A 55,936-nucleotide genomic window follows, 5' to 3' on the forward strand; every position below is an offset into this window, starting at 1 on the left:
GTTCTGGACAGGAAATACAGATGGGATAATAACGATTGGAGTAAGTAGAGGTGGATTTATGGTTTCGAGCTTGGCATTATACGGCACGTCTTTTGTAGGGGGGTTGCTGTCTTTTTTTTCACCGTGCATTATCCCCATGGTTACGGTATATTTTTCATTGATAACCGGCTTGAGCGTTGAGGAATTAAAGTCATCCCTGCCTGCGGAGCTAAAGAAAAAGTCTTTTATCAACACGCTTTTTTTTGTGGCGGCCTTTACTCTGGTATTTACTCTGGCCGGCGGAGCATCGGGTAAACTGGCGGCACTTTTTAAAGAAAACATAAGGGTATTGAACGTCATCGGTGGAGCCTTTATAGTGGCTGTAGGCTCCAGCATGCTGGGTTTGTGGAGATTTCCATCAGTTCACATCAATCTGGATATAAATAAATATAAATTGCCGTCGTTCGGATATGTCCGGGCTTTCCTGGTCGGTTTGTTTTTTGCCATTGCGTGTTCCCACTGCATAGGGCCGACCCTCTATTCATTCCTTTTTCTGGCCGGAACCCTTTCTGGGGCAGGTCAGGGAATGATATTGATGTTTATATTTTCCATTGGGCTGGCAATCCCGTATCTGGTTCTGTCGATCGCTTTCGGAAAATATTTCGAAAAGCTTAGGACATTAATGGAAACAACAGTTCCGCAAAAGCTGCTTGGGACCATCATGGTTGTCTTCGGGATAATGATTTTAACGGGGAATTATGCAAAGATTACCCAGTTTTTGTACAAAATATTACCGTATAGAATTCCTGTCGGAATGTAACTTTAATTATATAATAATAGGGGGAGAGATATGAACGTTTTATTCAGAGTGGGGCCGCTGACTGTTTATAAATTGGGTTTTTTTGTGGCACTGGGCCTTGCCGCAGGAATATACCTTGCGTTAAAGGAAGCCCGGAGAAAAACGCTCAATGAAGACGATGTTCTGAATTTCGTGATTTTAATCGTTCTTGCGGGTTTTTTGGGCGCAAGACTTCTTTTTGTGCTTCTTGATCTGCCCCATTATTTGAGTAATCCGGTTATGATATTTCATATAACCGAGGGAGGCCTTTCCTTTCACGGGGCGATACTGGGCGGGTTGTTGGCTGCTGTAATCTACACCAGGCTTAAGAAATTGTCTTTTTTAATGTTGGCCGATACTGTAGCCCCAAGCATAGCTCTGGGATACTCCATTGGCCGAATCGGCTGCGATATTTTCGGCAAGGCGACAGACGTCTTTTGGGCCGTGGTTGTAAACGATGTCCCGCGGCATCCGGTTCAGCTGTATTCGGCATTATCCGGTTATGTTATTTTTTATGTGCTTTGGAATCGACGGGAAAGGATCAGATACGACGGAGAGCTTTTTATAGACTTCGTGGTGCTTTATTCCGTATACAGATTTTTTATTGAGTTTTTCAGAGAGAGTGTTATGATAGGAGTGTTATCTGCTGCTCAATGGACAAGTTTAGTGCTTGTACTGGTTGGAATATTGTGCAATCGCGTTATGCTAAATAGAACTGCATTAGATAAACATAAAATAAATTAGAAAGAGGGAAGGATATGGAATCAAATATATTATTTTTGTTGGTTGCTGCGGCGTTTTTGTTCCTCATGATGAGGGGCGGAGGATGCTGCGGAGGTCATGGCGGACACGGTGGGCATGGAAGTCACGGCGGACGCAACGGCCACTCTCATAGCGGCCGCTATCAAGACGAGAATTTTAAAAATGATTCAGAAAACAGCGATTATGCAGTAGACCCTGTCTGCGGTATGAAGGTATTAAAAAATAGAGCCGTAACCAGGCAAATAGATGGAAAAATATACTATTTCTGTAGTGAACAATGTGCCAATTCTTTTAAGTTTCCATCATGAAATACCTGTTACCATAACGGGGGAGGAGGCGCATGGATTGTGTATAATGAAAAAGTGCTCGATCACTTTTCCAATCCAATAAACGTCGGGGAGATCCCCGATGCCGATGGAATAGGTCGTGCGGGCAACCCGGTTGATGGAGATTCAATAACAATATATATAAAGGTAAAGGATGACATTATAGTTGACATAAAATTCAAGACCTTTGGCTGCGCAGCGGCCATTGCAGCCAGCAGCATGCTTACAGTAATAGCAAGAGGCAAAACCGTTGAGGAAGCCATGAAGATAACAAACGAGCAGGTATCCGAAGCACTGGACGGCCTGCCGCCCCACAAGATAAATTGTTCAAACATTGCGGCCGATGCTCTGCACGATGCTATTGCAGATTATAGAAAAAAAATAAAAAAATAAAGTAATCCCATGGCCTTGACCTGGTTAAAATTTGAGGGGTTAATGTTTATAGTCCGAAGAGAAAATTAACAGTAAATACGCGGTTGCTCCAAAGAGCAGGGAAAACGTAAAACCATAATACATGGCGATTGCGACGGCCAGGGCAGAACCCAGGAGGGAAGCTATTCCATTTATTCCCCACATCAGCGGAATAAGTGTGGTATAACCCAGTTGTTTTACTCTTTCCAGTCCGGAGGGGAAGGGCATACCCATCAAAAATCCAAGAGGGAGAAGTATTAAAGCCGAGGTTATTAGCTTCAAGCTTAAGGGGAGAGCCAGGTGGTCTGTCAACACCTTCTGGTAGAGAACTGCAACCAGCCCTGTTGCCGCAGCCAGCAGTATTGGGAGGATTGTCGCGGCATTTGCCGCTTTTTTACTGGCCACGCTGCCCAGGCTGCCGCCTGTAAGAAGCATAATAACGGTGACAAGAAACGACGTCGTTGGGTGACCCAAAAAGAGGATATTTTTCTGGATTAGTGCGAGTTCCACTGACATGAAACCGATACCGATCAAGAAGAAGTATCTGGACAGACTTTTCTGTTGCCCATTCATTGATTTGTATTGGGGTAAAACCAATTTTGATATGGCATATATCGAAATTAATAAAACGGCGAAGATTGGAAATGGCAGACCGTAAGAAAAATTGTAAAAGAACGGACGGTCATCGGTAGTAGGGATCGCATTGGACCGGCTATTTTTTATTATATCTTCGATGTCCGAAAACTTTGCCAAGGGGAATTTGTCATTGCTGTACTTTTCCGGTATGAACACGGGTTCCAGCTTGCTCTTTAAGACTGTTTCTAGAAAACGGGCGCTCTGTTCAACAGTAAACGGCTGTTTACGGATAACGATTACCGGAAAATGAATATGCCGTGGGTCGTGGAATTGCTGCTGCCCGTTTGAGTTAGCCACTATACCGATATGGTTAATGGCCTGCCGGTATGGTACCCCCATCTTCCTGAAAACACTCAGCACCGTAGTGATTATGCGGGTCATATCTTCTTCGTCGTGGACAGCAAACACCAGCTGACCATCATCGTTCAAATGCTGCAGGTATTTCGATATCGCTTCCCTTGTGTAGATGTAATTTTCAGTCAGAGAAAGGCCGTTTGAGCCGGCGGCCAGGGTCATTACGAGAGACAGGTAAATGGTGTCAAATTTTTCTCTTGTCTGTTCGATAAAATTTCTTCCGTCCCGGGCGTAGGTTTTCACCTGCGGCAGATTGTATATGTCACCGCTGAAAGAGGAAAAATGTCTTACCGCTTGGATGCTGCTGCGGTTAATCTCCACGGCGGTTATATTTTTACTTCCCGCGAGGAGTGCGAGTAGAATGTCTTCGCCGCCGCCCGGACCGATGACCAGAGTTTTGGGCTGTTTTTGCAAGGTAAAAGGCATATACCCGGCGGTTTTTTTCAAATCGGAGACACCGGCCGGGTCGCCGTTAAATCTGTACATATAAGAGGTAGAACCGCCATCTATAAATATAATCTTTTTATCATTATCTCCTGTTTCGACAACATCGGTCCGGGAAAAAGCATCCCATTTTGAATACTCTATTTTTGTATTTTTATTGTATTCTATCCCATAAGCCTTAAACTTCTGGCTTATCAGAGGATAACCGAAGTTTTGTTCCGCTTCACTCAGATTGGCGGTAGAAAGAACTGCTGTTAAGACCAGAAGCAATATGGAAGAAAACGCAAATTTTATTTCTCTCTGAATGAATGAAAAAATTAGTTGAATTATATTCAATATAGCGAAAAGAAGCAAAAGAGCGGGCATCATTCCGAAACGGTTCAGCACAAAGAAAGACACCAGGGAAAAAGTTCCCGTTCCCAAAAGGTCTGCAAAATAAACTATACTGGAATAGTGGACCAATCGGGTAAAAATGGCAGAAATAATGGCGCCGCCTATGGCGAATGGAATTATACCCAAAAACATGTATAACATGGGTAAGAAGTTGAATAAATTGAGGTAAAGAATCAAAACGAGAGAAACATAGGAGGTCAATAAAGCCGATTGCAAGTTGCCAAGCGAAATGGAGCCGGTGTTACCTCCGTGTTTCTTTAATTTGTGATGAACCCAGATACCGCCAAGTCCCAGACCCAGTATGGCAGTTGAAATAATTACAAATACGTAGTGATACCATACAAGATAGGAAAAGATGCGGGTGAGCAAAAACTCAAATGAGAATAAAAATCCCGACAGCAGGAAAGTCGCAAGTAAATGTAAAATTATTATTCTGTGATTGAAAGTATTCGTCATTATCTGTTCATTCATAGGCGGCCCTCCGTTAATTCAATATTCTAAACAGGTGAGACAAACTATATAAAGTATACCATACCATGGAAGGGTAGTAAATACCCGACAACAATCATGTTGTATCGTGCTGGGTGAAAAAAGAATGCGTTGACATTTAAAAAGAGAAGTGATATATTCAAAATACCAATAGGGGGTATACCAGTTGCTTCAGAAGGAGGTGAATGTCATGGCGAAGGATCCCGTATGCGGGATGACAGTGGATGAAAAGGATGCTTTTGCGACTTCCACATACAATGGCACCACTTATTATTTCTGCTCGAAACACTGCCAGATAGAATTTGAAAAGCATCCGGAAAAGTTTGTCAAGGACAAGGGAACAGCAAACGGTCACCATTGCTGCTGATGAAAATCTTTCATAAAGCAAGTTTATTTATTCTGGGCTTACGGCTTCCTGTAAAAGGGAGCCGTTTTTATGTAAAAAAATATGATATAATATCTAAGACGAACTCTTGAGGAGAGGAGAAAATATGCGAAAGGTAAAGCTGTTAAAGCTGGGCGTTACGCCGTACCAGCGGGCGAGGGATTTGCAGATAAGAATCAGGGATATGGTAAAACAGGGGTTTTCCGACGGAGTATTGATTATTCTGCAGCATCCACCTGTATATACTGTGGGAATTTCCGGAGGTTTTGACAATATATTGATACCGGTGGATGAGCTTAAGAAAAAAGCTGAGATATACAGGGTGGAAAGAGGAGGGAATATAACTTTTCACGGTCCCGGGCAGATTGTTGCCTACCCTATTTTTAATCTGAGAAAATGGGAAAAGGATGTCCATTTGTATGTGTACCGGTTGGAGGAAGTGGTGATACAACTTCTGGCCGATTACGGCATAAAGGCGGGTAGAAAGGAAAAGTACAGGGGAGTCTGGGTTGGGGATGAAAAAATTTGCGCCATCGGCGCTGCCATAACACAGTGGATCACATGGCACGGTATAGCCTTTAATGTCAATACGGATTTAAATTATTTTAAATTTATAAACCCCTGCGGTATAACAGAGTATGGAGTAACATCCCTTGAGAAACTCGGGATAAGAGAGGATGTAAAAAGCGTATCTGATAAAATGGTCGGCAAGTTCAAACAGGTATTTGATATGGAAGTTGAGGAAATCGGATTGAATGATCTGGGGGAGGAGGTGTAGATGATGCAGAAAAAACCCGAATGGCTAAAAGTAAGGATATCTCAGGAAGAGCTCAGGATGATGGAGAAATTTCTTAAAGACATGTCTTTAAACACAGTATGCCAGAGTGCACGGTGCCCCAATATGGGTGAGTGTTTTGCAAAAAAAACGGCCACCTTCATGATAATGGGCAATGTATGCACCAGGGGTTGCAGATTCTGTGCGGTGGAAAAGGGAGATCCCCTCCCCCTGGATGAAGATGAACCGAGGAGGGTAGCCCGGGCCGCCAGAGAGCTGGGATTGAAGCATGTGGTGGTCACCTGTGTCACCAGGGACGACATACCCGATGGCGGGGCGTCCCATTTTGCCAGGACTGTGAGAGAATTGAAAAAAATACCGGGTATTACGGTGGAAGTGCTGGTATCCGACTTTATGGGGAAGGAAGAATCCATCGAAACTGTGGTCAGGGCGGAACCCGAAGTTATAAATCACAATGTGGAAACGGTACCGAGGCTTTATCCCAAAGTCCGCCCCCAGGCAGATTATAATAGATCATTGCATCTTTTGCAGAAGGTCAAAGAATTTAACGAGCACATTTATACGAAATCGGGAATAATGGTTGGCCTCGGTGAAACCGAGGAAGAGGTCATTGAGGTTATGAAAGACCTCAGGAGGGTGAACTGCGATATGATGACCATCGGTCAGTATCTCAGACCCTCAAAAAAACACATCGAAATAGCAGAGTACGTCACACCTGAACAGTTTGAAAGATACAGAGATATAGGCTATGAAATGGGGTTTAAGTATATAGCGTCGGGACCGCTGGTCCGGAGTTCTTATCACGCTTCGGAGGCCATGGGCAATCTGTAAATTATCCCGAGATTTTGCGTTTCAGGGAGTGGCCGTAATCCCTGCTAACGGGCCTGCCAATGGAGAAGATGCGCCGGTGAATACATGCAAAGCATTGTTCGGCTTTTTCATTAATGCATATTTTAGAGGGATAAAGGGCGTAATGCGGCCGGTACTTCATGGGAGTTACATTGGGCATAACAACATTGGCTCCGCACTGGAGTGCTTTTTCCCTGCCGTCGGCTGGCCTCAGCGTGGCCAGTGCTGTGGTGGCGGGGATATGGGAGTCGCGCGTGACGATTCTGGTAAGGGCTATCACCTTTAATGTCATTTCCACGTCCCCGTTGGCGCTGCCCGCCAGCGGCGTGTCATTATGGCAAATATAAGGGCCGACTCCCACCATGTCGAGGTCAAGTTCTTTAAATTTTAATATATCTTCGGCGATGTCCTCAATGGTCTGACCGGGCAGGCCCACCATTGTCCCGGACCCTACCTGATAGCCGATTTCTCTGAGCCATTTCAGGCTCTCCATGCGCCTGTCAAAACTGGAATCTGGGTGCAGCTTGTGATACAGCATCCGATTTGATGTTTCAAAGCGCATTAAAAATCTGTCGGCACCGGCTACATACAGCCGCTCATATTCCTCCCGCGGCCGCTCCCCTATGCTGAGCGTAATTGCCACATCTGCACGGGCTTTAATGGATTTTATCAGGTACTCCAGCTTGTCTACGGTATAGTAGAGGTCCTCTCCCGATTGCAATACCACCGTTTTATATCCCAGTTTTTGAGCGAAAACGGCCGTATCTACTATCTCGTCCAGGTCCATCCGGTAGCGCACCAGTTTTGCATTATCCCTTCGGATTCCACAGTACAGGCAGTTGTTCCTGCAGTAGTTGGAAAATTCAATAAGTCCCCTCAAATGAACTTCGTCTCCCACGTATTTTTTTCTGATTTTATCCGCCATATCGTAAAGAGTTTCCAGCTCCTGCGGGTTTTCCAGGGCCAGAAGGCGGCACAGGTCTTCCTTATTCAGTTCCCGCCCGCACTCGATTTTTTCAAATAAGTAATCGATCATATCATTTCTCCTCAATCATCAGAAACTTATTATTTCTTATTTCCCTTGAGCTTATTAATTATATGCGTTTTATTATAAATTAAATTTATCACAAGCCAGAATTCTTATCAACGGGTTTTAACAATATTTTAAACTTGGCTTGTCCCCCAGGCTTCATAATTTCTTCAAAAGTTCCGCGTATAATTCGGTTAGAGAATTTAAAAAAGGGGGGGAACCCGATGAGTATATTTAACAGGGTTAGGGCTATTTTTAAAGCCAAGGCCAATTCAGTTCTGGATGAACTGGAAAACCCTGAAGAAACACTGGCATACTCCATTGTAGAAATGAAGGAGCAGTTAAATAAAATAAGAAGATCCCTGCTGGAAGTGACAACGGTCAAAAAGAGACTGGAGAGTGAACTTGAAGATACCCTTGGCAGGATAAAAATCGCGGAAGACCAGGCCGGTTTGGCGGTGGCTTCCAATCGCGATGATTTAGCCAGGGCTGCGCTGGAAAAAAAGCAAAACTTACTCGAACACTCAAAAAGGTTATCTCAACAAATTGAGGATTTAAATAAAAAACTCAGCATAATAAAAAATAATAAAGAACATCTGGAAGCCCAAATATCGGAACTGGAAACTAAAAAAGAGGAACTGATCGCCATGAACCGGGCGGCCGAAGCTCAAATAACGGTAAAGGAAACTTTAACCGGCATATCCAATGAAATGGCGGACATTAAAGATAGAATAGAAAGGGCAGAGAGGAAGATCAGAGAAAAGAAAGCAAAGGTATTGGCCATGGAAGAGTTAATCGAAATGGGGGCTCTTGAAGAATTAGACGAAAAAGACGAGATAGAAGCTGAATTAAGTAAAATTCAGAAAGAAGAATTAATTAAGCAGGAACTCGAGGCTTTAAGGCAAAAACACAATAACGGTGGTGGAAAGTAATGGGATGTGGAGGATTCGGAAATATCTTCAGGCTGTTTGATTACTACGAATACCCGGGGAGAACATGTTCTAGTGGAGAAAATTATCCCTATTATGAAGAGCGACAGAACGATACTGAAGAAAAATTGATGCTCATTAAAAAGATGTATGTCGAGGGAGCTATAAACGAGGAAGAATACGAGGTCTATAAACAACGTGTATTTGAACGCTCCATAGGGTTCGAAGAGTTAATCGAAATTCGCAGAAATCGTTTAAACAAAAGAACGAATTCGGACAAAGCACAGGATGCCGCTGAAGATAAATACAGAAACAAGATAGAAGCCTTGAGGCAATATAAAGAAAAAATAGTCCGCGTTGAAGAAAAGTTATTATCTAGAATCAGTGAACTGCAGGGTGAAAAAGAGGCTCTGGAAAAAATGGCGGGTGCCTTCATAAAATCCAATGAACAAAAAGCGGAAGAATATATCCGGAAAAAGATTGAAATAGAGGAAACCTTACAGAGATTGAACAAATATCATAAAGATCTCAAGACTGAAATTGAAGAAATTGAGGGCACAATCAGGATGTTGAATACAAAACTCTTAGAAGTAGAGGCGCTGCAATTGAAAGAAGAAGTATCTAACATTAAAATGCAGTTGGATGAAAACGGGTAAAAGGAGGGGTAAAATATAATGGGAGTTTGCCATGGGATATTCGGATGGGGCTTTGGCGGAGGTTTAATGGGCCTTTTATTGACAGGTCTTGTAATATACGCAGTAGTTATGCTGGTAAACGGTGCCGGGCAAAAGGGGGGCCGTCATACCGGCGGGAGTGAGGCTCTGGATGTTTTAAATGAAAGATATGCTAGAGGAGAAATGACGGATGACGAATATATGAGAAAAAAAGCCATGCTTACAGGTTAGCTTAAGCGATGGGAGGGAAATGAGATGTGGCAGTACGGATATGGATGCGGCTTCGGATTAGGGTACGGTGTATCCAACTCGTGGCCGTGGATAATAGGCGCAAACCTTATCGGTCTGGCTGTAATTATCGGTGTATTTTTCTTAATTATAAAACTGATAAACAGGGGGAGTTTTGGTAAAGGGGACAGGGCCCTGGATGTATTGAAGGAAAGGTTCGTTATGGGCGAAATAGGCGAAGAAGAATACCAGCGCAGAAAAAAGGTGTTGAGTTCATAAAAAAGAGAGCCGGTGGTGGTTTGTACCACCGGTTTTTTCTATTATATAAAAATAATGTTCAATATTGAATAATACTGGACATTATAGTATTTTAGATGGAGAAAATATTATACCTGGAGGTGGTATGATGCCGCAGGCTAAAGAAACAGTGCTTGTGGTTGATGATGAGGAAAATATAGTCGATGTGGTAAAAGCTTATCTAGAAAAGGAAGGGTATAAAGTTTTTGCCGCTTACAGTGGTAAGGATGCCCTGGAGGTTTTTGAAAAAGAGACTGTGGATTTTATAATTCTAGATTTAATGCTGCCGGATTTATCGGGGGAGCAGGTTTGTAAAAAAATACGGGTCAGGTCTCAGGTGCCCATACTTATGCTTACAGCAAAAGCGGAAGAATCCGATAAAGTAAACGGTCTTTATATAGGGGCTGACGATTATCTGGTCAAACCCTTCAGCCCGAAAGAACTGGTCGCCAGGGTAAAAGCTATATTGAGGCGGGCTGACCAGGAACAGACGATAAAGGCTGATGTAATTGAATTTAATAATGGCGACTTATTAATAGATAAGGGAAAAATGGAAGTCAGAAAGGGAAATAGGCTGCTTGAGCTGACGCCCACCGAGTTTAAACTTTTACTGGTTATGGCACAAAATCCCGGAAAGGTTTTTACCCGGGAAGAACTCATCGTCAAAACTCTCGGGTTTGACTATGAAGGGTTTGACAGGACCATAGATACTCACATTAAAAATTTAAGGCACAAACTAAAGGATAAGGAAAACAGATACATTCACACGGTATATGGCATCGGGTATAAATTTTTGGGGGATTAGCGTATGCTGAAAAATCTACGGATTAGAATAACGTTGTTGATCCTGGGGGGTGCCGTTTTTTCGATAGTTCTTGTTAGTGTAATTACCAATGTAACTTTATTCAGAAAGTTTGATATATATATGAAAAATGAGCAGCAAAACAGGATTAATGAAATCATAGATGTCATAAAATATTTTTATTCTACTGAAAACGGATGGACGGAAAGAAATTTGAAGAATATCATGGTATCTCCCCTTGTAAAGGACTTCGATATAATCATAAGGGATGCGGAAGGTAGAGTGGTTTTGGCTCATCCCATGGAATACGATATGTTCAAAATGCATCATGAAATGATGAGAATGATGAGCAGTCATATGGTTAGAGGCATCGTCAATCCGGATGAATACGTAACAAAGAAATATGGCCTCTATATAAAAGGCGAGTATATAGGAAGTGTTGAAATCGGATATATAGGTCCGTTTACGATTTCCGAAAGAGAAATTCAATTTACGAGAGGGATAAACATCTCGATTATTTACGCCGCCATAGTATCCATATTTGTGTCAATTTTACTCGGCTTTTACTCCTCCGGTGTCATATCCAAACCGATTTTGAAAATTACAGAGGCTGCCAACAACATTAGAAGGGGAAATTTGGACATACACGTTGAAATACCGGAGAATGTGAGGGAATTAAAAGAACTTTCCGATTCGATCAACCATCTGGCAAGATCGCTCGGCGAGCAGGAAAATTTGAGAAAACGGTTGACACAGGATATATCGCATGAATTGAGGACGCCTCTGACGATATTGCAGAGTCATATAGAAGCTATCAGCGATGGAATATGGGAACCCTCACGGGAGAAGCTGGATATTTGCAGAAACGAGGTTAATAGATTGATTAAACTTGTGGAACAACTTAAAGACCTTTCAAACATAGAAAACCACAAAATTACTCTGGATGTCGAAAGGTATAATTTATCGGACTCCTTGAAGGAGATCCTGAAGGCCTTTTCGCTGGAATTTAAAAATAAAAATATTGAGATTAAAACAGACATTGATGAAAACGTGTATATAGATGCGGATAAAGACAAAATAAGCCGTGCGGTAATTAATATACTTTCAAATGCTCTGAAATATACCAATCCCGGGGGGACGGTGTTGGTGGCTCTAACGGAAAAGGGTAGAGATGTTGAGATTGTGGTAAAAGATACAGGAATAGGTATAGATGAAAAGGACCTCCCGTATATTTTTGAGAGGTTTTACAGGAGCGATAAATCCAGGAGCAGGAAAACGGGTGGAGCGGGGATAGGTTTGACGATTGCTAAAAGCCTTATAGAGGCTCATAAAGGTAAAATATCTGTGGAAAGTCAGAAGGATAGGGGCAGCAAGTTTACCATTGTCATACCGATTAAAACAACATAATACACCCCAGCAGAAAGCCGGCCAAAACCATGAAAACTTTTTAAGGAAAAAACGGGGTGCTGCGGATTTCATTTAAAAAAGAAAAGCCGGTGATTGGGTGCTAAAAAAGTACAGTTGACGGCATAAATTGATGGAACGAATTTGAGGCTATTGACCGCGGATCGGCGGCCAGTTTTTTATTTTTTACTAAATGTTATTGACAATTGGCGGTGAAAGGGTTAATATAAAATTAAATACAAGTAAACCTATCAAAATAGTAGAAATTAAAACGGGGGAATTTTTGTGAATCAAAGAGAGATGTTAAAGGCTATTGCAAATAGCCTCCTTCAAATGGATGAAGAGCAAACGGCTGAAAATTCAAAAAAAGCCCTTGAGATGGGGATAAGCCCCTTGACTATCATAAACGAAGGGCTGGTGGCCGGCATGAATGAGGCGGGAAGACTTTTTGAAGAAAACGAATATTTTGTCCCTGAGCTTTTATTGTGCTCTGACGCCATGTATGCGGGCCTCAATGTGGTAACCCCTCTTATAAAAAAAGAAGAGGTCAGGAAGGTTGGGACTGCAGTTATCGGGGTGGTGGAAGGAGATACTCACGACATAGGGAAAAATCTTGTTAAAGTCATGATGGAGGCCGCGGGGTTTGATGTGATTGATTTGGGGAGAAATGTGCCGGCGAGAGATTTCGTTCAGGCAGCTAGGGAAAAGAATGCCGATCTTGTGTGCCTTTCCACTCTTATGACCACCACCATGGGAGAGATGAAAAAGGTGATTGAACTGCTGAAGGCCGAGAAAATACGAGACCGGGTGAGAGTTCTGGTGGGAGGCGGGCCGGTATCGGCCAGCTTTGCCAGGAGCATAGGAGCCGACGGCTACGGGGAAAACGCATCCAGCGCCGTGAGGGTCGCAAAAAAGGTTCTCGGAGTTTCACAGATTTTGGCATCATAAAGGGGAGCATGCGATGGAAAACTTAAAAGCACGCTTGATTGATGCAATATACGGCAATCCAGTCGACCGTGTGCCGGTAATATGCCCCGGCGGTATGATGAATATGGCGGTTGTGGATGTGATGAAGGCTACTTCATGCTTCTGGCCTGAGGCCCATACCGACCCCGGCGCCATGGCAAGACTTTCTCTGGGTGTACATTTTCTCGGCGGAATTGAAAATGTGGGCGTGCCTTTTTGCATGACCGCAGAAGCGGAAGCTATGGGCGCAAAAATTTATATGGGCACCGTGGAAACCGAACCCCGGGTGGTGGAATATCCGTTAACGGATGTGAAAGAATGGGAAAAGCTGAAAGCAATAACAGAAGAGCACTACAGAGTGGCGGTAATTCTGGAAGCTATAAGACTGATTAGAAAGTCATATCCTGAACTCCCCATCATAGGTAATCTCACCGGCCCCATAAGTCTTGCCACTTCGCTCATTGAACCCATGGAATTCTACAGGGCGATGAGAAAGAGGCCGGGTGAAACCCTTGCTTTTCTTGACTTTGTTGCGGAAAACATCATAACTATGGGAGAGGCCATGGTCAAAGCCGGGGCGGACGTCATAAACCTGGCGGACCCCAGCGGTACTGGCGAAATACTGGGTCCAGCGGCTTTCGGTGAAATAGCCGTCCCTTACATTAACAGGATAACGGAAACCATTGAAAGGGATACCCGAAAACCTGTAATGGTTCATATCTGCGGGCGATTGCTGCCGGTTTTAAAAGAGCTTTCAAAATTTAAGGCTCGGGTGCTCAGCATCGATGCCATCACCAACCTGAGAAAAGTAAAGCAGAGCCTTCCCGATAAGGTCATAATGGGTAATGTCAGCACCTTTCTGCTTGAAAAGGGTACCCCGGAGAGGGTGAAAAAGGCGGCGTGGATCTCCATAAAGCAGGGGGCTGGAATCTTATCCCCCGCCTGCGGCATAGGGGCCAGGACACCTGTCGCGAACATTCGGGCCATGGTGGAGGCAGCGAGGGAAATTGCAGATGAAAAAGCCGGAGCCAGCTAAAAAAGAGAGGGTGTATGCGGCTCTCCAGGGCAAAAACCGGGGCAGGCCGCCATGCGGGGAGATAGCGTTTCCGCCGGAATTTGCGGGCTATTACCATTCAAATTCAATTCTTACAGGAGACAGTAATAAAAACGATATATCTCCACGGGATTTATCAATACTGGAATGCATCCTTTCAGATTTAAGGGCGGATATAGCCGTAATTTCACTGGAGCCGTATATGGCAGCATCTGCCGTGACGGCCGGCAGCGCCGCAGAAGTGAAGCATTTTATATATAATACCGATTACTTCGTACTGGGAGGAGTGCCGGGGATATTTTATCCGGCAATAGAAGAACTGGGCTTTGAGGAAGCCGCGCGTATGGCGAAGAAGCAGCCGGAAGAATTCAGGCTGAACCTAAAAAAATTGAGAGAAAGACATGAAAAACTGGCCGCAGACCTGCTGAGTCAAGGAACTCACGGTATTATCATATTCGATGACCTGGCCGGAAGTCACGGTCCTTTATTTTCACCGGTTATGTTGAGGCAGCTGGTTTTTCCGGAACTTGAAGAACTGATTTCAAAAATAAGAATCAAAGCGAAGCCGGTCTTTTTCCATTCCGACGGCAATATAACCGGAATCCTTCATGATATTATGGACATGGGGGTAGATGTAATTCACGGATTTGAAGGCATGACCCTTAAAAATATAAGGGCTGTAAAAAAAATCCTCGGAAATAGAGCAACTTTTATGGGGAATATTCCGGTTAATTTTAAACCTGATGAAGCGGATAAAATATACACCACCGTAAGAGAAATGAAAAAAATTTTCACCGATGGCCGGTACATCTTTTCCAGCGACGGCGGAACAATGCCCGCATCGCTGGATAACCTGAGGATGGTTTATAGATATTTTCATAAACTCTGGGAGGGAATAAATGAGCAGAGTCACAATAACCATACATCCTGAAAATAAAAAAATAGAGGCCGAGGCGGGTCAAAATCTGATGAGTATATTGAGAAGGGCCGGAGTAAATATGGAGTTTCCCTGCGGCGGGTGCGGGACCTGCGGCAGGTGCAGGGTAAAGATACTGTCAAAGACCCCGCCTCCAAAAGAGGAGGAATTAATGCTCATTTCTACATCGGAATTGGAAAAGGGTGTCCGCCTGGCATGCCTGTGCAATGTAAGCTCCGACATGGATGTAGAATTGCTGTTCAAAGGTAAAAAAGGAGTGGTGCTGGAGACGGGATTTGTTGGAGAATTTAATATAAATCCTCCTCTCAAAAAGGTGTTTTTCCGTTTGACCGCCGCGAACAGAACCGGTGTCCCGCTGGAACGGCAATTAGAGGATGAGGTGGGATACCCCCTGGCGCCTGAATGCAGGCTGGAACTGCTTCAAATCTTCTCCGGCACACCCATGCGGGAAGGTACCGCCATTATCAGAAACGGCAGGATAACCGGTATTGAGGCAGGAAATACCGCTTCGTTGTTATACGGTGTGGCGGTGGACATCGGCACCACCACCGTGGTGGTTTCCCTGGTCAATTTGAGTGACGGCAGGGAAGAAGCGGTGGTATCCGATTTAAACCCACAGATAGAATTCGGCCAGGATGTGCTGGCGCGTATAAGTTTTGCCGCAAAGGGGCGGTGGGAGCTCGAACGGTTGAAGAATTTAATAATAGAGGCTATAAACGGGCTCATAAACAAGGTAAGTGCCAGAGCAAACATTTCTCCAAGATATATCTATGAAGTTTCCGTTGCGGCCAATCCCACCATGACACACCTGTTTTTGGGCATAAATCCCGAGACCATCGGTTCCGCTCCTTATAATCCTGTTCTGAATGGGGCCATATACGTGAAGGCCGGTGAACTGGGGATTAATATTTCTCCATTCGGCATGGTCTACTGCCTGCCTGCCATATCCGGTTACGTGGGTGCCGATATTACGGCGGGGATAATGGCTACAGGAATGTATAAAAAGAATGAAAAGTCATTACTCATGGATATAGGCACCAACGGCGAACTGGTTTTATTCGATGGACAAAAACTCTTTGCATGCTCTTCGCCCGCCGGACCCGCCCTGGAAGGGGTTAATATAAGCTGCGGCATGAGGGCGGCTCCGGGGGCCATCGAGGAAGTACGCATTATTGAAGAAGATGTTTCCGTCAAAACCATAGGGGGAGAGCAGCCGGCGGGCCTTTGCGGCAGCGGCATTATCGACCTCATATCCGAGCTATTAAAAGCCGGGGTTATAGATTCGAGCGGGAAATTGAGCAGCAGCGGTGAAGGAGTTCCGGAAAAAATCGCTCGTCGGATTTTTGAAAAAGATGGGAAAACGGTCTTTAAGGTAACGGAAGCCGGCGAAAATTCAGAATCCATATACCTCACCGCCAGGGACATCAGACAGGTACAGCTGGCGAAGGGGGCCATATGGGCGGGGATAACCGCCTTGCTGGAACAAAACAAACTGGGTCCCGACGATATTGACAGGATTTATGTGGCCGGCGCCTTCGGGGCACATCTCCGCACCGAAAGCCTTATAGGCATAGGAATGGCGGCCGAAGAGTGGGAGGGTAAAATATTATTCGTGGGCAATACTTCAAAGACCGGAGCCATGATGTGTTTGCTGTCGGAGGATTTAAGATGCGAGGCGGAAAAGGTGGCAGGAAATGTAAATTATATAGAGCTTTCGATGCTGCCGGGTTTTGAACGCATATTTACCAAAAGCTTAAAATTTCCGGAGAGGAGAAACAAGACATGAACGGCAGGCAAAGGGTTTTCGATACCCTGCAGGGAAAACCGGCAGGAGCCGCTACGGTTTTTGCAACGGAATTCTGGGCTCTAAACCGGCGTGGGTATTCCATAAAGGATTTTTTGGAAAATCCAAAAAAGCTTGCCCCGCTTGTTATAGAAGAGGCTCTTGGTATAGATTCAGATATTTTCTTTTTGCTGGCCGGTCTTACTGGAGTGCCGGTGATGGAGCTGGGCGGTCAAATGCGGTTTCCCGAAAGGGGAGCGCCTTTTATGGAAAAACCTCTGATTGAAAACGAAATGGATTTACAGAAACTCGACATTGCGACGGTAAAATCCGGCGACAAGGTCCGCTCTCTCCAGCAGGTGGCCGGTTTTATAAACAAATGCGTCAAGGAAAAGCAGGTACTGGCGGTAAACTGCCGGGCGCCCTTTACCCAGGCGGCTCAAATGGTGGGGCCCGACCGCTTTATGAGGCTTCTTTACCGTGATGAAGTCTTCGTCCGTGAAGTTATGGAGTTTTCTACCCGCCTTTTTATTGAGTATGTAACCCTCTTTATTGAAGAGGGCATTGAGATGATATACATCTCGGACCCTTCGGCATCGGGCGACCTCATATCAAGAAAGCATTTTGAAAAGTATGTCTTTCCTTATTTAAATGACGTTAACGATTATATCAAAGGCCGGGGGGTGAAGACACTCCTGCACATATGCGGTGACACCACCGACAGGCTGGATTTAATACGCAAAATCGGCCCCGATATAATGTCTGTAGACCACAAGGTGGATTTGACTTTGGCCAGGAAGCTTCTTGGAGACGACGTGTGCCTTGCAGGCAACGTAGATCCGTCTTCCGTGATGGAATACGGTGACCCGGGGGATGTGACCCGGGCCGCCACTGAATGCATAAAAGCGGCAGGTGCCGGAAAATTTATTCTCATGCCGGGGTGTGAGATATCGGGAAACACCCCCATGAAAAATATAAAGGAGTTTTTAAGGGTGGGTCACCGGCATTGTATGAGTGAATCGGAAGCTGGAGGTAAGTAAACGGCGCTTTTGATTAAAAATAAGATGGTATATGCTTCTAATATTATATCTAAAAAGGGGAATTTTAAAATGTCCAAAGTGGCAAATGATATAAGGGAACTTATCGGCGGTACACCGCTTCTCAAAATTAATAATTTTTCCCTCCCGGACGAAGTAAAAATATATGCCAAGCTGGAGTATTTTAATCCGGGAGGCAGCATAAAGGACAGGGCCGGTCTTTTCATGCTGGAAGAAGCTGAAAAACACGGCATGTTAAGACCGGGTGCGACCATTATTGAGCCGACCGCCGGCAATACCGGTATCGGCATAGCACTGGCGGCGCTGAATAAGGGTTATAAGGTAATATTCGTGGTGCCCGAGAAATTTTCTGAGGAAAAGCAGGAGCTTATGAAGGCTCTTGGTGCGGAAATCATTCACACCCCCACCGACAGGGGTATGGAAGGGGCCATTGAGAAGGCGCGGGATTTAAGCCGGGAAATACCCGATTCTTTTATTCCAAACCAGTTTGAAAACCCGGCGAACCCGCTGGCCCACTACAAGACCACGGGTCCCGAGATTTATGAGCAGCTGGACGGGAAGGTGGATTATTTCGTGGCGGGCGTTGGCAGCGGAGGGACTTTTACGGGCGCCGTGAGGTACTTAAAAGAAAAAAATCCCAAAATTAAAGCTGTGGCCGTAGAACCGGAAGGTTCCATTCTGGGAGGAGGACCTAAAGGTTCTCACAAAACCGAAGGCATTGGCGTGGAATTTATACCGAAAACACTGGATGTAAATCTAATAGATGAAGTGATTACCGTTTCGGATGAAGACGCCTTCAACATGGTGAAAGAACTGGCCAGAAGAGAAGGGCTTCTGGTAGGGAGTTCTTCTGGAGCTGCTTTTTATGCGGCTTACCGAATTGCCGGGAGAATTACAGGCCCGGCCAATATTGTGACGATTTTCCCCGACGGCAGTGAAAGGTACCTGAGTAAAAAAATTTACCAGGGGGGTATTTAACCGTGAGACCGGATACAAAGCTGCTTCACACGGGTTTTGAAACAGATGAAAAGACCGGGGCTGTGAGCTATCCCATCTACCAGGTCTCCACCTACAGGCAGGAGGCTCCGGGAAAACACCTCGGATATGAATATTCCCGGACGGGTAATCCCTCTCGCGAAGCTCTGGAAAAGGTAATAGCAAGCCTGGAGGAGGGTAAAAGAGGTTTTGCTTTTGCCTCCGGGATGGCCGCTATTACGGCTGTCTTCATGCTCTTCTCAAAAGGAGATCATGTTATTGTATCCGATGACGTCTATGGCGGAACTTATCGGGTGTTGAGTAAGGTGTTCGACAGGATGGGGATTGAAGCCGCATATGTTGATACCACTGACTTAACCTCTATAAAAAAGGCCATAAAGTCAAATACCAGGGCGGTGTTTATTGAAACCCCCACCAATCCCCTTCTCAAAATAACGGATATAAGGGCTGTGGCCGAACTTTGCGACACCCATAGTCTTTTACTGCTCGTGGACAACACCTTCATGACACCATACTGGCAAAAGCCCCTGTCACTGGGGGCCGATATAGTAATCCATAGTGCCACAAAGTATCTGGGCGGTCACAGCGATGTGGTGGCCGGGCTTGCAGCCGTGAAGGATGAAGACCTGGGAGAAAAACTTCACTTCATTCAGAATTCCACCGGAGGAGTCCTGGGGCCTTTCGATTCATGGCTTTTGATGAGAGGTATAAAGACCCTGGGCCTTCGTATGCAGCGCCATGAACAGAACGCGAATGAGTTAGCCGGCTTTCTTACGACTCTGCCCCAGGTAAAAAAGGTATATTACCCTGGACTTCCAGAGCACCCCGGTCATGAAATTCAGAAGCGGCAGGCTGGGGGATTTGGCGGAATGATATCCTTTGAACTGGCATCCGAAGAACTGGCCGAAAAAATGCTCAGGAAACTAAAAATAATTACCCTGGCCGAAAGCCTGGGAGCTGTTGAAAGCCTGATAAGCCTTCCGGCGAGAATGACGCACGCTTCCATACCCGAAGAAGAGCGAAAAGCAAGGGGTATCAGCAATAGTCTGGTGCGCCTTTCGGTGGGAATAGAAGATGTACGGGACTTGAAAGATGACATTTTAACCGCCTTGAGCTGAGTTTATTAAACATGCCCGGAGTATGGGCCGGCATGGAGTGAAACAGAAAACATAAAAATAAGGCCCCCGTTGATGGGGGGCATTTTTTTAGAAAATATGTTTTCTGGTCATGTAGTCTCTAACAAGCATCAATGTTTCTCCAAATCTCTGGAAATGCACCACTTCTCTTTCCCTGAGGAAAGACAGGGCGGCAACGACCCCGGCATCGTCGGTTAAGTTAATCAGGTGTTCATAGGTGGTGCGGGCTTTCTGTTCGGCCGCCAAATCTTCGTGCAGGTCTGTGATGGGATCGCCGGTCGCTTGGATATATGCGGCCGTCCAGGGAACCCCCGCCGCATCATGGGGGTAAAGCGCATGGTCGTGCTGGGCGTAGTGGTCGCCGATACCCGCTCTGCGCAGTTGTTCCGGCGTGGCCCCATCGGTGAGCTTGTATATCAAAGTTCCTATTATTTCCCAGTGAGCCAGCTCTTCGGTGCCTATATCCGTTAAAACAGCCTTGGCCTGGGCTATGGGCATGGTATAGCGCTGAGTAAGGTATCTGACGGCGGCCGAAAGCTCGCTGTCCGGCCCTCCGTACTGGGCAAAAAGGTATTTGGCCATCCCCAGGTCTACGCGGCTGACGTTTGCCGGGTATTCGAGCTTTTTCTCATAGTACCACATTTGCCTTCACCCCCGTTAATATCTTATTTCCCAGGGCCACGGATCGCTGATATACTGGTACGGGTACTGCGATATGGAATCAAGCTTTAGCGGTCCGAACCTTTCCTCATAAATGGCTTTTAGCTGATGCGACCTTCTTGCGAGCCTGCTGTGGTCCTCTAAAGCTCTCCTGTCGTCGGGGTGAGTATCAAGAAAAAGAGCAAGTTCGTATACGGCGAAATCAACAGCCTGTATTTCCGTCAAAAGATTTATCATTTCCGGAATTTGCATGTTTTACACCTCCACCAAATATTATACGGCGGTTCTCGGCGGGTAAGGCCTGTAAAGCTCGGGAAAAATGGTTCCATTGATTAACGCTGTTCTGAGATCAAAGGTTTCTCCGTACATCTGGCTGGGGATGTAGGCCTCCGCCAATCTCATGTCCATATGCAAATCCCTTTGCAGGTCATTATGTTCGGACATTCTTATTCCTCCCCGTCAAGATTTTCTGTTTGCGCCATCAACGTAATAATTTCAGCAGAAAGTGGTAAAGTTGTCAGCATCTTTCAATACTATATTATGCGAGCCCGGTGTTTTCAGTTACAAATAAATAACCGGCGGAGAATTCCGCCGGTTTTGGTAATTTCATTCTTCAGGGAACAGCCCTTCTACGCTGAGATACCGCTCGCCGGTATCGGGAAGTATGGTGACGACCAGTTTTCCCGGTCCCAGTTCTTCGGCAATCTTTTGAGCCGCGAATACCGCCGCTCCAGAGGATATTCCCGCAAGGATCCCTTCTTTTGTAGAAAGCTTTTGAGCGGTTTCGAAAGCATCCTGGTTGCTTACGGTTATTATCCTGTCGACGAGAGAAAGATCCAGCACTCCGGGGACAAAGCCCGCCCCGATACCCTGTATCTTGTGAGGGGAGGGTTTGCCTCCAGAAAGCACCGGTGATGCCGCAGGTTCTACAGCTACAATTTTAACTTGGGGGATTTCCTTTTTTAAAACCCTTGCAACACCGGTTATGGTGCCTCCGGTTCCCACGCCGGCCACAAAAGCGTCGAGCCTGCCACCGGTCTGGCTCAGGATTTCGCGGGCCGTTGTCGCCTCGTGGATGGCGGGATTGGCGGGATTGTCAAATTGTTGGGGCATAAAATAGTCCTTGTGCTTCTTCACCAGCTCCATCGCCCTGTCCACCGCGCCTTTCATCCCGAGCTCCGGTGGGGTGAGCACGAAATCCGCACCGTAGGCCTTAAACAGTTTCCGGCGCTCAATGCTCATAGAAGAAGGCATTACAAGAAGGAGCCGGTAACCCTTTACGGCGCAGACCATGGCAAGACCTATGCCCGTGTTACCGCTGGTGGGTTCAACCACTGTGTATCCAGGTTTGAGCAGACCTTTTTCTTCGGCGTCCCGTATCATGCTGTAAGCGATACGGTCTTTTACGCTGCCGCCGGGATTGAAAGATTCCAATTTCCCCGCTATGGTGGCACCACCCGGGGGTGACAGCCTCGAAAGTTTAACCATAGGAGTGGCACCTATCAGCTCAATTACAGAGTTACAAATTCCGCTTATTTTGGCGGTCATATCAAGAACTCCTTTCTATTGATCTGAACAATTGTACTCGTATTCTTTTAATTGTGTGATGGAAGGACGCCGGCCGCACAGTGGGCAGCTTTCATCTTTATTGAAACCGGCCGTCCGAAATTCCACGTCAAGAGCGTCATAAATTAGCAGACGGTTTTTTAGCAACTTTCCCCTTTCGGTTATTATTTTTACCGTTTCCGCGGCCTGTATGAAGCCCATTACACCTGGTACGGGCCCCAGAATCCCGGCTTCGGAACATGAGGGAACACTACCCGCCGGAGGCATTTCCGGGAAAACGCAGCGATAGCAGGGCCCATCGCCGGGGATTATGGTCATTCCCAGACCGTTAAAGCGCAATACTCCGGCTTCAACCAGGGGTTTTTTACCAAAAAAGCATGCGTCGTTCAGTAAAAAACGGGTGGGAAGATTATCCACCGCACTTACAACCACATCAAAATCGCGTATGATATCCATGGCATTGGCCTCTGTAAAGCGGGTACCGTAAGTGATTGTATTTACACCCGGATTCAGCTTTTTCAAAAAATATTCGGCCGATTTTGCTTTGGGTGTCCCGATACGGCTGGTGGAGTGCAGTATCTGGCGGTTCAGGTTGCTTATTTCCACATTGTCGCTGTCCACAAGACCGAGGGTTCCCACTCCGGCTAAAGTCAACGCGTAGGCCGCGGGGGAACCAAGGCCACCTGTGCCGACTATAAGAACCTTCGATTGGGCAAGCTTTGATTTTTTATCGGCTTCAGGATGGGTTGGTGTATCGTATTCAGGAAATGCGCTTTCATACGTGTTTGTAAACTCCATGGATAACAGATCAAAACCCATGGGTATTTCCGGGGCTTTGCCCAGATTCAAACAGAGTTTTATCACCTCTATAGCCGCCAGAGCTCCCAGAAGGCAGCAAGAAAGAATGCCTCCCGCAGAAAAAAAATCTTTGACCGGCTTTTTACAAAGATTTTTACACGCATCCATGGTTATAGAGGTCCGCCCTTTAAAAACCCAGATCCAACCCTCCCAGGGCATTTGAAGGGCCACGACCGTGGGCGAACCAATCCCGGTCGCTGTTATTGAAGAATTTTCCTCCAGCCAGTCGGCTATGAAGTCGGGTCCGCCCAGTATAACCCTGAAAAATGGCTCTCCGGCATTTTTATCGAGTGAGGGGCCAATTGATTTCGATGGTATATTTTCCACAAGAACATCCGGATTTAAATCTCTTAAATTCTCAAGTATCTCACCGGCGCCTTCTTCGCCCCGTTGAAAACCGCAGACTATATGCCCTATTCCCGATGCCGCAAGGTAATAAAGCAAAGGGGCGGTGGCCTCCGCCGTTTCCCCGAAAACCTGCACACCGCACTCCAGCAACTTTTTTTGCCCTGCACCGCTAATTTCAGGCATAATAATGTGCCTCATGTACCGGTAGATTTGCTCTTTTGGCAGTATCAACGGTCCTCCCCCCGCAAAAATGATCCCATATTCACGTATGTAGATAGATTTACTTTACATTATTTTATACCCGGCAGCTGAATTGTGTCAATTTAAAATTTTTATCCCCAAATCACGGAATAACTATACGGCAGATCAGGAGAATCTTGACTGCGAGGAAAAAATGATGTAAACTAATTATACCCCCATGGAGTATAGGCGCCTCTGGTTCAAAAATTGTATTGCAGGCTCTTCAGGGTATTTTTAAATTTCCCGCGGGGGATTATATAAATACAGGAATCTATTTAATTTAGACCCATGATTATTGCAGGAGGAATGAAAATGTCACATTGCAATTGTGGTCCGGTAAGGTCCGATGTAACATTAAATGTTTCCGGGATGTCGTGCGCACACTGCAAAAAGGCCATAGAGACTTCGGTAAGCATCCTGCCTGGAGTTTCGAAAGTGGAAGCCCACGTTCAAGACGGTAAGGTGGATATATCCTTTGATCCTTCCAGAGTCAGCCTGGAGGACATCAAAAAGGCCATCGAGGATGCTGGGTATGACGTGCAGGATTGAATGGCTTTGAAGCTTTTGGACTGAATTTTGTTCCAGAGGTGGAAAAATCATGGAAAAAGGCTCTGATAAAGAGGTGAGCGGAGAGGAGAACCGGCGAGGCAGCAGGAGAAGGGAAGAAAAGGGGAGCCTTTTAAAAGGTTTTTTTCAAAGCGGTGAAAATTGCGTCCCGAATCTGAGCGCAAAATCAGAAGAACTGGCGGGGATACTTGAGAGGGAGGCGCATGAAAAGAAAAAGGGATAGATCTAAAGATTAGACAAATGCACATTTCTGATGAGATATTTTCAGATATGCAGAATGAATGCTATTTATGTTTATGAAAGATTTTATGAGGTTATGATTCAAACAAAATTTGTTCAATCCTTCCCTTGTGTTACAACCTCATAAAGTCTTTTTTTATTGGTTGAATTTACCCCCGAATTGACCCCGAAAACAAACGGTTCTGCAACAGTCGACCACAAATAGCAGCACCGTCAGGGGGTCGGCTCTAAAGTGAAGGGTGGGAAAAGGGCATCAAAAGCCTTCAGCATTAGGGATTTTTACCACTTGTCTTGGTTGGAATAAAATGTTACACTAAGCTTAGATTGTAGCAGGCAGGGATTTTTTATGCTTACAAAAGGCGACAGAATTTTGATAGCATTTATTTTGTTGAGCGCGTTTTTGATTTTTGCGGGATTTCACGTATACGGGTTCTCCGGAAGCAAAACCTATGCAATCATAGAGATTAACGGCCAGCCTTATCAAAAGATTTCGTTGGGTGAAAACGGGCCCAGACTCCGGGTCAAAGTCCCCGTGCCTCTGGGGGAAAACATTGTGGAGGTCGACAGGAATCGGGTGAGGATGATGTATGCGGACTGTCCTGACAAGGATTGCGTGAGGCAGGGGTGGATCAGCCGCCCGGGTCAGATGCTTGTATGCCTTCCAAACCGAATGGTGGTAAAAATTGAGAGTGACAGAGGAACACGAAACCCTGATATGATAAGTTTTTAAAACAACCATATCGTGGAAGGCATTCCGTTTTTACTGTATGGAAGGATGAATGAGATTGGAACGCTACCACAAAATGGTATACCTTTCGCTCCTGGTAACATTTGGTATAGTGCTGCACATCATCGAAAACATGATACCGGTGCCATTTCCCGTGCCGGGGGCCAAGATTGGTCTGGCTAATATTATTTCGCTTTTGGCCATAGTGCTCTATGGGTGGAAAGAGGGTCTAACGGTTAATATCCTTCGCTGCATAATAGGGTCATTCCTGGTAGGTTCCATGTCAAGCCTGCTGTACAGTCTTGCGGGAGCTGTATCGAGCACTCTGATGATGGCGCTGATTTACGAATACTTCAAAAACACCTTTAGTCTTGCCGGAATAAGCATAATTGGAGGAATAACTCATAATATAGCTCAGATTACTGTTGCAAGCATTATGCTCTCTACTTTCGGACTTTACGTCTACCTGCCCTTTTTAATGATTGTAGGCCTGTTCACCGGATTTTTTACCGGCATCGCGGCCATTTTCATAAGACACAATCTTTTTGCTACTCTAATGAAATTTGAAATACCGGGGGAGGAGAGGAAGTATAATGAAACGAAATTATCGTAGCCCTGCTCTGCTGGTTATAATATTACTGGTGGGTCTGGTTCTCGGGGGTGTTTTGGGCGAGGTTATGGGAAAGTATATACCGATTCTAGCCTACGGCAAGAGTATAGGTCTTTCTACAACAAAGCTGGACCTCGGCATAGCCTCTTTAACCTTTGGCTTTAACGTCAACCTCAACCTGGCGGGCGCCATAGGTCTTATTGCTGCCATCCTGCTGTACCAGAAGATGTAAACGGGGGAATTAAAAAATGTCAAAGCGACTGATTCTGGCTTCGGCTTCACCAAGAAGGCGGCAACTTTTAGCCCAACTGGGTCTTGAGTTTTCCGTAGAACCCAGCAATCACAGCGAAAATCTGGTGGAAAACCTGGCTCCCGGCCCCCTGGCGGTATCTCTGGCTGAACAAAAGGCGAAAGCTGTAGCCCGGCGGCACAGGGAAGGCATTATCATCGGAGCCGACACCATAGTCGCCATCGGCGAAAAAGTGCTGGGTAAACCCGCAAATGCGGAAGATGCCGTAAAAATGCTCACCCGCTTGAGCGGCCGGTGGCATTCCGTTTTCACGGGACTTGTCCTGATCGAGGCGGAGACAAACCGCCAGCTGAGGGGTTATGAAGAAAGCAGGGTAAAGTTTAAAGTCCTGTCCGAAAAAGAAATAAAAAACTACATCAAAACCGGTGAGGTGTGGGACAAGGCCGGGGCATATGCGATTCAGGGCATGGGAGCGCTGTTTGTTGAGAAAATAGAAGGATGCTATTATAATATAGTTGGATTGCCTTTGTATAAATTAAGTACCATGCTGAAGGAATTTGGCATGGAAATACTGTGACACAGGAGGAAGTTTTTTTGGGTAAAAGAGCGGCTCTAACCATCAAGGATTTGCCAAAGGAAGACAGGCCGAGAGAACGCCTTCAAAGATATGGAGCTCAGGTTTTAAGCGATGCGGAACTGCTGGCTTTGTTGATAAGGACCGGTACTCCCGCCGAGTCTGCCCTGGTGCTGGCTCAGAGGGTCTTAAAGGGAGACGGGGGGAAAACGGGCCTTGCTTTTGTGGCTGATGCCAGCATCGAAGAACTTTCTAAAATAAAGGGTATCGGCCTGGCAAAATCGGTTCAGTTAAAAGCGGCCGTAGAGCTCGGGCGCCGGATATATTCGTACGCTAAAAAAGACATTGTAGCTATCAACACACCTCATGATGTCAAAAACCTCTTGATGGAAGAAATGAGGTTTCTGGAAAAAGAACATTTTAAAGTTATATTGTTGAATATAAAAAATCACGTGATTTCCGTTGAGGATATATCCATAGGCAGCCTTAATTCCTCTATCGTGCACCCGAGAGAGGTTTTCAAGCCGGCTATAAAAAGGAGCAGCGCTTCAATTATACTGGCCCATAACCATCCAAGTGGTGATCCCACACCCAGCAGAGAAGATATAGACATAACGAGAAGGCTTTGTGAAGCCGGCAAGATTCTTGGTATAGAAGTAATAGACCACGTCATCATAGGAAATGGAAGTTTTGTTAGCCTCAAAGAGAAAGGAGTAATATAATTCATGGTTTCATTTTTCAAAATGCTGTCTAAAGATATGGGCATTGATCTCGGAACGGCAAACACTTTGGTCCACGTAAGGGGAAAAGGCATTGTACTGAGAGAACCTTCGGTGGTGGCCATTCAAAGGGATACCGGAGCGATCCTGGCTGTGGGTGAAGAGGCCAAGCAAATGATAGGCCGCACTCCGGGTAATATCATTGCCATCCGTCCGATGAAGGACGGAGTGATAGCAGATTTTGACGTGACTCAAAGCATGTTGAAATATTTCATTTCCAGGGCTTTAAAGAGCAGGACCTTTGTTAAACCGAGGGTGGTGGTAGGCATACCGTCAGGGGTTACGGAGGTGGAAAAGCGGGCTGTCATTGATGCCACCCTCCAGGCCGGCGCCAGAGAGGCATATTTAATTGAAGAACCCATGGCGGCCGCCATAGGGGCCGGGCTGGAAGTTCATGAACCCACCGGCAATATGGTGGTCGATATAGGCGGGGGAACTACAGAGGTCGCCATCATATCCCTGGGAGGTATTGTCACCAGCAAGTCCATCCGCATTGGCGGTGATGAGATGGACGAGTCCATTGTCTATTACATTAAAAAAGAATACAATCTTATGATTGGCGAGCGCACCGCGGAAGAGATTAAAATGACCATAGGTTCAGCTTCTCCGCTGCCGCAAGAGCAATCCATGGATGTAAGGGGCAGGGACCTGGTGACGGGGCTTCCCAAAACCATAAAAGTAACTTCGGAAGAGATTCGTGAAGCCCTGGCGGAACCGGTTAACAGCATAATAGAGGCCATAAAGGTTACCCTGGAAAAAACCCCGCCGGAATTGGCAGCGGACATCATGGACCGCGGCATAGTCATGACCGGTGGGGGCTCTCTTCTGTCGGGCCTGGACAAAAGAGTGAACCAGGAAACGGGGATGCCCGTCCATGTAGCCGAAGATACTCTGGACTGCGTGGCTTTAGGCACCGGCAAGGTTTTAGAGGAGCTGGACCGCTTGAGGCGGGTTTTGATTTCGCCTAAAAAAGTCGGTTAAAGGACGTGGTTTTTTTGCGGCGTCTTTTTAAGAACAGGAGATGGTGGCTGCTGTTCTCGGTTTTGACCGCTCTGGTAATACTCATAAATGTTACTTCGCAAAACCACAGCGCTTTCAACAGGATAAGCGCCCCGGTTATAGCCGTATTGAGTCCTGTTCAAAAAGTTTTGTCAAATGTGAGTTTCGCCATTAAGGGTGGGCTTGACTCCATACCGCAATTTTTTTCATTGAAAAAGGAAAATGAAAGGCTAAAAAAGCAGGTGGCTGAACTTGCTCAGTACAGGCAGAGATTTCTGGAATATCAGCAGGAAAATGCAAATTTGCGAAACATGCTTGGGTTGAAACAGCGCAGCTTCCAGTATGACCTCGAAGCGGCGGAAGTTATAGGCAGGGACCCGGGCAACTGGTTCAACGTGATTTTAATAGATAAGGGAACAGGGAACGGTATAGAAAAAGACATGGCGGTAATTACTGATAAGGGTCTGGTGGGGTATACCATCGATGTGGGTAAAAATTACGCCAAAGTACTTCTCATAACCGACGGACGGAGTTCGGTAAGCGCCATGATCCAGAGAACCAGGGATAACGGCATTTTGAAGGGCACCATAGATCCCGCTCCCCGGGGATATGTCAAAATGGTGTTTTTACCTCAGGATGCCAATCTCCTCAAGGGGGATGTGGTGATATCTTCCGGGCTTGGAGGAATAATACCCAAAGGAATCGTAATAGGCGAGATAGTAGAAGCCGATAAGGAACCCTATGATCTTATGCAATATGCCATAGTGAAGCCTGCAGTAGATTTCCAAAAACTGGAGCAGGTCTTTGTGATAAAGAACAGGGGAATCATCCGGGAGGGGAATTGACCATGAGGGTGATGTCGTACGCTCTTATTGTAATTCTGCTCATTATTTTGCAATCTACTGTCATGGCTTTTTTCCAAATAGGGGGAATCCGGCCGGATTTACCGCTGGTTTTTATTTTATGCGTAGCTCTGGTAAAAGGAGAATATCCAGGAGCGTTTTTTGGATTGGTAAGCGGATTGCTTGAAGATATAATATATGGAAGGTTTTTAGGGTTCAACGCCCTGGTTAAATTTCTCACCGGTTATATTGCAGGATACGGGTCTCGCGATATATACAAAGGCCCGGCTATTATAACCATGGGCCTCACTTTTCTGGGTTCCTTTATTTATAACCTCATTTTCATGTTAATCAGCACTTTTCTCGGCCAGATTAATCAGCCATGGAATTTTTTTATGCCGGTCGTATTTCCGACGGCCCTTTTTAATATGTTAATTTCGCCCTTTATATATCATTTGGTTGTCAAGTTGGAACGCTTTTTTGACTATTATTTCAATATAAAATATTAATCTCTGTCTTGAGGGGATTATCGTGGACGTAAAAAAGCTGGAAAAACGGCTTCAAGTTTTTACGGCGGTTGTGGTGTGCGTATTCATTTTTCTAACTACAGGGTTGTCCATGCTTCAGATCGTGAAGGGTGACGAATATGAAAAACTGGCCCAGGAAAACCGAATAAGGCTTATTCCGATTACCGCCCCCAGGGGAACGTTCAAAGACAGGTTCGGCAGAGATCTGGTAAACTCAAGACCCAGCTTTACCGTGTCTTACATGAATGTAAATTCAAAAAAGGAAGAACAGGAAGAAGTTTTTAAGATTCTCAGCGACATCCTTAAGATCCAGCCATATACCGATGTATCGAACGAAAGGTACACAATTGACGAAAATAGAAAGATATATCTCAACCAGGTGCCGGTTGTCGACGGCAATGGAGATGGAAGGCTGGATTCCGGCGACGTCAGGATTGTTGAGGAGTCTACCGGCAGGAAGGTTGTTCCTTTAAAAGTTGATTTCTCTTCCGGGGAGATTGAGTTTGACCTTAAACCGGGCACGGTGGTGCTGGCGTCTTACCGGTATGATACTTTTAAGAATAAGATAAGGGATCAGGGATATAAAAAATACATGCCTGTGCGGTTAAAAACGGATGTGGATTTTCAAACCATTGCCCGGATTGAAGAGCGCCGCCTTCCGGGGGTGGTCATTGAAGTGGAACCTATAAGGAACTACATTTACGGCAATATAGGTTCCCATATATACGGATATGTGGGGGAAATAAACAGGGAAGAACTGAACGCCCTGAAGGATAAAGGCTACCGGCCCGGTGATTTAATAGGCAAGATGGGCCTTGAAAAGGTGCTGGAACCCTATTTGAAGGGAAAAGACGGAGGCCAGCAGGTGGAGGTAACCGCTACGGGAAAGCCCATAAAGGTGCTGGGAACACAGGAACCCGTGCCGGGAGCCACCGTCAATTTAACAATTGACGCCAGAATTCAGCAGGTGGCTGAAAACGCCCTGAGGGAACAGATGCTGAAGCTCCAAACGGACAGGCACAAACCTTTTCCCAACGCGAAAAGGGGAGCAGTGGTGGCGCTCAATGTTAAAACCGGTGAAATCCTGGCCATGGTCAGCCTCCCGGATTTTGACCCCAATATGTTTGCACGGGGTATTACCCAGAAAGAATGGAATGAATTATCCCGCAACCCTTTGAAGCCCATGGTCAACCTTGCGGTCGCCGGCACATATCCGCCGGGTTCGGTCTTTAAAATGGTCACCGCTACGGCGGCTCTAGAGAAGAAGGTAACCACTGAGAAAGAATACATCTATGACCCCGGCGTATACTGGACTATTGCACCCAAAAAAGATTGGAAACCCGGTGGCCACGGAACGGTCAATATAGTGAAAGCCCTGGCGGAGTCCTGCAATATATTCTTTTATGAAATGGGGAGGCGGCTGGGAATAGACAATATTGAAAAGTACGCCAGGATGTACGGTCTGGGAAATCTTACGGGAATAGAACTGCCGGGGGAGAAGGCCGGTACGGTCGCCAGCAGAAAGTATAAAGCCGCCGTCTTCAAACGAGCCGAGGATAAGATATGGTATCCGGCCGAGACACTGGATGCGGCCATAGGACAGGGCTATCACAGCTTCACACCACTGCAGATTGCGGATTACGTTGCGGCCATAGCCAATGAAGGTTACTGGATGAAGCCGCACCTGATAAAATCCATCGTAGATGCCAGCGGCAAAGTCATTTTGGAAAAAAAGCCTGAAGTTGGCGGTACGGTTGATGTTTCTAAAAAAACCTTTGAAATCATAAAAAAGGGCATGAGGCAGGTGGTCCTGCCCGGAGGAACCGCCTATTCCGTGTTTTCAGATTTTCCTATTCCCGTGGCGGGGAAAACGGGTACCGCTCAATGGGATTTGACGAAAACCCCTCACGGGTGGTTTGTGGCTTTTGCTCCCTTTGACGACCCGGAAATAGCGGTGGTGGTGTTTATAGAGCAGGCCGGTTCCGGAGGAGTTACCGGTGGTCCCGTGGCAAAAGCAATCTTGGAATCTTATTTTCATTTAAACGACAACAGCAGCCAGGAGGATTACCTTGTTCAACCTTGAACCGGAATCTTTACAGATTCTGGTTTTTTATGTAGGAAAAGAAGGAATTACCTGATTTATGAAGAATAATGATACATGTAAGCGGTGCTATTGGAGGGAATTGACCATGACTAATGAACCGGTGATAATTAAGGGTACGAGAGATGGTATAACCATAATTGTTGAAAGCGATATGGATTTTCAATACTTAAAAAACGCCATTTACGAAAAGCTGGAGCGAGGCCGGGACTTTTTTATCGGAGGTAAAGCCCGACTGAAGGTTAAAAATGGGTCGCTAAATCGGGATGATTACTTCGAACTGGAAAAACTGCTGATGGATTTCGGTATGAGCCTGCAAGAGGCCAGCTCTCCGAGTACCCTCATTTTCCCCAGACCGCACCGGGATAGAGTGTTGCTCTTAAAGAGGACCTTGCGCTCCGGGCAGAAGGTCACCTATAAAGGCACCGTGGTGGTCCTTGGAGATGTCAACCCCGGCAGTGAGATAGTCGCTACGGGAGACATTTTGGTGATGGGAGCCTTGAGAGGCCTTGCCCATGCCGGAGCCCGGGGCGACAAAAGCGCCATAGTTGCAGCATTTAAACTCCAGCCGACCCAGCTCCGGATTGCCGATGTCATATCCAGACCGCCTGAGGGGAAAAACGAGGCACCGCAATTCCCGGAAATCGCCCGCTTAAAAGATAAAATCATAGTGATCGAACCGTATTACATGCCAAACAGTGAAGGTATAAAAAGGAAGAAGGAGGGAACTAAATGAGTCAGGTCATTGTAATTACTTCGGGAAAAGGGGGGGTTGGCAAGACTACGACCACGGCCAACATAGGGACAGGGCTCTCTCTTTACAAACAGAGAAAAGTGGTATTGGTGGACGCCGATATAGGTCTGAGAAATCTTGATGTAGTAATGGGTCTGGAAAACCGCATAGTTTACGACCTGGTGGATGTAACTCACGGCGTCTGCAGACTGAAGCAGGCTCTAATAAAGGACAGGCGTTTCGAAAACCTCTACCTGCTGCCCGCCGCTCAAACAAAAGATAAAACCGCCGTCACGCCGGACCAGATGAAGAAATTGTGCGAAGAACTCCGCAAGGAGTTTGATTACGTTTTGATAGATTGCCCCGCGGGCATTGAGCAGGGCTTTAAAAATGCCATAGCCGGAGCCGACAAGGCCATTATCGTTACCACACCGGAGGTATCGGCCGTGAGGGACGCCGACAGGATAGTGGGCCTGTTGGAAGCCGCGGGCTTTGAAGAACCGAAACTCATAATTAACCGCATAAGGCCCGATATGGTAAAACGCGGAGATATGATGGATATAGACGACATGATCGATATACTGGCCATTGACTTGCTCGGCGTAGTACCCGAAGATGAAAAGATAGTGGTTTCCACCAACAGAGGTGAACCGGCCGTAGCCGACAGCACTTCGAGAGCCGGTCAGGCCTATCGAAATATAACCAGGAGGCTGGAAGGGGAGGAAGTTCCCTTGATGACCCTGGAAAATGTGGAGCCTACCTTTATGGATAAACTGAAAATGTTGTTCGGGTTAAAAGCCCGCATAAGATAAAAAGGGGGGGGAGTCGTGGATTTTTTAAAAATTTTCGGCAAAGAAGATGTTTCGAGCAAAGACATCGCCAAAGAGAGGTTGAGGCTCATACTTGTTCACGACAGGGCCAATGTATCTCCAAAATTCTTGGAAATGATAAAGAGCCAGCTTATCAACATGATTTCCGATTACATGGAAATTGACCAGGAAGGCCTTGAAGTGAAACTTACGCGCATGCAGAAAGATGAAGATATAACGGTACCGGCCCTTGTGGCAAATATACCAATCAAGAGGGTAAAACACCTGGCGAAAATCTGAAGGAGGAATTTTTTCTGTGAAAATGGGACAAGAGGTCTTTGCCGTCGATATCGGTACCAGGACCATCGTGGGCCTGGTGGTCCGGAAAGAGGGCAGAGGCTTTTCAATCCTGGCGCAGGAGATGGTGGAGCACGAAAGCCGGGCCATGTACGACGGCCAGATACACGACGTGGAAGCCGTAGCCAGGAATGTGCGGCGTGTTAAGGAATCCCTGGAAAAGAAATTGGGGCACAGGTTGGAAAAAGTCGCGGTAGCCGCTGCCGGCAGGGCCCTTTTGACGGTGGAGGCCGCCGCCAGTAAAGAGACGTCCCCTTACGTGGAAATCACCGGGGATGATATCCGGAGTCTCGAGGTGGATGCACTGGCCAATGCGGTGAAAACCCTTTCGGGTAAAAACAGCTCCGGGACCTTTGAAAATTACCATTGTGTGGGTTACAGTGTAATAAAATGGTTTTTGGAGGACGACCCGCTGGATAACCTGCTCGGTCAAAAAGGGAGGAGCATTTCTGTAAAAATAATTGCCACATTTCTTCCGCGGGCGGTGGTGGAAAGCCTTCTCACCGTATTAAAGAGATGTGATCTTGAGCTTTACAGCATTACTTTAGAGCCGATAGCTGCCAGCAGCGTGGTGGTCCTGCCCAATATGAGAAAGCTCAATATCGCCCTGGTGGACATCGGGGCCGGTACGTCGGACATAGCCCTGTCGAGGGATGGCAGCATTTTTGCCTACGGAATGGTGCCCATGGCCGGGGATGAGATAACCGAAAAGATATGTGAGACTTTTCTTCTGGATTTCGACGAAGGGGAGAGGGTGAAGAGGGAACTCCTGACCAAAGATCGCATACAGTTCCGGGATATCCTCGGCCAGGAGCATGAGATTCCCTCTGCGGATGTACTGGAAGCTATCAAACCTGCTGTATTTCAGCTGTCTTCGGAAATAGCCAGGAAGATAGTGGAATTAAACGGCAAAACTCCGGCTGCGGTTCTCTGTGTTGGAGGAGGAAGCCTCATGCCCGGCCTTACGGAATACATAGCAGCCAACCTGGAATTGCCAAAGGAGAGGGTAGGAATTCGCGACAGAGAAAGCATTAATTTCGTCAAAGGTGGAGAAGGGCTTTCAGGGCCTTTTGCCGTAACTCCCATCGGCATAGCGGTAAATGCCCTTGAAGGTACAAATTTATCTTTTATAAAGGTGCGTGTCAATGAAAAATTGATCAATATACTGGGTCAGCAAAAACCGACGGTGTTAAACGCTCTGCTGCACGGGGGGATAGCTCCCGCCGATATTTTCGGCAGGCCGGGCATGGCTCTGACCTTTAAATTAAACGGAGAACTGAAAATAGTAAAAGGGAAGCCTCCGAGGCCGGCCGTTGTTACCATGGATGGAGAGCAAGTCGGCCTGAACGCCGAGGTGGCCGACAACGCGGTAATTAAATTTGAACCTGCCTGTAGCGGCGAAGACGCCCGGGCGAAGATAAGAGACTTTCTGAGGGATGAAGATAAGATGTGGATAAAGATAAACGGGCGGGAGTTCAGCGTGGATCCTCATATAACGATGAACGGCAGCCCGGCGTCCCCCGATGACGATATAGCAGATGACTCCGAGATAATTGTAAAGAGAAGGGAGTTGATTTTGAGCGACATTTTTAACATCATTTCCTTCAAGCCCGAGGGAATGACCGGAAAACTTGTGATGAAAATAAACGGCCTCGACGCGGGCTTTACAAGCCCTGTAAAATCCGGGGACGAGGTGGAGATATACTGGAAAAACTTGCCTTAGAAAATAAATATTTATGAACGGATTCAGATTATGGTATAATGGTTATCGGATTGTTGGGAGGATTTATAAATGGATCCGAAGCTTTTAAAAAACGTTGACTACCCAATTTTGATAATCATTATACTCATAACGGTTATGAGCGTCTTGATAATAAGCAGCGCCACCCATGCCACCGCTCCGGGAGGTAGTTTTCACTACGCCAAAATGCAAATAATATGGTTTTGCCTGGGGCTGGTGGCGATGATGCTCGTAATGGCGTTGGATTACCATACCATAGCTCAGTGGTCCAGCATAATTTATGTTTTAAATATAGGGGCCCTTCTTGCGGTAATGATTATAGGTAAAGAAACCATGGGGGCTCAGAGATGGATTCCGATCGGCCCTTTCAGTTTTCAACCCTCGGAGTTTGCCAAACTTGCGACCATTATCACACTGGCCAAACACATAGAAAGAAAAAAGCATTTAAATAGCATCGGGGATCTGGCCCCCATTTTTGTGCATGTGGCACTTCCCATGATTCTCATCATGAAACAGCCGGACCTGGGTACCTCCCTGGTGCTGATGGCGATTATGTTCGGAATGCTTTTTATAGGTGGGATAAGTTACAAACTGCTGGGGGAAGTAATAGGCGCGGGCATTCTTTCAACCCCGGTTCTATGGCATTTTTTAAAGGACTATCAGAAAAAAAGGCTTCTGGTTTTTCTCAACCCCAACGTAGACCCCTTGGGAGACGGCTACCATGTCATTCAATCAAAAATAGCCATTGGCTCCGGCAGGATTTTTGGCAAAGGGTTGTTTCAGGGAACCCAAAACCAGCTGGACTTTTTGCCGGAACAGCACACCGATTTTATTTTTGCTGTATTGGGTGAGGAACTGGGTTTTGTAGGAGGCCTCTTTCTTTTTGTTTTGTTTTTCAGTTTAATATACCGAACCATTCAGGTGGCATTCAAGGCCAGGGATCTGCTGGGCACTTACATGGTAATAGGGATTGCGACAATGTGGACGTTTCAGGCGATGGTTAATATCGGGATGACTCTCGGCATTATGCCGGTTACGGGGATACCGCTCCCTTTTATGAGCTATGGAGGGAGTTCTTTCCTCATGAACATGATGGCTGTGGGGCTGGTATTGAATGTGGGTATGCGCCGTCAGAAGATCTTATTCTAATTTTAAAATGGTGAAAAAGACTTAAGATAGTCCATCTATCTTTTTTTTTGTAATAAACGAGCCCTCACCAAAATAGATATATATAAGAAATGTGTGGGGGTGTCTTTTGTGTATTACTATGAGCGGCCATGGAAGAAGAAGTTGTGGCTTGAAAGCACTCATTTGAAAAAAATAATCGTTTGCATGACAATCCTGATAGCCGTGTTGATGTTAAAAAGGTTTGATGCTCCCTTTACAGATTTCCTCCTTTCCAGAATAAACTATTATTTCTTCGTGTACAGTTATGACTATGAAGACCTGGCAAAGGCAATCCGTGAGATTCCAAAAAAGGCGGAGGAATTACCGGTTTTCAAGCAGCTGGGGGCCGGCCAGTTTATTCTTCCTGTCGCCGGTGAAATAACTTCAACTTACGGTATGAGGATGCACCCCGTTTTAAAGGTGGAAAGAATGCATAATGGGATTGACATTGTCCAAAAAGAGGGGACTCCCGTAAAAGCCGCCATGGCCGGCAAAGTCTATTCCGTGGAAGAGCAATATGAATTGGGGCGAGTTGTAAAAATAATGCATGAAAACGGATTGATGACCGTCTATGCCCATCTTAAAGACATCTACGTCAAGGAGATGGAACCGGTAGAACAGGGACATATAATAGGAGCCGTTGGGAAAAGCGGTCTTGCGGAGACACCTCACCTCCACTTCGAGGTCTGGCAAGACGGTAAACCCCAGGATCCGGAAAAATGGATTCATGTTCCAAAAAAGCCATAATAGGGGGAATTGTATGACCTTAAAAATGGCGGGAATAAGGATCAGGATAGACTTTTTTTTTATTTTTATCCTGGTTTCGGCTGCGCTCGCGGGTTTTTTAAATGATGTTCTGTCTTTAGCTCTGGCGCTGGGCTTTCACGAAATGGGTCATCTGCTGTCGGCGCGGGAACTGGGGCTCAAGGTTGACGAGCTGGAATTGCTGCCCTTCGGCGGTAGGATTAAGATAAAAAGTTTTGACGAAGCCCTGCCGGAACACCAGATACTCACCGCCCTGGCGGGCCCCATGTTCAATTTTGCCGCCTCAGTTCTTCTTTTTTATCTGATAAGCCAAAAAATCCTCTCCGGTCAAATTGGAAATACCATGATTAATTACCAGCTCATACTGGGTTTTTTTAATTTGGTCCCTGCTCTTCCTCTGGATGGCGGGAGAATTTTTGTTGTATGGCTTCGGCGGTATTTGAATTATCTATCCGCAATCCGAATTGCCTGCAGAGTGAGTAAAATCATATCCATGTTGCTTGTTGTCGCAGCCGTCGTTCAGGGAGTTTTTTTAAAAAGGTTTTTATTAAATTTTGTCATAGCGGGCATTTTTTTATTCGCCCATGCATTGAAGGAGGAGAATGAAGCGCCCGCCGCTTTCATAAAACAGGTGGCAAAAAAGAGGGAAAGTCTGCTCAAAAAAGGATGTTTGCCGATAGAATCCGCAGTTGCCACCGGTGGGGCATCCGTCAGGGATGTACTTTACATGTTTACTCCCCACAGGTATTTTTTGCTCTTTGTAGTGGATGACCAGATGCACATAAAGAAGTATTTAACGGAAACGGAAATTTTTAACAAAATTCTTCAACAGGGATTAGACATTAAGGTAGATGACTTGATATAATAAAGAGGGAATAATAAATAAAGAATGTCATGATAAAAGGTCTGGAGGCGTCACATTGAATATAGATAATTTCATGGAAAATACTTTACCAAGGGTTTCAAAACCGACACGGTATATAGGCAATGAGTATAACAGCATCCATAAGGATAAAAGCCGTGTAAAAGTTCATATAGCCCTGGCTTTTCCGGATGTATACGAAGTGGGGATGTCCCATCTCGGGATAAAGATATTGTACCACCTGTTAAATGAGCGGGATGATATATACGCCGAAAGGGTTTTTACGCCGTGGGTGGACTTCGAAAAATTCCTGAGAGAAAATAAAGTGCCCCTTTTCAGCCTTGAAAGCAGGACACCTCTTTCGGAGTTTGATTTTGTGGGATTCACCCTCCAATATGAGATGAGCTACAGTAACATATTAAATATGCTGGCCCTGGCCAACATCCCCATTTTTTCGGCGGATAGGAACGAAAACCACCCGATTGTAATAGCAGGTGGACCTTGCGCCTATAATCCCGAGCCCCTGGCTGAAATAATTGACTTTTTTGTCATCGGTGAGGGGGAAGAGGTCATCCTCGAGATTATGGATTTATACAAAGCCTGTAAGGGTAGAGGCGGTAAAAGAAGGGAGTTTTTGGAGGCGGTCGCAAGCATCCCCGGAGTATATGTGCCGGCTCTTTACGATGTTACATATAATGATGATGGGACCATAAAGGGGTTTTCGCCAAAAAAAACCGGAATTCCCGAAAGGATACAAAAGCGGGTGATAAAAGATCTGGATACGGCATATTACCCCACCAAATTTGTGGTGCCCTACATGGACATAGTCCATGACAGGGCCATGCTGGAAATTTTTAGGGGGTGCAGCCGCGGATGCCGGTTCTGCCAGGCGGGCATGATATACAGACCCGTCAGGGAAAAGTCGGTGGCTCGTCTGGAGAAGCTGGCAAGGGATATCATAAATTACACCGGATATGGAGAAATTTCTCTCACCTCTTTGAGCACCAGCGACTACTCGGCACTTAAAGAATTGACGGAAATACTGACAGATGAATTCCGCCGCTGCCAGGTGGGTATTTCATTGCCCTCGCTCAGAATTGACGCTTTTTCGCTGGACCTGGCCAGTAAAGTCCAGGAGATTAAAAAGAGCGGCCTTACATTCGCGCCTGAAGCGGGAAGTCAGAGGCTCCGGGATGTAATCAACAAAGGTGTCACGGCCGATGACCTCCTGACTTCGGTAAGAGATGCTTTTTCATGCGGCTGGAATACCGTTAAGCTTTATTTTATGATAGGCCTCCCCACCGAGACCTACGAGGATATTGCAGGTATTGCGGAACTGGCCCGGGCTGTGGTGGATGTTTACAGAGAAGTCAACGGCCACACCCGGGGGCTTAAAGTCACCGTCAGCACGTCCACCTTTGTGCCCAAGCCCTTTACCCCTTTTCAGTGGGAGGCCCAGATCCCTCTTTTGGAAATAGAGAAACGCCAGAAGTTTTTAAAGGAGATGCTCAGGGGCAAAAATATTTTTTACAGCTGGCACGATGGGAGGCTGAGTTTTCTGGAGGCGGTCTTTTCAAGAGGGGATAGAAAACTCAACAGGGTTTTACAGATAGCCCATGAAAAGGGCTGCAGATTCGACGGCTGGAGCGATCTCTTTTCTTTTGAAAAGTGGATGGATGCATTTCGCGACGCCGGAGTTTCGCCTGAGTTTTACGCCTATCGGGAAAGGGCGAATGATGAACTGTTCCCCTGGGAGATTGTGGACCCGGGCATCGACAGAAGGTTTTTGCTCAGAGAAAGGGAGAAAGCCAGAAGAGGAGAAGTTACTCCCGATTGCAGGTTTGACCGCTGCCATGCTTGCGGGATTAAACGCATGAAGGATGGTGGATTTTGTGAAAATAAGAGTGAAGTTTGAGAAAGGCGAGCCGGTAAAATTTATATCACATCTTGATACCGTGCGCACTTTTGAAAGGGCGATGCGGCGGGCAAAGCTGCCTCTTGCTTTTTCCCATGGATTTACTCCTCATCCCAGGATGGTTTTTGCTTCGGCGCTGCCGGTCGGGATTACGAGTAGCGGAGAATATTTTGATGCCGAGTTTTACGAAAACATTGCCCCTGACGAAGTGGGCTGCCGGTTAAACTCCGCTTTGCCTGAAGGTATTAAAATAAAAAAAGTCGGTTTTGCCGACGGGAAATTTCCCTTATCGGCGATCAACAGAGCCCTGTACAAAGTGATAGTCTCAAGCGGTGCGGCTGCCGCGGACTGGGAAAGCGCCGTTACGTCTCTATTGAGTCAAACGAATATAATTGTAGACAAGGTCTTAAAGGATAAAACAAAAAGGGTGAATATTGCGCCGCTGATTGATAACATAAGTATCGTCAACGTCTCCAGCGGAAAAGTTGAACTCAGGATGGAGCTATCTACGGGGCAGGGGGGAAGCGTCCAGCCCCAGGTCATAGTCTCGGAGCTTTCCAGAATACTTTCAAAGGAGCTTAGTTTAGACCTGGTTCACAGGCTGGACCTTTTTCTAAAAAAAGGACAGATAAGGATATCCCCTCTTTAAAACCGGGCGCATCCGCTTTGCCTCTATTCGAAATTTTTGCTGCTGCGAGGAGCTGATCAGCATATGTCAAAGGAGATTGTGGTCGATGTTGACAGGGATAGAATAAGGGTGGCGGTTCTGGAAGACAGGGAACTGGTGGAAATTTATGTGGAAAAGAGTTACAGTGAACGGGTTGTGGGGAACATTTACAAGGGCAGGGTGGCAAATGTTCTGCCGGGCATGCAGGCAGCCTTTGTCGATATAGGCCTGGGAAAAAACGCTTTTTTATATGCAGGGGATATAAATCTACACATAGACGCTCATAGTTCAGAAGATGAAGAACTTATAGAAGGTTTAAAAAAAATGTCCATTAACGACATGCTGAAGGTGGGCCAGGACGTCCTTGTGCAGGTTGTAAAAGAACCCATAGGCACCAAAGGCGCCAGGGTATCGACTAATATTACCCTTCCCGGACGATACCTGGTGTTAATGCCGATGGTGGACTATGTGGGAATCTCCAGACGCATCGAGAGGGAAGAAGAGAGAAACCGCCTGAAAGCTCTGGCAGAAGAAATAAGACCGCCTCATATGGGGCTCATCGTGAGAACCGTTGCCGAAGGGGTCGGCAGAGATGAATTAAAGGCGGATATGGATTTCTTAAAACTCCAGTGGAACAGCATCATCCAGAGACAGACGGGCGGGACTTCGCCAAGGCTCATTTATAAAGACATGAACCTTATAGGGAGAATTGTGAGGGATTATTTTACCCGGGAGATAAATAAGTTTTACATAAACGATCCCGGCGAATATGAAAAGGTAATGGAACTTTTATCGGTGCTTTCACCTTCGTTGCGGGAACGGGTTACCCTTTACCGCGGCCAGGAGGAGATTTTCGAATACTTTAATATTGAATCCGAGATCGACAGGGCGTTACAGAGAAAGGTCTGGTTGAAGTGTGGGGGGTATATAGTGATTGATAGAACCGAAGCCCTCACGGTGGTGGACGTTAATACCGGCAAATTTGTGGGCAGCATAGACCTTGAGGATACTGTTTTAAAAACCAATATGGAAGCCGCGCGGGAAATCGCAAGGCAATTGAGGCTTCGGGATATAGGGGGGATAATTATTGTGGACTTTATTGACATGGCGTCACACGAGCACCAGAAAATGGTCATTTCGGCTCTTGAGGAGGAACTGAAAAAAGACAGGACCAGGGCACATATCCTGGGGCTGACTCAGCTTGGGCTTGTAGAATTGACCCGAAAGAAAGTGCGGCAGAGCCTGGATGAAGTGCTGGAAAAAGTATGCCCGTACTGTGATGGAAAGGGAAGGATACTCTCCGAAGAAACTGTGGCTAAAAAGGTGGAACGGGAACTTGACAGGATATTCCGGGAGAGAAAGGGGGAAGCGGTACTCCTGGAAGTGCATCCATCGGTGGCTTCGGTGGTTATAGGTACCGGTGGGAACCGCCTTGCCCAGCTGGAAAGTCGATTTGAAAAATACATTTTTATCAGGGGCAACGAAAGCCTTCATCCGGAAGAAATAAGGGTTAAGGCCGTGGGGAGCAAGGCAAAGTTGGAGAGCCTTGCCATGCCCGTTCGGGAAGGGCAGGTAATAGACGTGCTTATCGACGAAGTACACGCATCTAACCCGAAGGACGGAATAGCCCGTGTAGACGGGTACATTATAGATGTGGAGGAAGGTGCGACACTTCTGGGAGAAAAGGCGAGAGTGGAGATTTATAAGGCTTTTAGAACTTATGCAAAAGCAAGGTTAATTTAAATAAAGTTTCGATAAAAACCGGGGAAATTACCCGGATTTTTTTTAACTATTGAATCAAGTTAATTAACGAAAATTGCAGCATAACTTTGCCGATGTATTTATTTTATTGGCGGCTTTTTTAGTAACCCCAAAAACCCCTATTGCATATATTATATCAGGACCGGATAAAGTAAAGTTACCATCGGCAGGATGGCAATCTACACCCAATCAAATATAAAATTGGCAAAAGGGAGGAGGTCATTTTAGATGGGCGGTGGAGTTGGCGGCCCCGGCGGGTTTTTTGGAGGCAGAGCGGCATTTGCATTATTCCTGATACTAATTCTGCTATTTTTTGCCGATGACTAAACACATGGGAGGGAGAATAAATGGCAGATGGATTTGGTTTCTTCGGAAGAAGATTTGCCTTCGCCCTGTTTTTAATACTGATCTTGCTGTTTTTCGCCGATGACTAAAACAATAAGCCGTGTTTCGTGAATGAGGCACGGCGCTATAAAAGGGCCGTGCCTTTTAAGGCACGGCTTCAGCTGTTTTTTGTTTTGTCCTCCGTTTTACCGCCGTTTTTTGTCTCTGAGCCCGAACCCTCTCCGGCAGAAAGGGCTTTCATCAAGTTTAAGAGCACAGCCGGATTTAGTTTTTTATCCGATGATCCGCCGCCCATAGATCCCAGCAGGCTTGCCGCCATTTCTTTCAGTTCCGAAACTCCCGGTTTTGACCCGGAACTCTTTACTTCGAATTTTAGGTCTTGCGAGTTCAAAAAGCTTATAATGCCCAGCAGGTTGCTTAAAGCCAGGAGGCTTACAAGCTCGCTAATATTTTGCCCCCGTTGACCGTGAATTACTTCCAAAATGGTCGCAAGCAAGTCGGCTCTTGCGGTATTGTTGTCGTTTTCGGCCATATTCACCGCCCCCACTTATCGGAAATCTTCAAAATTCAAACCACCCGTTAAATCGCGGGTTTTTTGCTGCAAAGATTTCCTGGCCTCTGTTAAGGCCTTATTTGTTGCCTGTACGATTGATTGCTCTAAAATTCTTTTTGAGTCGGGACTTATTTCATCCATATAAAAGGTGACATTCACGATTTCTTCAAGACCGTTGGTTTCTACTACCACCTTTTGATCGTCGGATTCACCGGTAAAGCGGGCCTCCTCAAGGTTTTTTTTCATCCGTACGATTTCCTCCTGGAACGCTTTAGCCATTTTCGCCATGTCCTGCCACACTGTCCTGCACCTCCATGAATGTTATCAGTTCTAATATATGCCTTTATGAATGCAAAAAAGAACAAAAAAATAGGGCTCACCGCCTTTGAAGCGGAAGCGGGTTTTTCAAACGCCGGCCTCCCTGCTTTTAAAAACACAGGGATTTACTTGCGGCAGTGTTTACCCTAAATGCTTTTACCGTCCTGTTCGGCCAAAATATTTAACAGATTTTGTACATCTTTGGAAACCTGAGGTATTTCGTCGTTGTGCTGACTGGCTTTGTTGACTTTCGCCATCTTTTCTGCTTCGAAGGACTCGTGAATCATAGTCAACAGCTCTGTCAGCGCGTCTAAATTAATTTTTTGGTCCGGTTGTTGAGGCTTGAAGACATTAAAAACCGTTACCATTATATCAAGCAGTTCCTGACTTTTTGAGCTCATAAATGGCTTTATGGCTTTTAAAAGCTGGAGATCATCTTCGGATACGGAAAGCATCTTCAATATTCTCCCTCCCTATTATCAAAAATGACGCTTCTTTCTGAAATTTTTCAAAGTCTCTTCCGACGTTCCAAAGGAATTAATCAATAATATTAAAATTAAAAAAAGGTTAAAGGGGTTGGGCTTTGGCCGGGGATTGCCGTCGGGTTTGTCGTTTTCGGGATTATCGTTTTTGGCGATTTTCATTCAAATACCCCCTTTGCAGGTTTCTCTTCTAAATTATTATATGAATAAAAGGGTTAAAAGGGTGCCGGAATAAGCGCTGAAAAATGAAGCAAACTAAAAACAAAACCGTGGAGGGTGATGATATGCATATATTAAAATTTAAAAAGCTTAAAATGGCAGTGATATTTATGCTGACGGCAGCCCTGATGATTACAGGCGTTGCGCTAAACCGAAGACAGGCTTTACAAACCCAGAGTCTGGCGAATAATTACGCCGTTTCAGCCAGGGGGGGCGATTATGTGCTTCTGGCAAGGCTGGTTTCCGGTGAGGCTCGCGGAGAGCCTTACGTCGGCCAGGTGGGAGTGGCCGCGGTAATCTTGAATCGTGTGAGGCATCCCAGATTTCCCGGTTCGGTTCCCGGAGTTATTTTTCAGCCGGGCGCTTTCGAGTCGGTGCGAAACGGCCAAATCTGGGCAAAATATCCTTCAAGAAGCAATTTTAACGCAGCTCGGGATGCCATAAACGGTTGGGATCCCACTTACGGCAGTCTGTATTTTTGGAACCCCTATAAAAGGGTAAGCCCCTGGATCTGGACTCGCCGCATAATAACGCGAATAGGCAGGCATGTGTTCGGAAGATAAAAAAATCGATGGAGGGATATTGTTGAAAAAAGCATATGTATGGATTATAAGCCTTCTGGTGCTTTTCGGCCTGGCCCTGGGGTTCTGGTCTATATCAAACAGGGCATATTCGGCGGAAAATGCACTGGAGGCGGCATACCAGCGGGGTTTTTACAATCTGATCGACCAGGTGAACAATTTGAATCTACTCATATCAAAGAGCATGGTTACCTCTTCGGATTTGCAGAGAATAATGACCCTGACCACCTTGTGGCATCAAGCCGAAGCAGCCCGGGACAGTCTGTCTCAACTGCCGCTGGGGGACCGGGACATGACATACAGCCAGAAATTTTTCGCCCAATTGGGGGATTTTTCTTACAGCCTGGCCAAGAAAGTTGTTGCAAAAGAAAGTATAACGGACGCTGAATGGTCGAAAATGGAAGTATTTAAAAAAAATATTCAGATTCTGAGCAGAGAACTTCGCGGTCTCCAGGATAACGTAGCCTCCGGCAGGATAAGGTGGGAAAGCCGGCGTTTTACCGTGGGGAAGTTAAAAAATTTACCTCAGGGCATGGCGGATAGCTTTGCGCGGATAGATAAAAAGTTGAAAGAGGAAGCCCCAACCATTACTTATGACGGGCCGTTTTCAGACCATGTGGAAAACGTAAAGCCCAGGGGGGTAACAGGTAAACCGGTGAACGACACGGAGGCTATAGAAATAGCAAAGAGGTTTATCGGGAGTGAGAAAAGAGGCAATTACAACATTAACATAACCGGCAGAACCAGGGGGGTCTTGCCCGCATATAACATTGAATTTACAAGGCCCGGGAGCAGCTCGCCGGAAATCGTCATGGACGTGAGCCAGACCGGTGGCCATGTAATCTGGTTCTTAAACACCCGGGACATAGGCGAAAAAAAACTGGACATCAGGCAGGCGGTTGAAAGAGCCAGAAATTTCCTGATGGTCAGGGGATTTGGCGATATGGAGCCTACCGGTTCATTGAGAGACGATAATACGGTGACAATAACTTTTGTGCCAAAGATGGGCGAAATACTTCTTTATCCCGATTTTATAAAAGTCGAGGTGGCCCTGGATAACGGCCAGGTTGTCGGATTTGATGCCGTTTCATATTTGACGTTTCATACGAGCCGCAATCTCCCGCAGGTTAAACTTACAAAGCAGGATGTCGTGAAAAAATTGAACAGGAATTTAAACGTGAAAAGGGTCAGGCTTGCGGTGATACCCGATCCCGCACTGCGCGAAAAGCTCTGTTATGAAGTAGACGCCAGGTTGAAAGACGAGCGATACTTAATTTATTTCAACGCAGTAAACGGACAAGAAGAACAGATTCTCAAAGTGGTGGAAACCGAAGAAGGTACTATGACTATGTGATAAAGCGTAACTTAATTGATGGGGGATGAATAATTTATAAGTAGAAACAGGTTAAGGGGGGTTGTAGGTGGAAAATTTTACTGCGGAAAATGCAAAAGCGGAAGTTGCAGAGACGGCGGGCGAAATAAACACGCAAGAGATAGACTTTTTTAACGATATATTTATAATTTTTCTGGTGCTGGCAATATTGACACTGGTCGGATGAGCGGGCAAGGCCCGCTTTAATTTTTTTTAGTAACAATCACGAATAAAACCGTGGCGGCATAATATATATAAGTATTAATATATAGCGGGTGCGCGGAAAAAATTAAAATGGGAGGGTTCCATATGTCTTGCATAAAGGACCTGATAATCAACCCTGACGGGCAGAGCAGAGCGTCGCTGGCATATTTATTATTGCTTGCCAATGTCCTAGGGGTTGCAATATTTTTGGAGGGCAATAAAAGCACTATTTCCAGAGTAGCAGCAGAAAGAGGTCCAGATAATGCGGGGGTTAAAAGTACCGGAGGATATACTGCCCCGCAAGATTTCGATGAAACTTCAATGGGCAATGTCGCATCCATTAATGCCGGGAATGCTGAAGTCGTGGACAATAAAGGGGAACCGGGCCATCCGGAGCTCAAGAGTGATGTTCTCTCATTAGTGCACGGAGCAGGGCGGGTGGAGAAAGACACGAAGTCAAACCATGAAGACGAACATTCGAAAAGGGAAAGGTTTAAAGAAAAGGTCATCGACTTTAAGGAAGCGGCCTCTGAAAGAAAAAATCAGGATACCAGAGAGCCGTTAAAAACACTTGTCTGGCGATTTCCCGGAGGAGAGCAAATGCGGAATCGTTGACAGATAGGCCCGGCTTGTGTTAAAATAGCATGGGTGGTGACTTGCGCCGGCCACCGCACGGGACAGGTCTTAAAAATATTACCTGGATTCCCGGCGAGTTAAAGGAGGATGATGTGTGTGTATGCGATAATTGAGACCGGCGGTAAACAGTACAGGGTTTCCGAAGGCGATATAATCCGCGTTGAAAAGCTGGCGGCTGCTGAAGGGCAGGTCGTCGAATTTGACAAAGTGCTGGCCGTTTCCAGGGACGGCGAGCTTTTGGTGGGGAAACCCTGGGTTGAGAACGCAAAAGTTACGGCAACGGTCTTAAAGCACGGCAAAGGCGATAAGATCATTGTGTTTAAGTACAAGCCCAAGAAAAACTATCGCAGGAAGCAGGGCCATCGCCAGCCCTTTTCGGAAATAAAGATTGAAAAAATAGAAGGATAGCATGATAAGGATCGAGGTTGTACGGGATGCCGGCGAAAAGTTTAAGAGGCTGGAGATATCCGGCCATGCCGGATATGCCGAATACGGAAGGGATATAGTATGTGCCGCCGTATCGGCGCTGGCTGAAACGGCGGCTCTGGGCCTTGAAAAGATTGCGGGTGTCAGACCTCTGGTAAAAAAGAGGGAAGGGTACTTTTTACTGAAGCTTCCGGAGAATATAAATGAAGATGCTTATACAAGATCTTCTATTATAATTGAAACCATTTGTTTGGGCCTTGTAGACATGTCTAAATCATACCCTTCACACGTACAGGTGAAGATGAAAAAGGAGGTGCAATAGATGAATTTGCAGCTTTTTGCTCACAAGAAAGGAATGGGAAGCACCCGTAACGGAAGGGACAGTGAGTCTAAACGCCTGGGCGTGAAAAGATACGACGGCCAGTATGTCACTGCCGGCAGTATTCTCGTCCGCCAGAGAGGAACAAAGATATATCCCGGTAAAAACGTGGGGATGGGAGTGGACTATACCCTTTTTGCAAAAACGGATGGGTATGTGAAGTTCGAGGAGAGAGGAAAGGATAAAAAAGTGGTGAGTGTTTACGCTGAAATGTAAGCTCCTTTACGGAGCTTTATTTGTTCGGGGCGCCCTTTTTTGGGGCTTTTTTTGTTTGTAAAAAGGGGAGGAGGAAATTAATAAGGAGATATAGAATTAAGCTATAGAAATTTTATTTAGATTGGAAAGGATTGGGGTTTTTGAACAGGTTAACTTTTCTGTTAATTATAAGCACCCAGGCCCTGATCAACATAACAGCATCGCTATCACTGCTGTTCAAACCTGGCAACGGGGGTTTAATAAGGACCGCCGCAGGATTATGCTTGCTCATTTTTACCGCGGGGAGCCTGTTGACTTTTAAGGATGCCTGCAGGAAAAATCTTTACAGGGAGTGGTGGAGTTTATTTAAAATTTTCCGACAGTACAGGCATGATTTTCAGAACCACCTTCAGCTAATATACGGATTTATCCAGCTCAAGAAATACGACAGGGTGTTAGAATATATAAGAGATTTGAAAAAGGCCGATGAAACTGTGAGCCGTATCTGTGCTCTGACGGACCCCGGAATAATGTGCTTTTTACTGGAGCTTGTAAGTTCGCTGAGACAGAAAGGCGTCGATGTTTCCGTAGAAATAAGTGAGGATTTTGACGCCAACTCCGTAAATATAGCGAACGTCAGAAAGCAAATCAGTAATTATATGGTCGGTTTTGACGGAAATGAAGGCATAAAAGACGTAAAAATTTTACTTAATGGTTCAAATGTTCAAATTTGCTCCAGCGCTATGAGGGAGAATGTCAATATGCCGGAAGAGCGTCAGATGCCGGCTTGCCCAAAATAAATCTTTTCAGGCCCTGTTTTTAAATGGCTCAAAAGGGGAATCCTTATAAAGAAATGTTGAAGGAACGGGTAAAACTGGTATAATTAAAAAAGGTGATGGAAAGTGTTTATAGACAGGGCGAAGATATTCGTTAAAGCCGGCGACGGCGGTGACGGAGTGGTGGCCTTCAGGAGAGAGAAGTATGTCCCAAGGGGCGGACCGAGCGGCGGAGACGGAGGCAAGGGCGGCGACGTGGTATTGATGGTGGACTCAAATCTTTCCACTCTGATGGATCTGAAGTACAAGGTCCATTACAAGGCGAAAAGAGGGGAACACGGCCAGGGGGCCAATAAAATAGGAAAAAGCGCCGAGGATTTAATCATTCGCGTTCCCCCGGGTACAGTGGTGAAGGACGCGCAGAGCGGCGAAGTTCTGGCGGATCTGGTGGAAAATGGCCAGACTTTCATTGCAGCCAGAGGAGGCCGCGGCGGGAGGGGGAACGCCAGGTTCGTCTCATCGGTCCATAGAGCCCCGGACTTTGCGGAAAAAGGCGAACCCGGCGAAGCACGGTGGATCATCCTGGAGTTAAAGCTTCTAGCGGACGTGGGATTAATAGGATTTCCCAATGCGGGCAAATCTACCCTCCTTTCCCGTATGACGGCCGCCAGGCCCAAGATAGCCGATTATCCGTTTACGACACTTTCTCCCAACCTCGGAGTTGTCGACATAAGCCCCGGCGAGGGGAAAAGTTTTGTTGTGGCGGACATTCCGGGCCTAATCGAGGGTGCCCATGAGGGCATGGGGCTTGGCCATGAGTTTTTAAGGCACGTGGAAAGAACTCGATTGCTCATCCATGTAATAGATGCGGCAGGGTTAGAAAATGATCCGGTGGAGGGATTTTATATCATAAACCGGGAAATAAAAGAGTACAGCGAAAAACTCGCTCAAAAGCCACAGATAATTGCCGCCAACAAAATGGACCTGCCCCAGGCCCGGGCAAATTTTGAGCGCATAAAGTCCGCCCTTGAGCGGGAAGGTTTGGAAGTGCTTCCGATTTCCGGCGCTACCGGCCAGGGAGTAAAGGAACTGGTATACAAAGTCGCCAATTTGCTTGAAAAAATGCCGCAGGACATTCACGCCGAAGAGATTCGCCAGTATACGCTTCGGGAGGAAAAGCCTTTCAAAGTGGAACGGGGCGGGCGGGTTTTTTACGTATCCGGCAAGCTTGTGGAGCGCCTTGTGGCCATGACGGACCTTGAGAACGAGTCGGCGGTTAAAAGACTTCAAATTACTTTTAAAAGGCTCGGTCTGGATGATGCCCTCAAAAAGGAAGGGATAAAAGAGGGAGATACCGTAAAAATAGGAGAGGCTGAATTTTTATATATGGAATGATTGACCTTCTTTTAAATTTCGCACAAAGGGCTTTACACTAAATTGAAAAAAGCAACACGAAATGGTATAATTTCTATTAAACTTGAGTTGCGTATGTGGGGGAGGATTTATTTGTCGAATAAGAAAAGGGTAGGGATTATGGGGGGTACGTTTGACCCTATCCACTACGGTCACCTGGTGACGGCGGAGGCGGCCAGGATAAACTTTAATCTGGACGAAGTCGTTTTTACTCCTGCGGGCAATCCGCCGCATAAAAAGAACTACAAAGTTACCGAAGCCGAACACAGGTATCTGATGACGGTTCTTGCCGTGAATGACAATCCTTTTTTTAAAGTTTCAAGGATGGAGATTGACAGGCCCGGTTATACCTATACAATAGACACCATCCGGCAGTTTTCTATAGAGTACGGCAAAGATACCTCTCTTTTTTTTATTAGCGGCGCCGACGCCATTCTGGATATTTTAACGTGGAAAGATGTGGCCGAGGTGTTGAATTACTGCACTTTCATTGCCGCCACCCGGCCGGGCTATCACTTAGCCGAATTGAAAAAAAAGCTGGAAGAGATAAAACGCCTTTACGGGAAAGATGTTTATCCTATGGAGGTAACCGGTCTTGACATATCATCTACCGATATACGAAACAGGGTAAAGCAGGGCCTTTCCATAAAATATCTGCTGCCTGATAGTGTGGAAACATACATTAAAAAGAACGGCCTCTACAGGTGATAAAATGCTTTCAAGAGATGACATCATAGAAAATTTAAGGACAAACCTTACTCCGGAGCGCTTTTTGCATTCCCTGAACGTTGCGCAAACAGCCGCAGGGCTTGCCGGGCATTTTGGGGCCGATATAAAGAGGGCTGAATTGGCCGGCCTTGTGCACGATTGCCTCAAAGACCTGCCCGCGAGCGTTCAGTTGAAAATGGCTGAAAATTTTGGTATACTGTTAGATGACATTGAAAAATCGGAACCGGCGCTGATTCACGGGCCTTTAGGTGCAGTCTATGCCCGGGAAGCTTACGGTATACAAGACGAAGATATCCTTCGAGCCGTAAGAACGCACACGACCGGAGATGTGAATATGACTTTGCTCGATAAAATCATTTTTATTTCCGATTATATAGAACCGGCCAGAAGCTTTCCCGGAGTTGAGGAAATGAGGAAAAAGGCGTGTATAGACCTGGACGAAGCTGTACTGCTGGCTTTTGATTCGACAATTAAATACGTGCTTGCCAGGAAAAGCCTTTTGCATCCAAGGACCGTAAACGCCAGGAATTTCCTACTCATGCAAAAGGGAAGAGAGGAGAAGCCATGAAAAAAATTTTGAAATACACCCTGTTATCCGTATTGTTTGTGGTTCTTTCAGTGGGCAGCGGGTTTTACTATGTTTTTTACAGTTTGAACCACCAGGGGGCGGCGGCGAACTCTTCCGATAAAATATCCAATACCGACGAATTCGTGAAAGGAGGCCGCCTCAACATACTCCTTTTGGGCCTTGATGCAGGGACCATTGGGGCAAAAGAAGAGTACAACCGCCACAGGTCCGACACCATAATGGTCTTTAGCATAGACCAAAAGAAAAAGGATGTCAAAGTTTTGTCTATACCGAGGGATACGCGGGTTAAAATTCCGGGAGTCGGAGTCCAGAAAATTAATGCGGCCATGGCTTACGGGGGAGCGGATCTGGCTGTAAAAACCGTAAAGGAATTTTTGGGGGTTCCTATTCATAACTATGTCGTTGTAAATTACAAAGGGTTTAGAGACATAGTGGATGCCGTCGGCGGGGTTGAAATGAATATAGAAAAACGCTTAAAATACGATGATAATGCGGGCAACCTCCATATAGATTTAAAGCCCGGATTGCAGGTGCTGGACGGGGAGAAAGCCGAACAATTCGTCAGGTACAGGCATTACCCCGAAGGAGATGTAGCCAGGGTGAGGGCCCAGCAAAAATTTGTGGAAGCGTTGGCCAGGACGCTTTTAAAACCCGCCACTCTTTTAAAATTACCCAGGATAATTGACGCGGTGCAGGAAAACGTCCAGACGGATATACCGCCGCTGGAAATGGCCAAGCTGGCCAATATGGCAAGGCAAATCAAAGAGGAAAACATCCAGATGTACATGTTGCCGGGAGAAGGCAGATATATTTCCGGCGTGAGTTATTATATACCGTACCAGTATCAGATGGATGAATTGATTAATGACGTATTTTTTGACGGCGGCGATACAAAGGTTGCCGTATTAAACGGAAACGGTTCCTCCGGCATAGCTTCCAAAATAGCCAAGGAACTTGAGGCCAGGGGTTTTAAAGTTGTAAAAATAGCCAACGCCGATAGCTTTGACTATGAAACCACCACAATTATATACCCGAAAGAGAAGAAAGACGATGCTGAAAAAATAGCACAGATTTTTCCAAAACCCGAGATGAAGGAAGAATCCCAGCTGCAAGCGGGGCTTACTACCGTAATAATCGGAAAGGATGTAAATTGAAAAGTGGAGGGAAATGGATGGAAAAAGACCCAAAAGCCTGTGCCGTATTAGCTGCAAAAACCCTTGACGACAAAAAGGGTCGTGATATAGTAATCCTTGATATCAGCGATATATCCAGTATAGCCGACTATTTCGTTATAGCCACAGGCAGGTCGATAATTCATGTAAAAGCACTGGCCGATGAAGTGGAGAAAAAACTCATGGAAGAAGGCTATAAGCTGAGAGGCAAAGAAGGTTATGAAGAGGCTAAATGGGTCTTGCTTGATTTTAACGATGTGGTGATTCACATTTTTTATGAACCCGAGAGAGAATACTACATGCTGGAGAGGTTATGGGCCGATGCCAGACGGCTGGACATTGACATAACCTGCCAGATTTCATATAATAAATAATTGAAAACGGAGTTTACAAGGAGTAGTAGGGGCAAAATCCTTCACAGAGATCCGGAGGAGGGTGAAAATCCGGAAAGGGAAATGCCTTGAACTCGCCTTGAAAGTTCGGCCGGCAGGCGTTAAAATGCAAAGAGGGGGCTTTTTGCCAATTAGGGTGGTACCGCGAGAAAGGGCTTCTCGTCCCTAAAAGGGATGAGGAGCTTTTAATTTATTTTAATTTATATAGTTTATATCTTTATTCGCGTTAAAAGGAGGTATCAGAATGGTTTACGATTTTAAGGCCATTGAAGAAAAATGGCAAAAAAAATGGTCGGAAGAAAAACTGTATAAAGTTGAAGAGGACTCGAATAAGCCCAAGTATTATTGCCTTGAAATGTTTCCCTATCCTTCCGGGAAGCTTCACATGGGCCATGTGCGAAATTACTCCATCGGCGATGTGGTGGCCCGTTTTAAAAGAATGAACGGTTACAATGTACTCCATCCAATGGGATGGGACGCTTTCGGCCTCCCAGCCGAAAATGCGGCCATAAAACACGGCATTCACCCGGCAAAGTGGACATGGGACAATATTGACAATATGAGGCGTCAACTGAAAAGCCTTGGTCTGAGCTATGACTGGGACCGGGAAGTGGCCACATGTCATCCCGGCTATTACAGGTGGACCCAGTGGTTCTTCCTGAAGCTCTATGAGAGAGGCCTTGCATACCGCAAAAAGGCTTTTGTAAACTGGTGTCCTTCCTGCGCCACCGTGCTGGCAAACGAACAGGTGGTTGATGGAAAATGTCATCGGTGCGGGGCAGAAGTGGGCAAGAAGGATCTGGAACAGTGGTTTTTCAGGATAACGGACTATGCGGAAGAATTGCTCAAGGATCTGGAAAAACTTACAGGATGGCCCGACAAGGTCAAGATAATGCAGGAAAACTGGATTGGCAGGAGCGAAGGGGTGGAATTTTCGTTTTCGGCAGAAAAGACCGGCGATAAGATTCCGGTGTTTACCACCAGACCCGATACGGTTTACGGTGTGTCTTATCTGGTTTTGGCCCCCGAGCACCCCCTGGTCGATAAACTATCTGCCGGGACGGAGCAGGAAGAGGCGGTAAAAGAATTCAAAAAGAAAATGGAAAAGTACAGCGAAATAACCAGGACCTCCAATGAAACCGAAAAAGAAGGCGTTTTTACAGGAGCCTATGCTGTAAATCCGATGAACAATGAGAAAGTTCCAATCTGGATAGCCAATTACGTTCTCCTGGATTACGGTACCGGTGCGGTAATGGGTGTCCCCGCCCACGACCAGAGGGACTTTGAGTTTGCCAGAAAATACGGTCTTCCCATAAAAATTGTAGTATCTCCGTCGGAAAAGCAGTTAAAAGCCGATGAAATGACGGAAGCGTATGTAGATAGGGGCAGGCTGGTCAATTCGGACAGATTTGACGGCATGGATAATATGGAAGCCATAAAGGCCATCGGCCGTTATATGGAAGAGAAGGGCATAGGCAGGGTTAAGGTGAATTACAAACTGAGAGACTGGCTGATTTCACGCCAGAGGTACTGGGGAGCCCCCATTCCCATCGTTTACTGCGATAAATGCGGCATCGTGCCGGTCCCCGAAAAGGACCTGCCGGTGATGCTGCCGCCGGAAGTGGAGTTCAATCCCAGGGGCACTTCGCCTTTACTTGAATGCCAGGAGTTTTTAAACACCGAATGTCCCCGGTGCGGAGGCCCTGCGCGCAGGGAAACCGATACAATGGATACCTTTATGTGCTCCTCCTGGTATTATTACCGCTACACCGACCCACGAAATACCGAACGGCCCTTTGACAGAGAAAAGCTTGACTACTGGATGCCCGTCGACCAGTACATTGGCGGCGTGGAACATGCCATATTGCACCTGATGTATTCCAGATTCTTCAATAAGGTCATGAGGGACATCGGTCTGGTGGGGGTCGACGAACCGTTCCAGAACCTGTTGACTCAAGGTATGGTTCTAAAAGACGGGGCCAAGATGTCAAAGTCATTGGGCAATATAGTAAGTCCCGAGGAAATCATCGAAAAATACGGCGCCGATACTGCAAGGCTATTCATACTGTTTGCATCGCCGCCCGAAAAGGACCTGGAGTGGAGCGACCAGGGGGTAGAAGGGTCTTTCAGGTTCCTGCAGAGGGTGTGGAGGCTGGTGAACGAACTTTCCAGCAGAACGGGGGAGGCTTGCCCGGATGAAGCGGTTGACAGAGAAGTGCGCAGGCTGGTGCACAAAACCATAAAAAAGGTGACGGAAGATATAAATGAAAGGTTCAATTTCAATACCGCCATAAGCGCCATCATGGAGATGGTGAACGGCTTATACGCCTTCAAGGAAAAACCCGTTTCGAGTTCGGTTATTAAAGAAGCGGTGGAGAGCCTCCTATTGATGCTGGCACCGTTCGCACCCCATATGACCGAAGAGCTGTGGGAGAAATTGGGCCATGAAAAGAGCATTCACCTTGCAAGCTGGCCCTGCTACGATGAAGAAGCGATAAAAGAAGATGAGTTCGAAATAGTGGTGCAGGTCAACG

67 protein-coding genes and 1 other annotated feature (2 of these 68 only partly in view) are annotated in these 55,936 nt (G+C 46.2%); of the genes, 56 read left to right on the forward strand and 11 right to left on the reverse strand.

What is annotated here, in order from left to right; all coding sequences use genetic code 11:
• The 5 genes in view from ACKX14_RS02935 to nifU are tightly spaced (at most 39 nt apart) and all read left to right on the forward strand, a layout consistent with a single transcriptional unit that may run on beyond the window.
• On the forward strand, nt 1-48 hold the final stretch of the coding sequence (locus ACKX14_RS02935; RefSeq protein ID WP_422444493.1) for a hypothetical protein. The gene continues 495 nt to the left of window position 1, outside the view; only the last 48 of its 543 coding nucleotides appear in the window; the start codon falls outside the window, past its left edge; the stop codon is at nt 46-48.
• Between the two features lie 10 nt (nt 49-58).
• The gene (locus ACKX14_RS02940; RefSeq protein WP_422444495.1) at nt 59-799 is read left to right on the forward strand and encodes a cytochrome c biogenesis CcdA family protein; all 741 of its coding nucleotides are present in this window, start codon (nt 59-61) and stop codon (nt 797-799) included.
• A gap of 30 nt (nt 800-829) precedes the next feature.
• Nucleotides 830-1,561, forward strand: a complete 732-nt coding sequence (gene lgt / locus ACKX14_RS02945) for a prolipoprotein diacylglyceryl transferase (RefSeq protein WP_422444497.1) — start codon at nt 830-832, stop codon at nt 1,559-1,561.
• A gap of 14 nt (nt 1,562-1,575) precedes the next feature.
• Nucleotides 1,576-1,887: a YHS domain-containing protein gene (locus ACKX14_RS02950; protein WP_422444499.1), complete on the forward strand. Its 312-nt coding sequence runs from the start codon at nt 1,576-1,578 to the stop codon at nt 1,885-1,887.
• 39 nt (nt 1,888-1,926) lie between these two features.
• Entirely contained in the window at nt 1,927-2,298 is a 372-nt protein-coding gene (gene nifU, locus ACKX14_RS02955) for a Fe-S cluster assembly scaffold protein NifU (RefSeq protein ID WP_422444501.1), read from the forward strand.
• A gap of 39 nt (nt 2,299-2,337) precedes the next feature.
• Here nifU and ACKX14_RS02960 read toward each other — a convergent pair whose 3' ends face one another.
• Nucleotides 2,338-4,614 carry a spermine/spermidine synthase domain-containing protein gene (locus ACKX14_RS02960; protein ID WP_422444503.1) on the reverse strand — a complete coding sequence of 759 codons (2,277 nt, stop codon included), beginning with the start codon at nt 4,612-4,614 and terminating at the stop codon, nt 2,338-2,340.
• A 184-nt stretch (nt 4,615-4,798) separates the two neighbouring features.
• On the opposite strand from ACKX14_RS02960, the gene ACKX14_RS02965 reads away from it, so the two are divergent.
• From ACKX14_RS02965 to lipA, 3 genes are all read left to right on the forward strand, one after another.
• Nucleotides 4,799-4,999, forward strand: a complete 201-nt coding sequence (locus tag ACKX14_RS02965; RefSeq protein ID WP_422444505.1) for a YHS domain-containing protein — start codon at nt 4,799-4,801, stop codon at nt 4,997-4,999.
• Between the two features lie 124 nt (nt 5,000-5,123).
• Nucleotides 5,124-5,795: a lipoyl(octanoyl) transferase LipB gene (lipB, locus tag ACKX14_RS02970; RefSeq protein ID WP_422444507.1), complete on the forward strand. Its 672-nt coding sequence runs from the start codon at nt 5,124-5,126 to the stop codon at nt 5,793-5,795.
• Nucleotides 5,796-6,644 carry a lipoyl synthase gene (gene lipA, locus ACKX14_RS02975; protein WP_422444509.1) on the forward strand — a complete coding sequence of 283 codons (849 nt, stop codon included), beginning with the start codon at nt 5,796-5,798 and terminating at the stop codon, nt 6,642-6,644.
• A gap of 1 nt (nt 6,645) precedes the next feature.
• On the opposite strand, the gene hydE is transcribed toward lipA, so the two are convergent.
• Nucleotides 6,646-7,698: a [FeFe] hydrogenase H-cluster radical SAM maturase HydE gene (hydE, locus tag ACKX14_RS02980; RefSeq protein WP_422444510.1), complete on the reverse strand. Its 1,053-nt coding sequence runs from the start codon at nt 7,696-7,698 to the stop codon at nt 6,646-6,648.
• Between the two features lie 218 nt (nt 7,699-7,916).
• Here hydE and ACKX14_RS02985 point away from each other — a divergent pair, with 218 nt between their 5' ends.
• The 13 genes from ACKX14_RS02985 to ACKX14_RS03045 all read left to right on the forward strand — a co-directional run bounded on the left by ACKX14_RS02985 (nt 7,917) and on the right by ACKX14_RS03045 (nt 19,938).
• Entirely contained in the window at nt 7,917-8,624 is a 708-nt protein-coding gene (locus ACKX14_RS02985; RefSeq protein WP_422444512.1) for a PspA/IM30 family protein, read from the forward strand.
• Nucleotides 8,624-9,277: a hypothetical protein gene (locus tag ACKX14_RS02990; RefSeq protein WP_422444514.1), complete on the forward strand. Its 654-nt coding sequence runs from the start codon at nt 8,624-8,626 to the stop codon at nt 9,275-9,277. Before ACKX14_RS02985 ends, ACKX14_RS02990 begins: the two co-directional genes overlap by 1 nt.
• 18 nt (nt 9,278-9,295) lie before the next feature.
• Nucleotides 9,296-9,526, forward strand: a complete 231-nt coding sequence (locus ACKX14_RS02995) for an SHOCT domain-containing protein (protein WP_422444516.1) — start codon at nt 9,296-9,298, stop codon at nt 9,524-9,526.
• Between the two features lie 24 nt (nt 9,527-9,550).
• On the forward strand, nt 9,551-9,802 hold the full coding sequence (locus ACKX14_RS03000) for an SHOCT domain-containing protein (RefSeq protein WP_422444518.1): 252 nt from the start codon (nt 9,551-9,553) through the stop codon (nt 9,800-9,802).
• A 127-nt stretch (nt 9,803-9,929) separates the two neighbouring features.
• Nucleotides 9,930-10,625, forward strand: a complete 696-nt coding sequence (locus ACKX14_RS03005) for a response regulator transcription factor (RefSeq protein ID WP_422444520.1) — start codon at nt 9,930-9,932, stop codon at nt 10,623-10,625.
• 3 nt (nt 10,626-10,628) lie between these two features.
• On the forward strand, nt 10,629-12,029 hold the full coding sequence (locus tag ACKX14_RS03010) for a sensor histidine kinase (protein WP_422444522.1): 1,401 nt from the start codon (nt 10,629-10,631) through the stop codon (nt 12,027-12,029).
• Between the two features lie 297 nt (nt 12,030-12,326).
• A complete protein-coding gene (locus ACKX14_RS03015) occupies nt 12,327-12,974 on the forward strand; it encodes a corrinoid protein (RefSeq protein WP_422444673.1) in 648 nt (215 codons plus the stop codon).
• A 13-nt stretch (nt 12,975-12,987) separates the two neighbouring features.
• Nucleotides 12,988-14,028 carry an MtaA/CmuA family methyltransferase gene (locus ACKX14_RS03020; RefSeq protein WP_422444524.1) on the forward strand — a complete coding sequence of 347 codons (1,041 nt, stop codon included), beginning with the start codon at nt 12,988-12,990 and terminating at the stop codon, nt 14,026-14,028.
• On the forward strand, nt 14,006-14,977 hold the full coding sequence (locus tag ACKX14_RS03025) for a uroporphyrinogen decarboxylase family protein (protein WP_422444526.1): 972 nt from the start codon (nt 14,006-14,008) through the stop codon (nt 14,975-14,977). Before ACKX14_RS03020 ends, ACKX14_RS03025 begins: the two co-directional genes overlap by 23 nt.
• A complete protein-coding gene (locus ACKX14_RS03030) occupies nt 14,946-16,769 on the forward strand; it encodes an ASKHA domain-containing protein (protein WP_422444528.1) in 1,824 nt (607 codons plus the stop codon). Before ACKX14_RS03025 ends, ACKX14_RS03030 begins: the two co-directional genes overlap by 32 nt.
• Nucleotides 16,766-17,806 (forward strand): uroporphyrinogen decarboxylase family protein, encoded by a 1,041-nt coding sequence (locus ACKX14_RS03035; RefSeq protein ID WP_422444530.1) that lies wholly within the window; start codon nt 16,766-16,768, stop codon nt 17,804-17,806. The genes ACKX14_RS03030 and ACKX14_RS03035 overlap by 4 nt, the downstream gene beginning before the upstream one ends.
• Before the next feature lie 69 nt (nt 17,807-17,875).
• Entirely contained in the window at nt 17,876-18,802 is a 927-nt protein-coding gene (gene cysK / locus ACKX14_RS03040; RefSeq protein ID WP_422444531.1) for a cysteine synthase A, read from the forward strand.
• A gap of 2 nt (nt 18,803-18,804) precedes the next feature.
• A complete protein-coding gene (locus tag ACKX14_RS03045) occupies nt 18,805-19,938 on the forward strand; it encodes a bifunctional cystathionine gamma-lyase/homocysteine desulfhydrase (protein WP_422444533.1) in 1,134 nt (377 codons plus the stop codon).
• An 87-nt stretch (nt 19,939-20,025) separates the two neighbouring features.
• Here ACKX14_RS03045 and ACKX14_RS03050 read toward each other — a convergent pair whose 3' ends face one another.
• The 5 genes from ACKX14_RS03050 to ACKX14_RS03070 form a co-directional block, all read right to left on the reverse strand.
• On the reverse strand, nt 20,026-20,598 hold the full coding sequence (locus ACKX14_RS03050; protein ID WP_422444535.1) for a manganese catalase family protein: 573 nt from the start codon (nt 20,596-20,598) through the stop codon (nt 20,026-20,028).
• Nucleotides 20,599-20,613: 15 nt separating this feature from the next.
• On the reverse strand, nt 20,614-20,868 hold the full coding sequence (locus tag ACKX14_RS03055; RefSeq protein ID WP_422444537.1) for a spore coat protein CotJB: 255 nt from the start codon (nt 20,866-20,868) through the stop codon (nt 20,614-20,616).
• A 21-nt stretch (nt 20,869-20,889) separates the two neighbouring features.
• On the reverse strand, nt 20,890-21,060 hold the full coding sequence (locus tag ACKX14_RS03060) for a spore coat associated protein CotJA (protein ID WP_422444539.1): 171 nt from the start codon (nt 21,058-21,060) through the stop codon (nt 20,890-20,892).
• Nucleotides 21,061-21,222: 162 nt separating this feature from the next.
• Nucleotides 21,223-22,164: a cysteine synthase A gene (gene cysK / locus ACKX14_RS03065; protein ID WP_422444541.1), complete on the reverse strand. Its 942-nt coding sequence runs from the start codon at nt 22,162-22,164 to the stop codon at nt 21,223-21,225.
• 15 nt (nt 22,165-22,179) lie between these two features.
• Entirely contained in the window at nt 22,180-23,619 is a 1,440-nt protein-coding gene (locus ACKX14_RS03070) for a ThiF family adenylyltransferase (protein WP_422444543.1), read from the reverse strand.
• A 321-nt stretch (nt 23,620-23,940) separates the two neighbouring features.
• Here ACKX14_RS03070 and copZ point away from each other — a divergent pair, with 321 nt between their 5' ends.
• The 21 genes from copZ (at nt 23,941) to ACKX14_RS03175 (ending at nt 42,603) form a co-directional block, all read left to right on the forward strand.
• Complete coding sequence (gene copZ / locus ACKX14_RS03075; protein WP_422444545.1) at nt 23,941-24,177, forward strand: copper chaperone CopZ; 237 nt, start codon at nt 23,941-23,943, stop codon at nt 24,175-24,177.
• A 49-nt stretch (nt 24,178-24,226) separates the two neighbouring features.
• Nucleotides 24,227-24,418, forward strand: coding sequence for a hypothetical protein (locus ACKX14_RS03080; RefSeq protein WP_422444547.1), 192 nt, complete (start codon nt 24,227-24,229; stop codon nt 24,416-24,418).
• A gap of 363 nt (nt 24,419-24,781) precedes the next feature.
• A complete protein-coding gene (locus tag ACKX14_RS03085; RefSeq protein ID WP_422444549.1) occupies nt 24,782-25,165 on the forward strand; it encodes a NusG domain II-containing protein in 384 nt (127 codons plus the stop codon).
• Nucleotides 25,166-25,220: 55 nt separating this feature from the next.
• A complete protein-coding gene (locus tag ACKX14_RS03090) occupies nt 25,221-25,775 on the forward strand; it encodes a Gx transporter family protein (protein ID WP_422444551.1) in 555 nt (184 codons plus the stop codon).
• Complete coding sequence (locus tag ACKX14_RS03095; protein ID WP_422444553.1) at nt 25,756-26,004, forward strand: DUF4321 domain-containing protein; 249 nt, start codon at nt 25,756-25,758, stop codon at nt 26,002-26,004. Before ACKX14_RS03090 ends, ACKX14_RS03095 begins: the two co-directional genes overlap by 20 nt.
• Before the next feature lie 16 nt (nt 26,005-26,020).
• Nucleotides 26,021-26,599: a Maf family protein gene (locus ACKX14_RS03100; RefSeq protein WP_422444555.1), complete on the forward strand. Its 579-nt coding sequence runs from the start codon at nt 26,021-26,023 to the stop codon at nt 26,597-26,599.
• A 17-nt stretch (nt 26,600-26,616) separates the two neighbouring features.
• A complete protein-coding gene (gene radC, locus ACKX14_RS03105; protein WP_422444557.1) occupies nt 26,617-27,318 on the forward strand; it encodes a RadC family protein in 702 nt (233 codons plus the stop codon).
• Nucleotides 27,319-27,321: 3 nt separating this feature from the next.
• Nucleotides 27,322-28,356 carry a rod shape-determining protein gene (locus tag ACKX14_RS03110; RefSeq protein ID WP_422444558.1) on the forward strand — a complete coding sequence of 345 codons (1,035 nt, stop codon included), beginning with the start codon at nt 27,322-27,324 and terminating at the stop codon, nt 28,354-28,356.
• Nucleotides 28,357-28,370: 14 nt separating this feature from the next.
• Nucleotides 28,371-29,219, forward strand: a complete 849-nt coding sequence (gene mreC, locus ACKX14_RS03115) for a rod shape-determining protein MreC (protein WP_422444559.1) — start codon at nt 28,371-28,373, stop codon at nt 29,217-29,219.
• A gap of 2 nt (nt 29,220-29,221) precedes the next feature.
• Nucleotides 29,222-29,725 carry a rod shape-determining protein MreD gene (mreD, locus tag ACKX14_RS03120; RefSeq protein ID WP_422444561.1) on the forward strand — a complete coding sequence of 168 codons (504 nt, stop codon included), beginning with the start codon at nt 29,222-29,224 and terminating at the stop codon, nt 29,723-29,725.
• 22 nt (nt 29,726-29,747) lie between these two features.
• On the forward strand, nt 29,748-31,826 hold the full coding sequence (gene mrdA, locus ACKX14_RS03125) for a penicillin-binding protein 2 (RefSeq protein ID WP_422444563.1): 2,079 nt from the start codon (nt 29,748-29,750) through the stop codon (nt 31,824-31,826).
• A gap of 106 nt (nt 31,827-31,932) precedes the next feature.
• Nucleotides 31,933-32,580, forward strand: coding sequence for a septum site-determining protein MinC (gene minC, locus ACKX14_RS03130; RefSeq protein ID WP_422444565.1), 648 nt, complete (start codon nt 31,933-31,935; stop codon nt 32,578-32,580).
• The gene (gene minD, locus ACKX14_RS03135; protein ID WP_422444567.1) at nt 32,577-33,389 is read left to right on the forward strand and encodes a septum site-determining protein MinD; all 813 of its coding nucleotides are present in this window, start codon (nt 32,577-32,579) and stop codon (nt 33,387-33,389) included. Before minC ends, minD begins: the two co-directional genes overlap by 4 nt.
• A 15-nt stretch (nt 33,390-33,404) precedes the next feature.
• Nucleotides 33,405-33,686 (forward strand): cell division topological specificity factor MinE, encoded by a 282-nt coding sequence (minE, locus tag ACKX14_RS03140; protein WP_422444569.1) that lies wholly within the window; start codon nt 33,405-33,407, stop codon nt 33,684-33,686.
• Between the two features lie 22 nt (nt 33,687-33,708).
• Nucleotides 33,709-35,466 (forward strand): cell division protein FtsA, encoded by a 1,758-nt coding sequence (locus ACKX14_RS03145; protein WP_422444675.1) that lies wholly within the window; start codon nt 33,709-33,711, stop codon nt 35,464-35,466.
• A gap of 69 nt (nt 35,467-35,535) precedes the next feature.
• Complete coding sequence (rodA, locus tag ACKX14_RS03150; RefSeq protein WP_422444571.1) at nt 35,536-36,633, forward strand: rod shape-determining protein RodA; 1,098 nt, start codon at nt 35,536-35,538, stop codon at nt 36,631-36,633.
• Between the two features lie 108 nt (nt 36,634-36,741).
• The gene (locus ACKX14_RS03155; protein WP_422444573.1) at nt 36,742-37,398 is read left to right on the forward strand and encodes a M23 family metallopeptidase; all 657 of its coding nucleotides are present in this window, start codon (nt 36,742-36,744) and stop codon (nt 37,396-37,398) included.
• A gap of 13 nt (nt 37,399-37,411) precedes the next feature.
• Nucleotides 37,412-38,281 carry a site-2 protease family protein gene (locus ACKX14_RS03160; protein ID WP_422444575.1) on the forward strand — a complete coding sequence of 290 codons (870 nt, stop codon included), beginning with the start codon at nt 37,412-37,414 and terminating at the stop codon, nt 38,279-38,281.
• Nucleotides 38,282-38,354: 73 nt separating this feature from the next.
• On the forward strand, nt 38,355-40,193 hold the full coding sequence (locus ACKX14_RS03165; protein ID WP_422444677.1) for a TIGR03960 family B12-binding radical SAM protein: 1,839 nt from the start codon (nt 38,355-38,357) through the stop codon (nt 40,191-40,193).
• A complete protein-coding gene (locus ACKX14_RS03170; protein ID WP_422444577.1) occupies nt 40,171-40,842 on the forward strand; it encodes a TIGR03936 family radical SAM-associated protein in 672 nt (223 codons plus the stop codon). Before ACKX14_RS03165 ends, ACKX14_RS03170 begins: the two co-directional genes overlap by 23 nt.
• Nucleotides 40,843-40,905: 63 nt before the next feature.
• Entirely contained in the window at nt 40,906-42,603 is a 1,698-nt protein-coding gene (locus ACKX14_RS03175; protein ID WP_422444579.1) for an Rne/Rng family ribonuclease, read from the forward strand.
• 520 nt (nt 42,604-43,123) lie between these two features.
• Here the strand turns inward: ACKX14_RS03175 and ACKX14_RS03180 are convergent.
• The 4 genes from ACKX14_RS03180 to ACKX14_RS03195 form a co-directional block, all read right to left on the reverse strand.
• Nucleotides 43,124-43,498, reverse strand: a complete 375-nt coding sequence (locus ACKX14_RS03180; RefSeq protein WP_422444581.1) for a hypothetical protein — start codon at nt 43,496-43,498, stop codon at nt 43,124-43,126.
• A 15-nt stretch (nt 43,499-43,513) separates the two neighbouring features.
• Entirely contained in the window at nt 43,514-43,819 is a 306-nt protein-coding gene (locus ACKX14_RS03185) for a YbaB/EbfC family nucleoid-associated protein (RefSeq protein ID WP_422444583.1), read from the reverse strand.
• 164 nt (nt 43,820-43,983) lie between these two features.
• Nucleotides 43,984-44,292 carry a hypothetical protein gene (locus ACKX14_RS03190; RefSeq protein WP_422444679.1) on the reverse strand — a complete coding sequence of 103 codons (309 nt, stop codon included), beginning with the start codon at nt 44,290-44,292 and terminating at the stop codon, nt 43,984-43,986.
• A 24-nt stretch (nt 44,293-44,316) separates the two neighbouring features.
• A complete protein-coding gene (locus ACKX14_RS03195) occupies nt 44,317-44,481 on the reverse strand; it encodes a hypothetical protein (protein WP_422444585.1) in 165 nt (54 codons plus the stop codon).
• Between the two features lie 122 nt (nt 44,482-44,603).
• On the opposite strand from ACKX14_RS03195, the gene ACKX14_RS03200 reads away from it, so the two are divergent.
• From ACKX14_RS03200 to leuS, 14 genes are all read left to right on the forward strand, one after another.
• Nucleotides 44,604-45,101, forward strand: a complete 498-nt coding sequence (locus ACKX14_RS03200) for a cell wall hydrolase (protein ID WP_422444587.1) — start codon at nt 44,604-44,606, stop codon at nt 45,099-45,101.
• 22 nt (nt 45,102-45,123) lie between these two features.
• Nucleotides 45,124-46,473 carry a germination protein YpeB gene (gene ypeB / locus ACKX14_RS03205; RefSeq protein WP_422444589.1) on the forward strand — a complete coding sequence of 450 codons (1,350 nt, stop codon included), beginning with the start codon at nt 45,124-45,126 and terminating at the stop codon, nt 46,471-46,473.
• A gap of 67 nt (nt 46,474-46,540) precedes the next feature.
• Nucleotides 46,541-46,678: a hypothetical protein gene (locus tag ACKX14_RS03210; protein ID WP_422444591.1), complete on the forward strand. Its 138-nt coding sequence runs from the start codon at nt 46,541-46,543 to the stop codon at nt 46,676-46,678.
• A 122-nt stretch (nt 46,679-46,800) separates the two neighbouring features.
• Nucleotides 46,801-47,310 (forward strand): hypothetical protein, encoded by a 510-nt coding sequence (locus ACKX14_RS03215; protein WP_422444593.1) that lies wholly within the window; start codon nt 46,801-46,803, stop codon nt 47,308-47,310.
• Nucleotides 47,311-47,427: 117 nt separating this feature from the next.
• Nucleotides 47,428-47,739, forward strand: coding sequence for a 50S ribosomal protein L21 (rplU, locus tag ACKX14_RS03220; protein ID WP_422444595.1), 312 nt, complete (start codon nt 47,428-47,430; stop codon nt 47,737-47,739).
• 1 nt (nt 47,740) lies between these two features.
• A complete protein-coding gene (locus ACKX14_RS03225) occupies nt 47,741-48,079 on the forward strand; it encodes a ribosomal-processing cysteine protease Prp (RefSeq protein WP_422444597.1) in 339 nt (112 codons plus the stop codon).
• On the forward strand, nt 48,080-48,352 hold the full coding sequence (gene rpmA / locus ACKX14_RS03230; protein ID WP_422444599.1) for a 50S ribosomal protein L27: 273 nt from the start codon (nt 48,080-48,082) through the stop codon (nt 48,350-48,352).
• 140 nt (nt 48,353-48,492) lie between these two features.
• A complete protein-coding gene (locus ACKX14_RS03235; RefSeq protein WP_422444601.1) occupies nt 48,493-49,131 on the forward strand; it encodes a Spo0B domain-containing protein in 639 nt (212 codons plus the stop codon).
• A gap of 102 nt (nt 49,132-49,233) precedes the next feature.
• On the forward strand, nt 49,234-50,502 hold the full coding sequence (obgE, locus tag ACKX14_RS03240) for a GTPase ObgE (protein WP_422444603.1): 1,269 nt from the start codon (nt 49,234-49,236) through the stop codon (nt 50,500-50,502).
• A gap of 111 nt (nt 50,503-50,613) precedes the next feature.
• A complete protein-coding gene (gene nadD, locus ACKX14_RS03245) occupies nt 50,614-51,228 on the forward strand; it encodes a nicotinate-nucleotide adenylyltransferase (RefSeq protein WP_422444605.1) in 615 nt (204 codons plus the stop codon).
• A 4-nt stretch (nt 51,229-51,232) separates the two neighbouring features.
• Nucleotides 51,233-51,817: a bis(5'-nucleosyl)-tetraphosphatase (symmetrical) YqeK gene (gene yqeK / locus ACKX14_RS03250; RefSeq protein WP_422444607.1), complete on the forward strand. Its 585-nt coding sequence runs from the start codon at nt 51,233-51,235 to the stop codon at nt 51,815-51,817.
• Nucleotides 51,814-52,992, forward strand: a complete 1,179-nt coding sequence (locus tag ACKX14_RS03255; RefSeq protein WP_422444609.1) for an LCP family protein — start codon at nt 51,814-51,816, stop codon at nt 52,990-52,992. Before yqeK ends, ACKX14_RS03255 begins: the two co-directional genes overlap by 4 nt.
• A gap of 17 nt (nt 52,993-53,009) precedes the next feature.
• Nucleotides 53,010-53,384, forward strand: a complete 375-nt coding sequence (rsfS, locus tag ACKX14_RS03260) for a ribosome silencing factor (protein ID WP_422444611.1) — start codon at nt 53,010-53,012, stop codon at nt 53,382-53,384.
• Nucleotides 53,385-53,387: 3 nt separating this feature from the next.
• Nucleotides 53,388-53,572, forward strand: a binding site (T-box leader).
• A 74-nt stretch (nt 53,573-53,646) separates the two neighbouring features.
• Nucleotides 53,647-55,936, forward strand: partial view of a leucine--tRNA ligase gene (gene leuS, locus ACKX14_RS03265; protein WP_422444613.1) — the 5' portion only. The gene runs 161 nt beyond the window's last position; the window shows 2,290 of its 2,451 coding nt (coding positions 1-2,290); it begins with the start codon at nt 53,647-53,649; its stop codon lies off the right edge, out of view.

Source organism: Thermorhabdus hydrogeniformans (assembly GCF_049310025.1).
Classification (GTDB): domain Bacteria; phylum Bacillota; class Thermosediminibacteria; order Thermosediminibacterales; family Tepidanaerobacteraceae; genus JBJYKD01.

Excerpts from the sequence above, each read along its gene's own strand:
- ACKX14_RS02940 (WP_422444495.1), top strand. The coding sequence starts at position 59 with ATGGTTTCGAGCTTGGCATTATACGGCACGTCTTTTGTAGGGGGGTTG.
- lgt (WP_422444497.1), top strand. The coding sequence starts at position 830 with ATGAACGTTTTATTCAGAGTGGGGCCGCTGACTGTTTATAAATTGGGT.
- ACKX14_RS02950 (WP_422444499.1), top strand. The coding sequence starts at position 1,576 with ATGGAATCAAATATATTATTTTTGTTGGTTGCTGCGGCGTTTTTGTTC.
- ACKX14_RS02960 (WP_422444503.1), bottom strand. The coding sequence starts at position 4,614 with ATGAATGAACAGATAATGACGAATACTTTCAATCACAGAATAATAATT.
- lipB (WP_422444507.1), top strand. The coding sequence starts at position 5,124 with ATGCGAAAGGTAAAGCTGTTAAAGCTGGGCGTTACGCCGTACCAGCGG.
- lipA (WP_422444509.1), top strand. The coding sequence starts at position 5,796 with ATGATGCAGAAAAAACCCGAATGGCTAAAAGTAAGGATATCTCAGGAA.
- hydE (WP_422444510.1), bottom strand. The coding sequence starts at position 7,698 with ATGATCGATTACTTATTTGAAAAAATCGAGTGCGGGCGGGAACTGAAT.
- ACKX14_RS02985 (WP_422444512.1), top strand. The coding sequence starts at position 7,917 with ATGAGTATATTTAACAGGGTTAGGGCTATTTTTAAAGCCAAGGCCAAT.
- ACKX14_RS02990 (WP_422444514.1), top strand. The coding sequence starts at position 8,624 with ATGGGATGTGGAGGATTCGGAAATATCTTCAGGCTGTTTGATTACTAC.
- ACKX14_RS02995 (WP_422444516.1), top strand. The coding sequence starts at position 9,296 with ATGGGAGTTTGCCATGGGATATTCGGATGGGGCTTTGGCGGAGGTTTA.
- ACKX14_RS03000 (WP_422444518.1), top strand. The coding sequence starts at position 9,551 with ATGTGGCAGTACGGATATGGATGCGGCTTCGGATTAGGGTACGGTGTA.
- ACKX14_RS03005 (WP_422444520.1), top strand. The coding sequence starts at position 9,930 with ATGCCGCAGGCTAAAGAAACAGTGCTTGTGGTTGATGATGAGGAAAAT.
- ACKX14_RS03010 (WP_422444522.1), top strand. The coding sequence starts at position 10,629 with ATGCTGAAAAATCTACGGATTAGAATAACGTTGTTGATCCTGGGGGGT.
- ACKX14_RS03015 (WP_422444673.1), top strand. The coding sequence starts at position 12,327 with ATGTTAAAGGCTATTGCAAATAGCCTCCTTCAAATGGATGAAGAGCAA.
- ACKX14_RS03020 (WP_422444524.1), top strand. The coding sequence starts at position 12,988 with ATGGAAAACTTAAAAGCACGCTTGATTGATGCAATATACGGCAATCCA.
- ACKX14_RS03025 (WP_422444526.1), top strand. The coding sequence starts at position 14,006 with ATGAAAAAGCCGGAGCCAGCTAAAAAAGAGAGGGTGTATGCGGCTCTC.
- ACKX14_RS03030 (WP_422444528.1), top strand. The coding sequence starts at position 14,946 with ATGAGCAGAGTCACAATAACCATACATCCTGAAAATAAAAAAATAGAG.
- ACKX14_RS03035 (WP_422444530.1), top strand. The coding sequence starts at position 16,766 with ATGAACGGCAGGCAAAGGGTTTTCGATACCCTGCAGGGAAAACCGGCA.
- cysK (WP_422444531.1), top strand. The coding sequence starts at position 17,876 with ATGTCCAAAGTGGCAAATGATATAAGGGAACTTATCGGCGGTACACCG.
- ACKX14_RS03050 (WP_422444535.1), bottom strand. The coding sequence starts at position 20,598 with ATGTGGTACTATGAGAAAAAGCTCGAATACCCGGCAAACGTCAGCCGC.
- ACKX14_RS03055 (WP_422444537.1), bottom strand. The coding sequence starts at position 20,868 with ATGCAAATTCCGGAAATGATAAATCTTTTGACGGAAATACAGGCTGTT.
- ACKX14_RS03060 (WP_422444539.1), bottom strand. The coding sequence starts at position 21,060 with ATGTCCGAACATAATGACCTGCAAAGGGATTTGCATATGGACATGAGA.
- cysK (WP_422444541.1), bottom strand. The coding sequence starts at position 22,164 with ATGACCGCCAAAATAAGCGGAATTTGTAACTCTGTAATTGAGCTGATA.
- copZ (WP_422444545.1), top strand. The coding sequence starts at position 23,941 with ATGTCACATTGCAATTGTGGTCCGGTAAGGTCCGATGTAACATTAAAT.
- ACKX14_RS03080 (WP_422444547.1), top strand. The coding sequence starts at position 24,227 with ATGGAAAAAGGCTCTGATAAAGAGGTGAGCGGAGAGGAGAACCGGCGA.
- ACKX14_RS03085 (WP_422444549.1), top strand. The coding sequence starts at position 24,782 with ATGCTTACAAAAGGCGACAGAATTTTGATAGCATTTATTTTGTTGAGC.
- ACKX14_RS03095 (WP_422444553.1), top strand. The coding sequence starts at position 25,756 with ATGAAACGAAATTATCGTAGCCCTGCTCTGCTGGTTATAATATTACTG.
- ACKX14_RS03100 (WP_422444555.1), top strand. The coding sequence starts at position 26,021 with ATGTCAAAGCGACTGATTCTGGCTTCGGCTTCACCAAGAAGGCGGCAA.
- ACKX14_RS03110 (WP_422444558.1), top strand. The coding sequence starts at position 27,322 with ATGGTTTCATTTTTCAAAATGCTGTCTAAAGATATGGGCATTGATCTC.
- mreD (WP_422444561.1), top strand. The coding sequence starts at position 29,222 with ATGAGGGTGATGTCGTACGCTCTTATTGTAATTCTGCTCATTATTTTG.
- minC (WP_422444565.1), top strand. The coding sequence starts at position 31,933 with ATGACTAATGAACCGGTGATAATTAAGGGTACGAGAGATGGTATAACC.
- minD (WP_422444567.1), top strand. The coding sequence starts at position 32,577 with ATGAGTCAGGTCATTGTAATTACTTCGGGAAAAGGGGGGGTTGGCAAG.
- ACKX14_RS03145 (WP_422444675.1), top strand. The coding sequence starts at position 33,709 with ATGGGACAAGAGGTCTTTGCCGTCGATATCGGTACCAGGACCATCGTG.
- rodA (WP_422444571.1), top strand. The coding sequence starts at position 35,536 with ATGGATCCGAAGCTTTTAAAAAACGTTGACTACCCAATTTTGATAATC.
- ACKX14_RS03160 (WP_422444575.1), top strand. The coding sequence starts at position 37,412 with ATGACCTTAAAAATGGCGGGAATAAGGATCAGGATAGACTTTTTTTTT.
- ACKX14_RS03165 (WP_422444677.1), top strand. The coding sequence starts at position 38,355 with ATGGAAAATACTTTACCAAGGGTTTCAAAACCGACACGGTATATAGGC.
- ACKX14_RS03175 (WP_422444579.1), top strand. The coding sequence starts at position 40,906 with ATGTCAAAGGAGATTGTGGTCGATGTTGACAGGGATAGAATAAGGGTG.
- ACKX14_RS03180 (WP_422444581.1), bottom strand. The coding sequence starts at position 43,498 with ATGGCCGAAAACGACAACAATACCGCAAGAGCCGACTTGCTTGCGACC.
- ACKX14_RS03190 (WP_422444679.1), bottom strand. The coding sequence starts at position 44,292 with ATGCTTTCCGTATCCGAAGATGATCTCCAGCTTTTAAAAGCCATAAAG.
- ACKX14_RS03195 (WP_422444585.1), bottom strand. The coding sequence starts at position 44,481 with ATGAAAATCGCCAAAAACGATAATCCCGAAAACGACAAACCCGACGGC.
- ACKX14_RS03200 (WP_422444587.1), top strand. The coding sequence starts at position 44,604 with ATGCATATATTAAAATTTAAAAAGCTTAAAATGGCAGTGATATTTATG.
- ACKX14_RS03215 (WP_422444593.1), top strand. The coding sequence starts at position 46,801 with ATGTCTTGCATAAAGGACCTGATAATCAACCCTGACGGGCAGAGCAGA.
- ACKX14_RS03225 (WP_422444597.1), top strand. The coding sequence starts at position 47,741 with ATGATAAGGATCGAGGTTGTACGGGATGCCGGCGAAAAGTTTAAGAGG.
- rpmA (WP_422444599.1), top strand. The coding sequence starts at position 48,080 with ATGAATTTGCAGCTTTTTGCTCACAAGAAAGGAATGGGAAGCACCCGT.
- yqeK (WP_422444607.1), top strand. The coding sequence starts at position 51,233 with ATGCTTTCAAGAGATGACATCATAGAAAATTTAAGGACAAACCTTACT.
- ACKX14_RS03255 (WP_422444609.1), top strand. The coding sequence starts at position 51,814 with ATGAAAAAAATTTTGAAATACACCCTGTTATCCGTATTGTTTGTGGTT.
- rsfS (WP_422444611.1), top strand. The coding sequence starts at position 53,010 with ATGGAAAAAGACCCAAAAGCCTGTGCCGTATTAGCTGCAAAAACCCTT.